The following is a 57,671-nucleotide window of genomic DNA, read 5'->3' on the forward strand; positions in this document are numbered from 1 at the left end:
TACTTCTTAAGGTTTTGAAAAATGTTGCAACTGCAGGAAAGATAAAAACATTTGAAATCATTAACACGATAGAAAAATTTAAGCCTCCTTCAAAGGGACAAAAACCATTTCTTATTATGTATATATTTACAAGTAATATTATGACATTGAGAAAAATGGTACAAACAGCAAGAATATAATTTGTTCTGGACCGCACGAAAGTTTTATAATTAAAACTGCAAAATAACATTTTTTTCATCTATACTTTTGCCTTGAAGCAAAAGTATGCAAAAGTTCAAGACGGGAATCTTCCGCTAAAAATTTTAATGTACTCCTAAAATTTCCAAACTCGCATGGATCATTCGGTCCTGCTTCCGTTCTGAGTAAGTCCAATGCTCAGACAGTGGAAATTTTTTAACGGATTACATTGAAATTTTCTTAACGCTACTGATTCCTAAGTCGCATATTAACGCAATAATCTACCTTTAGCATTGAATTGTCATTAGCAGAAAAGCCAGAAAAGCTCCTAAAACAGCTACAACCATTCCTAATATGTTCAGTGCTAACATTATAAATTTACTTCTTAAGGTTTTGAAAAATGTTGCAACTGCAGGAAAGATAAAAACATTTGAAATCATTAACACGATAGAAAAATTTAAGCCTCCTTCAAAGGGACGAAAACCATTTCTTATTATGTATATATTTACAAGTAATATTATGACATTGAGAAAAATGGTACAAACAGCAAGAATATAATTTGTTCTGGACCGCACGAAAGTTTTATAATTAAAACTGCAAAATAACATTTTTTTCATTTATACTTTTGCCTTGAAGCCAAAGTATGCAAAAGTTCAAGACGGGAATCATCCGCTAAAAATTTTAATGTACTCCTAAAATTCCCAAACTCGCATGGATCATTCGGTTCTGCTTCGGTTCTGAGTAAGTCCCATGCTCAGACAGTGGATTTTTTAACGGATTACGTTGAAATTTTCTTTACGCTCCTGATTCCTAAGTCGATTGGTGGAGAGTGTATAAAATAGGCTGTCCCATTTCTGAGACAGCCTGTTTTTACTATTTTTAATTAATTAATCGATAATAAGTCCGCAAGGTGATCCTACCGGAATACATTTTCTTTCCAATGAACACCAGAAGTATCCTGCAAGACACATTGGGATACCTCCCTGAACTGTTTTCAATTCTCTTTTTGAAAGTTTTCTTAAATTTTTCATAGTAACGTTTTTTTGATTTTTCTCCTACTCTATATGCTTTTCGGATTACGCTTTAATTTGGTAATACAATATACAGATTTTTAAGATATAAAAATATAACTTATTCATTTTATTCAACTTACAACGGCAAGTTATTTAATATTTCAGATGATTATTATTGTATATTAATATAGTCTCTTAAAACAAGGAAGATAAAAACCTCTGCTGTTGCAGAGGGTTTGTTTTATTTGCTGGCATGAGCGAGACACTCTCGCCATCGGGGGGGGAACAAAAATATCTACCCACAACGACAAAACTTGTCGCATTAAAATCCAAATGAATTCATTGATTTCAAGTCACAAAAAAACCACTCTTCCGAGTGGCTTTATATTTTTAAAGTTTTATTTTACTGATAAATGACTTCATCATTCTTCTTGATCTGGTAGCTTTTTTTATGTGGAGTTAAGACATAGCTATCTTTAATATAAGATCCGCTTTTCCAGATCTTCCCTTTTCCTTCTTTATTTAGGATAATACTTTTTGCAGCTCCATCGGGAATAAATACTTCAGCTTTAGTCATACTTTTATTGAAAATAACTGCCGTCATTGAAGTGTAGCTTTTATCTGAATTTACTTCTTTGAGTTTTATTTTCTGATTGAAAGTCTGTATACAATTATTTCTTAACTGTGAATAGGTATATCCCGCAGAGCCGATACAACCGTGAACATCTCTGTCACCTCCCAGAACAGGAGTACTTTTTTGCGCAAAAATGAATGAACCAAGGAACATGGCACTGAGTAAAATTATTTTTTTCATATGTAAAATTTTTGTTTTCTGATGGATTAAAAATATCCCAAAAAAGGGATATTAATTAATTTCTCCCTAAGGTACAAAAAAAACCACTCTCGCGAGTGGTTTTTCTTTTTTGAAAACCGGATCTTATTGATAGATCACGATATTATCTTTTTTAAGCTGATATCCGTGCTTTTTGTAAGGAACCAATACATAACCATCCTTTTTCCATGCTTTGGCTCTACCTCCTGCTCTGGTAAGGATAATGCTTCTTTCTCCCGCATCTTTTACAAAAACCTCAGCTTTTTTCATGTCTTTACTGAAAATAACTGCAGCTATTGAAGTATAGCTGTCTTTCGGAGCTACTTCTGTTAACTTGATTTTCTGCTCAAACGTTCTTATACAGTCTTTCTTAATTTGAGAATAAGTATACCCTGCAGAACCAATACATCCGTGCGCATCTTTGTCACCTCCTTTTATTACTCCTTTCTGTGCAAATGCTAAAGAACCAAGGAACATTGTGCTTAATAAAATTGTTTTTTTCATGTCGATTTGTATATAATAATTACTCGTGGTATTATTAAAAATCGTGCCAAAAAAAACATGATAACACAATCCGGTGAGTTACTCTTCAGATATTACTTAGTCCAGTTAATCTTTGAATGCTGAACATTGTCAGAACTGGTTCCGATCATGATATCAAATTCACCTGATTCCCAGTCATATTTCAAATCTCCGTTATAGAACTTCAGGCTTTCAGGAGTAATATCAAAAGTTACTTTTTTAGATTCTCCTTTTTTCAAAAATATTTTCTGGAAACCTTTTAGTTCTTTTACCGGCCTTGTAATACTTCCTACCATATCTCTGATATACAGCTGAACAACCTCAGCTCCATCATAGTTTCCTGCATTGGTTACTGTAACACTTGCCTGAACCGTCTGATTTCCTTTCGCAGTAGTAGTGGAAACTGTCATATCCGAGTAATTGAATTTGGTGTAGCTTAATCCGTATCCGAAAGCATATAAAGGCGTGTTACACTCATCCATATAGTTTGAGCGGAATCTTTCATACGTACATTTATCTACTTTATCCTGACTTAGCGGGCGACCTGTATTTTTAGCATTATAATAAATAGGTACCTGTCCAAGGCTTCTTGGGAAAGTCATTGGAAGTTTTCCGGACGGGTTTACTTTTCCGAAAAGAACATCTGCAATAGCATTACCTGCTTCAGATCCTGCAAACCATGCATTTAAGATAGAATCCGGAGTATCTTTTACATTGGTTAAAGCTAAAGGACGTCCTGTGAAAAGAACCATTGCGATTGGCTTTCCGGTTTTCTTTAATTCGTTGAGTAAGTCGACTTGGGACTGAGGAATGGTAATTTCTGTTCTTGAAGAAGATTCTCCACTCATTTCAGCAGATTCTCCTATAGCCAGAACAATCACATCTGCTTTGCTGGCAACGTCTACCGCTTCTTTTAACAATTCTTCTTTGGAACGGTTATCTCTGTCTGTTTTTTTACCGTGAGCAGCATAGATTTCTTCTAATTTAGCATCATAATCTATATTGGCACCTTTTGCTGATAAAAACTTAACTTCTTTTCCGTAGTTGGACTGCAATCCCTGCATCAAAGAAACTGAAGCTGCGTGTTTTGTAGCAACACTCCATGTTCCGGCCATATTCATTGAGTTATTCACCAATGGTCCAATCACAGCCACTGTTCCTGATTTTTTTAAAGGCAATACCTGATTGTCATTTTTCAATAACACCATGGATTGAGCAGCCGTATTTCTAGCTATATTACGGTTTTCCATATTATAGACTTCTTTTGCCGCTAACTTCGCATCTCCGTGCTTGTATGGATTATCAAATAAGCCAAGATCATATTTTGCTTCAAGAATTCTTCTTGCGGCCATATCAATTTCAGCCTGTGTCACTTTTCCTTCTGCCAGAGATTTTTTTAAAGTGGTTAAAAAACCTTCTCCTACCATATCCATATCAACTCCAGCTTTTAAAGCCAGAGCAGATACCTGCTGAAGATCTCCCATACCGTGGTCTACCATTTCATTGATACCGGTATAGTCTGTTACTACGAAGCCTTTGAACTTCCATAGATTTCTTAATACTTCAGTCTGAAGCCATCTGTTTCCTGTCGCAGGTACTCCATCCACTTCATTGAAAGAAGCCATTACCGAAGCAACACCTGCGTCCACTGCTGCTTTATAAGGAGGGAAATACTCATTGAACATTCTTACATGGCTCATATCAACTGTATTGTAATCTCTTCCGGACTCACCTGCTCCATATAGGGCAAAATGTTTTACGCAAGCTAAGATATTAGTTCCATTGGCAAGGTCTTTCCCCTGATAGCCATACACCATGTTTTTAGAAATTTCACTCCCTAAATAAGGGTCTTCTCCTGAACCTTCTGATACTCTACCCCATCTTGGTTCTCGGGAAATATCTACCATAGGAGAGAATGTCCAGTTAATCCCATCAGAAGCTGCTTCTCTGGCAGCCACTTTTGCTGACTGCTGGATAAGATTCATGTCCCATGAAGCTGCTAATCCTAAAGGAATTGGGAAAGTAGTTTCATAGCCGTGAATAACATCCATCCCGAAAATCATAGGAATTTTCAGACGGCTTTTTTCTACAGCTACTTTCTGAACAGCTTTGATCTTATCTGCTCCTTTTATATTGAATAATCCTCCTACTAATCCCTGCTCTACTTTCTTTCCGATATCAGAACTCTGTGCCTGTCCTGTCGTGAAATCCCCGGAAGTGGGAAGGTTCAGCTGGCCAATTTTTTCATCCAATGTCATTTTAGACAAAAGATTATCTACAAAAGCTTTCTTTTTAGCCTGATACTGAGCCGTCTGGTAAGACTGAACGGGCTTCGTTACCATTTCCTGTGCGGAAAATACAGGAGCCAATGCTAAAGTGGCGATTACAATTAACTTTTTCATAAATCTATCTTCTTAAATTATTGTTTATATTTTTTGCTTTAATTTGATGGGTTTATTTTTCAATCATTGTGTGTTGGATTACTTTTCTTTCTTTTTTGAAAGCATCCATTCATACAACGCAGGGTTTGAATAGGCAGAATCCCATGAATTATGATTATCATTCGGGAAAATAACCAGTTCTGCAGTTGGGTTTACAGGATGCAGTTTTTGATAAAAATTAAAGGCATTGGCTGGCAATACAATATCGTCCATCCCGCCATGAAAAATTTTCATATTCAGATCTTTAAACTGATGAATATTGGCGGTCATTACCTGATCTATCGGTGCACACACCGAAGCCACAGCAGCAAACATTTCCGGATGTTCCATGGCTAGTTTTAAAGTTCCCCAGCCTCCCATCGAAAGTCCTGTAAGATAAATGCGTGAAGCATCAATTTTATATTTCTTCTGAATTTCTTTGATGAGATTATACACGCTAACGGTATCCCACCATGTTCCTTCCGGACATTGAGGTGCCAGAATAGCTACAGGTTCTTTGATCAGCTTTTTATAGGTAAACGGACTGTGGGCTTTTACCAAATCAAGGTTAGTCCCGCGCTCTCCGGAGCCATGTAAAAAAACAATCAAAGGAATATTCCCTTTCGTATTCTTGGGATAATCCAGAATATAGGAGATTTTTTCCTGTCTTTTAATTTCTTTATTGAGTTCCCCTTTTATCTCCTGTGCGCTCATTGGTAATGAAAACGGCAGTAATAAAAGAGGGATATGTTTCAGTTTTAGTTTCATATTGTTATTTAGGTTTTAGCTAAAAGCCAGCGGATTTGATCTTTTTTATTTTAAACGGCTCACTGCGACTAAGCTTTGGATAATAGCCCGTTCCTATTAATTATTTTATTCCATACTTGGTTGACTGGAAGCTTAGTTTTTTCAATCCCTGCTGAATTTCGGGAGCATTCATAAACAGTTTCCAAAGGAATCCCGATCTATAGTTTTCGATCATTGGTGCTATTGTTCCCTGATCTATCGCCAGATATCTTGGGGTAAACCAATTGTTATAATTGATAGAGGTTGCATCATAAGGGCCTGCCGATCCTATAAATTCAGGTTTTTGAGTATAAATGAATCTCAGGAAAGCCATGGACTCTTTTGGGGTATAGGGAAAACTGCTCAATGCAGCGGTAGGAGTGATTACTCCATTATCATTGCCTGGCATGTGAGCGGTGTAACCTGTAGTTCCATCCTCGTTTCTTGTATAGCCGGCTGTCAGTCCCCAATAGTTGGGTCCGTAACCTTTCCATTGTTTTGGATTTTCGACACAGTATTGATAGTCGATAAGGGTTTGATTTTTATTGATGTCAAAGTAATTTTTGACAAGTTTATCGGATAATCCCGTCGGATCAAGCCCGATATATGAATATTGTGCCCAGAAAAGCGGGCCGCCGTATTCTTCGGCATAATTATGTTTTACATACAGGGGTAACCCGTATTTTGTTTTGTCTGTAAGGTAAGTTCCGTTTCTGGTCCATCCTTTATAGTACGTTTCGGCATCAATGGAATAAGTAGGTGAAGATGCTGCCAAGATATACGTGATCAGACATTCATTATATCCTTCAAGAGGAAAATTCATTTCCCATTGGTAATCCGGTGACCAGTGCCAGTAAAGAACTTTCTGACCTCCTTTGGTATACCAGTTCCACTGAATTCCTTTCCATAGTTCGTCACATTTTGCTGCCAGGGCTTTTTCTTCTGCATTTCCGTTTTTAAAGTATTCACGGACCATCAGTATTCCTGAAGTAAGGAATGCGGTTTCTACAAGATCACCGCCATTATCTTTTTTACCAAAAGGAACGGTTTTTCCGGTTTCCCCATTAATCCAATGTGACCAGGCTCCTTTGTGGCGGTCTGCTTTAGCCAGAAAATCCATGATATGAGTAAGTCTTTTCACCGCTTCTTTTCTTGGAACAAATCCTCTTTCCACTCCTACCAGAATAGTTGCCAACCCAAATCCTGAGCCTCCTGTAGTGATCACGTGCTTATCATTATCCGGATAGATATTGTCTTCATGGTAACGCTCTCTTCCCAACAGTGAGTTGGGTTCTGCATAATCCCAGAAATACTTTAAAGCATCTTTCTGTACTCTGTTCATCAGTTGTTCATCTGTGATATTACTTTTTACGGCTTCCGTTTTTCCAGTCTCCTGTTTGACAACGGGAGCATTTTTACAGGAATACACAAGGAATAATGAAGTAATAGCCATTGATAATACGTTCCTTTTCATGAGCTCTCTTTTTATAGGGTTTATTACTAAAAGAAGAGGAGAACTTTCATTCTCCTCTAATGTTTATGGTTTATTTTTAATAGCCAGGGTTTTGAGCAGACAATCCACCAGCTTCCATTATGAAGTCTTGTGGAAGTGGGAATACTTCATGTTTCCCAACGATGAATTTTTTACCACCATCGGCTGCCATTGCTGCTTGTGCTTGTCCGGTTCTTACCAGATCAAACCATCTGTCATGTTCGAAAGCAAGCTCTAATCTTCTTTGTTTCCAGATATCCAATCTTACGTCTGCCTGAGAAGAAGCAGTAGTGTTTCCGATGTTAGCTCTGTTTCTTACCTGATTCAGGAAAGGAATAGCTGCAGATGTTTGTCCCAATTCGTTCATTGCTTCAGCTCTGATTAGTAATACTTCGGCATATCTCAGATAACGAATGTTTACGTCTGTTGAAGCCTGATCTCTATAATTGGAAGAATAAGCTTTATAATTATAGAATTTATTTTCTGTATTTGGACCTACATAATACCCATCATATAAAGTCATATCTCTGTGGATAATCGTAGCATCTCTTCTAGAATCTGTTGCAGAGTATGCATCATACAGACCTTGGGTAGGAGTAGAGAATCCCCAGCCCCAGCCTGTAGTACCTCTTGCTCCCTGAACCTGGCTATACTGCTGGATTGCTCTTCCTGCTGTTCCTCCTGTTCCGTTGATTTCAAAAACAGATTCAGCATTATTTTCTCCTGAAACTTTATAAATATCTTGGAAATTAGGTGTCAATGAATAACCTGTAACCAAATTAGTCTCATCTACAGCCAGCTGCCATTTCTTCTGATATAAATACACCTTAGCTAAAAGCGCATGAGCAGCACCAACAGATGCTCTCCCTATATTACCTGCCCCATAGGCTGATTTATTAGGAAGAACGGCTATGGCATCCTTAAGATCCTGTTCAATGAATGCATAAATTTCTTCCTTACTTTTCCTAGTTAATGTCATTTGCTTGTCGGCTTCAACTCCTGTTACGGGAACGTGATCTACTAGCGGGACTCCTCCAAAAGATCTTACCAGCGTAAAGTACATAAATGCTCTTAAAAACTTTGCTTCTCCTGTTAATCTCTGAAGTAATTGCGGATCTGCTTTATCTAATTTAGGAAGATATTTTAGCGCCTGATTACACCTGTTAATCCCCTGATAATTAGAAGCAAACAATTCTTTGAATGATGGTGTTGATGCTGTAAATGTTAAAGCATCTAAAATATCTTTATCTGAACCCGAGTCACTTGGACTTGAACCTTTATCTGCATCATCAGAAACAATTGATGTCACTCCAATCCATGCAAACGTACTCATATTCCAGTCTAAAAACTTAGCATAAATACTAGTTACCAAGCTATTGGCTCCTTCATTATTATTGTATATTTCACCCAAAGCATCTTCAGGAATTTTTTCTGTAGGTGATACATCAACGAAGTCATTGCTGCAACTCTGGTTAACAGCTCCTAAAATTAAAAATGCAGCTGCTATGATATATTTCTTATTCATTTTTTTAAAAATTTAGGTTAACACCAAATACAAAAGATCTCAATGTAGGATAAGCATCTAATTCTACCCCTGCACGTTTAATTGGATCACCTTCTGCTGTAGGATCTGCAGGATTATATCCTGATAATTCTGAGGAATATCCTGAGTATTTCTGGAAAACAAAAGGATTAATCGCACTTACATAAAGCTTAATTGATTTCATATAATCCGTTACATTTTTAAATGTATATCCTACTGAAATATTATTGATTCTGAAATAATCTCCGCTTTCCAAATAGAATGTAGATGCAATTGGGATATTTGCAGGATTTACAGGATTTGCTGCATTAGTGTTTGTAGGAGTCCAGAAATCATTCGCTACAGAAGCTTCAACATTTTCTCCACCATTTCTTTGTGCTTTTTTACCATTGTACACTTTGAATCCAAAAGCTCCATAACCGCTCAAAGCAAAATCCCAATTCTTGTAAGACATTGAAAAATTAACACCTAAGGTTGATTTTGGTATGTAAGAGCCAAAGAAACGTCTGTCTCCCGGATCTGCACTTCCGGTAACTCCATTACCATTTAAATCTTTGAACTTCAGATTACCGTTTGCATCATAACCATCTGCTTCCCATAAGTAGAAACTTCCTAATGCGTAACCAATTGCATTAGCATTAAAAATTTTTGTATCCTGTCCGTTTCCAAGATTTCCTCCCACAAGTTGAGAAACCGGCTTGGAAAGATCAATGCTGGCAAGCTTGTTCTTATTGTAAGAATAATTGGCACCAATTGAATAAGTAAAATCCTCACCTACTTTATCAGCCCAGTTTAAACTTATTTCAGCACCTTTATTGACAACACTTCCCATATGTGAATAATTCACTTCAGAAATACCTGTTGCAAGATAAGGTACCACCCCTAAGATAAGATTATTGGTTTTTCTGTTATAAACATCAAAGCTACCGGATAACCTTTTATCTAGGATCGCAAAATCTAATCCCAAAGAAGTTTCTTCTGTCACTTCCCATCCTAAACTAGGGTCATATCCCTGATTAACAGTTATTCCATTACTTACAGGCGATGTCCCAAATCCGTAATTGTATGTTGCACCGGATGAAAGTGGCAAATAATTTAACGGAACCTTCTGGTTACCTAATTTACCCCAGCCTCCTCTTAATTTTAAAAGATCAAAGAACCCATCCTGCATAAAGCTTTCTTCAGAAATGATCCATCCGGCTCCAAATGATGGAAATGTCCCCCATCTGTGCCCCTCAGCGAACTGAGATGATCCATCTCTTCTGAATGTCCCGCTTAATAAATAACGGTTCATAAATTTATACTGAAGTCTTCCGAAATAAGAAATTGTGGTGTTTCTGTTCCCTTTTATAGATTCAATGGCTTTGGTTGTATTATCACTAAATAAATTACCATAGTAATCTACACCATCCAGATTCCAGTAGTCTTGTGAAACGGGTACATTCTTTCTGTTGATCGTTAAGGTTTCAAGGCCGTTGGCAACTGAAGCTTCTGTACCGGCTACAATTTCAATATCATGGTTTCCTACTTTCTTGGTATAGGTTAAATAGTTATTAAGTACCCAGTTGAAATAGTTTTGGCTTTTATTGGTTAATCTTGTCAGAGGCAAAGAAGCATCATATCCACTGTCAACCCTCATTGGATCGCTATCTAACCAGAATGCTTTTGAATTTACAAAATTGTAATATTTATAATTATTGTACTCACCACTAAACTGAGAAGTAAACTTCAAATCTTTATAAATATCAATATCCAGTTTTAAACCACCCTGCAATAAGAAATTTTTTCCCCTTTGATTATCATAAGCAAGCTGCATTACCGGGTTGCCTACATTATTAAATCTTCCTCCTTCATAATCGATATTTCCGGTAGTCTTATTATAAATAGGCTGTCCATATTTTCCATTCGGATAATATACAGGGACTAATGGCGATTGTTTATAAGCATTTGTAAAAGCACCATACGATTTAGGAGTATCATTGGTAAAGGTAGCACTTAAAGTCTGCGCCAATCTGATTCCTTTGGTAATTCTGAATTCGTTATTGGTTCTTACTGTAGTCCTGTTATAATTTGTTCCTTTAAGGATAGACTGCTCATCATAATTACTTAAACTTAAGAAGTATTTTGCAGCTTCAGAAGATCCTGAAATAGAAACATTATGTTGGTTATAAATCCCTGTTCTTGTAATTTCTTTGAACCAATCTGTGTTGTACGGCTGATTAGGGTTCAGATAAGTACTTGCCTTACCAGCATTATTATAATTTGCAAATTCAGACCCGTTAGCCATTTTAATGGTTTTTAAAGGGGTTCTGAATCCAACCAGGCCATCATAGGAAACACTTAACTTCCCTTTACCTGATTTCGTAGTAATAATGATTACCCCGTTAGCAGCTCTGTTACCATAGATTGCCAATGCTGCAGCATCTTTCAATACATCATAAGTAAGAATATCATTAGAGTTGATATTGTTGATGTTATCGGCATACATTCCATCAATTACATATAAAGGTGTTCTTCCACCCAGTACAGTACCAAGTCCTCTGATCATTACTGTCGGGGTTGATCCCGGCGCATCAGAAGCAATAACCTGTACTCCGGCAGCTTTTCCCTGAATAGCCTGTGATGCATTCAATACTTTGGTTCTGGTTACTTCCTCCGCACTGATAGAACTGATAGCTGTTGTATTATCAACTTTTTTACGGCTACCATATCCAATCATAACGACTTCGTCGATCTTCTGGACTTTAGCAGAATCCTGCGTAACCTGTGCATTCACGTTCATCCCGAAATATAACACGGCAATGAGACCTGAATACTTTAAATTACTTTGTTTCATATAGTTTCAATTTTATTCAAATAAATTCAAATTTGTACCTGTCTCTAAATAGTGGAGTTATTTAAAATCTCAAAAAAAGACATTAGCCAAAAATATAAAAAATATCCAATACTGTTAAACTATCTTAAATATTTAAAAATTCCTACATTTTATTAAATGAAAAATACTAAAAAATTAAATTTTACAATCCTTTATTTAAAATCAAGATACTTTATTCATCATATCTCTAAATGAAATTTTAAATGTTTTGACACAATATTCACCAAAACATGTACTCAATTTAATATTTTGTTAAATACAGAATAGTAATTACCTTTGGTGCAGTTTTTGACAAAAGCATCTTAGAAATACATAATAAAAAGATCAATGAAAAAATATATCATTGCAGCCGCTCTTCTGATCGGGACTGGTGCTGTTATTACCACCAGTGTACAATCCTGCACTTCACTGGCCACATCAGACATGGGGCTTTCCATTATAAAAAGAATTCTGCTCAATGGTATTGATAAAGGAATGGGTATCTATGGGAATAAAGAAGCGTTCCTGCAGAATAATATGGTTGATAAAGCTCTTCCCAAAGAATTGAGAGATATTAATTCTACTCTGGAAAAAATTGCGCCCTCTCTCGTTGCTAAAGAAAGAGATTATATAGCACAGGCAGCAGCGTACACTGTAAATACTTCAAAACCTATTTTACAGGATGCAGTAAACAGCCTGAATGCACAGGACGTAACCAGAATTATGCAGGGAACCACTGCTACACAAATTCTGAAGGAAAAAACATCCCAACAGCTTATTGCTGCCATTGCTCCAAAAGTGGATGAAAAGCTGAACGAATATGGCATTGTAAAAACAATCAATACAGCGTTATCCGGAAGTAATTTTCTGGGCAGCCTTCTAGGTGGAAATAATAACACTGTCAATTCAGGAGGGCTGAGTAAACTTGCTTCTGAACAGTTGGTAAATGGGTTATTCAACATCATCGAAGATTATGAGCACCAGAACTCCAAGTCGCTGCTGGGACCATTTGGAAAATAGGAAAATTTTCGTTATATTTATATTATATTAACAATTGCAGATGGATATATTACAAGGAAATCAACACGCAAGCCCTGAAGATTTTTATCAGTCTTTGAGGGAGAAACTGGAAGATCATCATGATTTTCCGGAGGATTATTTATTTAAATTTATTATTCCTACAGACCAGGCAAAACTTACTGAAATTTACAGAGTTTTTGATGGTATTAAATTTACACTGGGAAACCGTGAAAGCAAAAATGGAAAATACACAGCCTGCAACATTAATGCATTTGTTTTGGATGCCAATCAGGTAGTGAATATTTATAAAGAAGTAGCAAAAATAGAAGGCGTTATTCTATTGTAAAAACAAAGACCGTTTCATCATACTGAAACGGTTTTTTATTATTTAAATCATAAAAAAAGAACATGATGAACATCCAACTGATCCTGTTTACCATCATTTTAGCAACCTCTGCGACAAGCTGCATGCATAAAAATAACAACGAAAATAATACATCCAATATCCCTTCTGCTGTTCAGCAACAAAAGATTGAACAGATCCGATTAACAGAAAGAACAAGAGGATTCAGCAGAAACATTGTTTTTACCCCTTCCTCAAAAGAATCCAATATCAACGAAGAGATCACGAATACAAAGATCTCCAGTGCCGAATGGACAGCAATCTCTAAGTTGGCTCAGAACATTGACCTACCGAAGATATCTGAACTTAAAGCTCCTACTACAGGCAGACATTCTGACCAGGCGATGATAGCATCTATTATTATTACTGCTGGCGGAAAAGAGTACACTTCTTCAGACTTTGATTCCGGGCGCCCTCCAAAAGAGCTGGAAGCTTTATATAAGGCAATAAACGGCCCGGGTACAACGAAAACCCCATAACATAAAAGATCCGCTCTTTAGCAGAACGGATCTTTTTATTTATGAAATTTCATTTATTTTTCAATAAAGAACTTTACATTTTCAATGGGTCTTCCCAGCATTGCTACTGAGCCTTTTACCAGAATGGGTCTTTGTATCAAAGATGGATTCTCAGAAAGAATTTTTATCCATTCTTCTTCCGAATAGTTTTTATCTGCATAGTTCTCAATATACAGTTTATCTGTTTTACGGATAATATGAAAAACACTCTGGTTCAGCTTCTTCAGCACCGTTCTTATTTCAAGAGGACTTAAGGGATCTTCAACAATATTAATGATCTCAAAAGACACTCCGTTTTCGTCAAGATACTCCAGTACAGCATTTGACTTTGAACAGTTTCCGTTATGTAAAACTTTAACTACCATGATATAATTTTTCAAGAATTAAACTTGATTTGAACAAATTTAAAAAGATTTACCCTGACTATGTCTTAATGTTCTGATAAAAATATGTTAAAACAATCCGTGCAGCTCCGCTTCTATCTTCTCCAGAATAAATCCGAAATCTTCCGGTTTTTCAACGAAATCCAGATCATCCACTTCCACAATAAGAAGTTTTCCTTCTGTGTAATTGGAAATCCATTTTTCATATTTCTGGTTCAGTTTTGAAAGATATTCAATACTGATGGATGCTTCATATTCACGACCTCTTTTGTAGATTTTTTTTACCAGGTTAGGAACATCTGATTTCAAATAGATTAAAAGATCCGGAGCGGATACAAAAGACTTCATCAGATCAAACACTGATGAATAGTTATTGAAATCCCTGTCTGAAAGAAGATTCATATCATTAAGGTTTTCTGCAAAAATATGGGCATCTTCATAGATGGTACGATCCTGAATAATATTTTTTCCACTTTCTCTGATCTCTTTCACCTGACGGAATCTGCTTCCCAGGAAATATACCTGCAATGCAAAACTCCATTTGCTCATATCTGAATAAAAATCTTCCAGATAAGGATTATGATCTACATCTTCAAATTGTGCATCCCATCCGTAATGCTTGGAAAGCATCGTTGTCAAAGTTGTTTTTCCGGCTCCGATGTTTCCTGTAACTGCAATGTGCATAATATTCTTTTCCTTGTATTTACTGATTAGTTGATAAGTTTTTCGATGGCCTCAGTCTGAACTTTAGAAGTATCTTCGATTAATTTCTGTAAAGTATTGTCTGAAGGCTTCTCTGCTGTATTCTCATCAGGTTTCTCTTCAGTCTTTTCTACTGGTTTTTCTGTAGGTGCCTGCAGAGATTCCGGCTGAGCTTCGAGCTGTTTTTGCTGTTGGGCTTTCTTTACTTTTTCAAGGCTGTAAAGATAGAGTTTGTTCCCTTTGATTGCAAAATAAGAGAGGATGTTTTTATCCACAATTTGCGCTTCCTGATCTTCGAAAACGGTTAACATACCTTTTTCAGGCACATATTGTGATATAAAATTATTGGCAACAACCAGGATTATATCATTCTCTCTTCGAAAACGTTTTCCATTCTCCAAAGGGGCTTCGAATATTTTTTCAAATTTCAGGTTGTAAATCCTGATATGTTTTCTGGTTAAAATATAGACCTTATTTTCATAAACCAGCATATCCATCAGATCTTCAAAGCTGATATCAAAAGGATATGAATTGATGGTTGTATCATTTCTGAAATTATACTGTATCAAACGTTTTGTACTGTCATCCAAAAGCCACAGCTGCTGAAGATCTTCAGCATAAGCCATTCTGATAAAACCAAATTTCTGTTTAAAATCCAATCTTTGAATCTCATTCATATTCTGGTCTACAAATTTCATTTCCTGAGCATTTTCGGAAAACAAAGGTACATTCAGTGGATTTTGTACCGTCTGAACTTTGTATGGAACAGTAAGCATCATTTTCCCGATCTGCTTTCCTAAAGAATCGTATTTGGTAAAACTGAAATCTTTATTTTTATAGATATACAGATTTCCATAGTCGTCAGCAAGCATATCTTTAGCTTCCTTAAGTTTCAAAGTATCCAAAGGAAGAATATTCTGCGCTGAAGCCGTACAGAAAAGGAAAAAAAATAGTATGTTTAAAAACTTCACTCTGTTTTTTTAATTGGGGTTAATTTACTGAAAAATAACGTTACCCAAAAGATGTTTAAGTTTGATAGAATCTTCTCTGATGTTAATCAAAACTGAGACCATCCTGTTGCTGAAAAAAAGCTGTTCTACAAAAGATATAATGAGTTTATTTAAAAGTAACTTCATAAATTTTCTCCCAGTTTTTTCCTGTCACCAGCATATGATCACCTTTAAAAGCAATTCCGTTTAAGACATGCTCGCTGTCTCCCTTATCATTTTCTTTGGTCAATTGTGAAAAATCAAATTTTCCAATAACTTCTCCATTTACAGGATTAATTTTTAGAATTACAGGTTCATGCCAAACATTAGCATAGATAAGTCCGTTGTGATATTCAAGTTCGTTGAGCTGATTATAAATCGTAGAATTTCCGCCAACTGCCATAGTTTTCACTACTTTTGAAGGATTATTGACATCCAGAAAATAAAGATTCTTAGAACCATCTGTTGCGATCAGGTTTTTTCCGTCATACGTCAGTCCCCAACCCTCTCCAATTACACCAGGCAATGGAAATTCAGAGATTTTTTTCAAAGTGTTTTTATCATAAATAAAACCAATTTTATTCTGATATGTCAGTTGATACACCTTATCTCCCACAATGGCACAACCTTCAGAGAAAATCTCAGCAGGCTGCTTTGCAACAATCCTGGGAACATCTGATCCTAATGTATATTTTATAAGCTGTGAAGCTCCTTTCATTCCGTCACTTTCATACACTGTATTTCCTTCCACTACAAAGCCTTCAATAAAATTCTTAGGATCATGGGGATAATCAGCTACTATTGTATAAGGAATGTTCTGCTCAGGTGTTTTTGTGAAAACATTGATAGTAGCATCCTGATTGAGCACTTCACCTCCTTTTGTTTTAATATTAAAGGTAACAGCATTATCTCCTAATGTGAAAAATTTAGGATCAATTGTTAAATCTGTTGTTTCTTTATCTCCAAAGCTGATCGTTACGCTTTCTGCATTTTCCGTCACCTCTTTTGGAAGGTCAAGCTTATCTCCGAAATGATATCCTTTTGCTTCCTTTGCATTGTTATAGTCTGCCAGAGAATCAAGCATTTTTTCTTTGTTACTACAGGAAACTAAGAATAGAACTGCAGCAAAACCCATCGTAATGTTTTGCTTCATAAAGGTTTTAATCATTTGCCAAAAGTACTAAAATTTAATCCTCAAAACGAAAATAACGCTCCCAAGGGAACGCTATTTTTATTTTTATCCATAAAATCAGATTATTTGATCTGAACTTCATAAATCTTTGGCCAGTTTTTTCCTGTTACCAGCATATTATCTCCTTTGAAAGCAATTCCGTTCAGTACATCATCACTTCCTTTGGTATTTTGTTTTGCGATTTCTGTAAAATCAAAAGTTCCCACTACTTCTCCATTGGCAGGATTGATTTTTAAAATGATGGGCTTCTGCCATACGTTGGCATAAATAAATCCGTTGTGGTATTCCAGTTCATTCAACTGATCATATGCCTGGGAACTTCCTGCAACAGCAATATATTTAATCAGTTTTGAAGGATCGTTTACATCAAGGAAATATAAAAGCTTACTTCCGTCAGAAGCAATCAGGCTTTTTCCATCATAGGTTAATCCCCAACCTTCACCCAGTACATTGGGATAAGCAAATTCTGAAAGCAGTTTTAAAGAATTTTTATCATAAACATATCCTTTTTTGCTCTGCCATGTCAACTGGTACACTTTATCGCCAACGATGGTGCTTCCTTCAGAAAAATCTTCCTGAGCCTGTTTCGTAGAAGCAAGCGGAGTTGTTGTTCCCAGTGTATATTTTAAAATCTGTGAAGATCCGTTTTGTCCGTCACTTTCATAAATGGTATTTCCTTCAATCTGGAAACCCTGTACAAAATTTTTGGGATCGTGGGGATATTCCGCTACAATCTGATAAGGAATATTTTTTTCAGGATTTTTTGCAAATACATTGATCGTAGCATCCTGATTCAGGACTTCACCTCCTTTTGTTTTAATATTAAAGGTAACAGCATTATCACCTAATGTAAAAAATTTAGGGTCAATTGTTAAATCTTTTGTTTCTTTATCTCCAAAGCTGATCGTTACGCTTTCTGCATTTTCCGTTACCTCTTTTGGAAGCTCAAGCTTATCTCCGAAATGGTATCCCTTCGCCTCCATTGAAGTATTATAAGTGTTTAATGTATTAAGAATCTCTTTATCCTTATTACAAGACGCCAATAATAAAATCGCTGCGAAACCCGCTATTATACTTTTTTTCATTGAATTTCTAAATATTTCTCCAAAAATAGCAAATTTTATTCCGTATTGCCAATATTATCTGCGGGTTCACCAAATTGTAATATGTATCCATTGTTGTCATAGATAGCAAATTCTCTCATTCCCCATTCAAAAGTTTCAATTTCATAGCAGACTTTGGCTTTTGTTTTAAGGTCTTCCCAAAGATCATCCACTTTATTTACATTGAAATAAAAAGAACCTGAAAACCCGATTGAAGTATTATTTTCGTGTTCATTAGGCTGAGAGAGCATAATGTACACTTCATCTTTTCGAAGAGAGGCCCACTGCCAGTCATCATTTCTGCCCATCAGTGTAAATCCAAGAACGTTCATATAAAATGCAATGGTTTCATCAAGGTTTTCTGTCCAGAAGACAGGACGAAGTGTGGTAAATTGTATCATAATTCCTGTAATTCAAAGGTATCTTTATGGATCTTCATATTCAGGGAAACCCATGTTTCCTGATCAATTCTGGCTTCGCTCTTAACATCCGGATCAAAAGCAAAACCTACTTTCCGGTAACATTCAATAGCTCCTGTATTCCAGTCGTACACATTCAGTTCAGCAGTTTCTTTATCAAAATGACTGAATCCATATTTCAGAAGCTCCTGCATTACCTTCTTCCCATAGCCTTTTCCTCTATTGTTTTCATCCCAGATCAGAACTCTTCCCAACAGGAATGTTTTTTCTTTTAGAAATATCTGTGCATGCCCGATTGTATTTCCCGACTGATCTGTAATTTTAAACAGGGTTCTCTTTTCATCAGATAAGTCTGCATCAAGTTGTTCTTCTGTGAGAGGAAAATGGTATGCGGGGCCGGCAAACTGAAGAAGCATCCTTTCATCTTTTATTTTTGAAATCAGTTTTGGGGCATCTTCTATTGTAAAAAGGTGTAATGCGATCATTATTTATTTTCTATATATTCTTTTAAACTCTGTCCTAAAATCGTATTCCAGCCCTTTACAAAATTTTCTCTTGAAAAGCCTTCCCCTAAGTCTTTAAAGTTTTCAATATCTTCGTGGGTTAACTTTACCACCGTGTGTTCATTTTCTGGCTGTAATTCCCAGGTTACAACAGTTTTCAGAGTTGAAAAATCAGGATAAGACCATGTGTGCTTTAATTTTTGGTTAGGTATTATTTCCAGAATTTCACCGTGGTGATGGTATTTATTCTCACCTCCGGGTTCATAGAAATTAAATTCCTTACCTGTTTCCAATACAAAATCCTGGATATCAAAATACCAGGATTTCATTTCTTTTTTATCGGTTAATGCTTCCCAGACTTTTTCAGCCGGAGCGTTTATTGTGTACTGAACTGTGATGGGTGTGCTCATATGATGGATTTAATATGTTTAAATGTACACAATTTTATCCATAATATTTAACCACAAAAGTCACAAAAGTTTTTATCTACTAAATTATTTAAGTTTAAATTTCTACTCATGAGAAGTACACGTAAGCCTTTAAAATTCAGAATTTTACTTTTGTAAACTTTTTATTCCTGCAAGTATTTTAACTTTTATCTTTTGTGACTTTTGCGGTTTATTTTGTAATTACCCATGTGAAAAACCAGTAATCTTGGCTTCATCAAAATCCAGCTGCATTTCAATGGTTCTCATCACATGATCATCGAATATCTTTTCTCTTTTCATTCTGTGCAATTCATTTCTCTGTGCCTGAATGATCTGTCGAAGGACATCTTTATTTTCATTGATAGCGGTTACATAATCTCCTGTGGAAGCCATGCATTGGGCTTTATCTGCCATCAGCATCATTTCATTTTCCAACTTGTGCTTTTGATGACGTACAAGGCTGTTGGTTACAGCTAATTCAGAAAAGTCATTATCCAGTTTGTGCAAAGCTGTTTCCTTTAGTTTGCGCATAAGGATTACTTCCTGTTTTTCTTCCGGCAGTTCACTTCCGGCATCCTGAATATTCAATAATTTCAAGATTGGACTCAGCAATAATCCTTGCCCTACCAGGGTAATCAATATAATAACGAAAGTTACAAATAAAATAATATTCCTATGCGGAAACGCTTCTCCGTTGGGTAAAAATGCAGGAATTGACAATGCGGCAGCCAGTGAAACGACTCCTCTCATTGCTGCAAAACTGATGATAAAAGGCTCTCTCCAATCCGGTTTGGGAACTTTTAATCTTAATTCTTTAGAGCAGATTCTTGGAAAATACATCAATGCATAACTATACAAAATTCTTGTTCCGATAATCGCTCCGCCAATCACTACACTGTAGAAAATACCTTCTGAAATGGTGTATTCTTGCATTCCCTCCACTACAATAGGAAGTTCAAGACCAATCAGGATAAAGATAATGGTATTCATCAGGAATATCAGTACGCTCCATACATTCCCGGACTGGATTCTGGAGGTATGGCTTAAATAGCAATGTGAGTTATAAGACATCAATAAACCTCCAGCCACAACAGCCAACACCCCTGAAAAATGAAAATGCTCTGCTCCCACATACATAATGTAAGGTACGATAAGAGTAATAATGGTATCGATATTGGAATTGGTAGGAATAATCTTAAGCAATGCTCCAAAAAGAGATCCTACCGCCACTCCTACAGCAATTCCACCGATAGCCATTGTAAAGAAATCCTGAACGGCATCCCTCCAGATAAACTGTCCTGAAATAACGGCTGCCAGAGCAAATTTAAATACAATTAAACTGGATGCATCATTGATAAGGCTCTCGCCTTCCAGAATATTGGTAATTTTCTTAGGAATTTTCATATGCTTCAATACCGAAGTAGCAGCTACCGCATCCGGCGGAGAATTCACTCCTCCCAGCAGGAAGCCCATTGCCACGGTAAGTCCGGGAATAATAGAAGATGAAAGATAAGCAACGACTATGGACGTTAAGAATACCAATCCGAAAGCCATGGAAAAAATTTGTTTTCTCCACTTATGAAAATCCTGCCATGAGGTAAACCAGGCTGCCTCAAACAAAATAGGCGGCAGAAAAATAAGAAAAACAAGGTCAGGCTCTATTTCAATGCGCGGCATTCCCGGTACGAAGCTTATCAGTAATCCTGCAATTACAAGAAAAATAGGGTAAGCTACTTTTAATTTCTGCCCGATCATTACCAATATCATCACAGACAGCAGGACTGCAATGGATATTATAACATAGCTGTGAATCATTTTAAGTTAGTTTTTTTAAGTTTTATTTTTTTATTTTGGGATATCAAATATTTATTATTACCCAAACCTTATAGGTTTTAGAAAGCTATAAGGTTTAATTTAATCCAACGTTTAGACTTTATCTTTACAACCGGAAAGAATTAAAGCACGATATTATTCTTCGGAGTAATGGCTGGCGGAAGATCAGACTCATCCAGCATATCTCTCATATCGATTTCAATGGTACGGCTGATCTGGGTGATTGGCACATCGTTAGGACTTCCTTCAAATGGATTGACGGAAGCTTCTCCTACATTGTCTAGCGTATGGAAACACCAGGTTACCAGTAAAGAAAATGGAATATTAAACCATAGTGTCCAGCCTTCTACCATTGTTCCTTCTCCTAATTTGTCAAATTCTTTCAATAATCCAAAAGGCACAAAAACAATAAAGAGAAGCAGAAGATAGGTGGTAATGGAAGAGAAATTTCTTGGATATGGAAAATTTTTAATTCTTTCTGCTTTTCCCTGATCGTCGGTAAACTTCACCAGTTGCTGATTGATCTGTGTCCATTGGAAATCATTCAGTTCTCCTTTTTCATAAGCTTCGGACAAAGCTTTACTTTGCATTGCCATCAATTGGGTCGCTCTGTTTTTTTTGCTTACAATGTACTGACGTTCAGATTCAGAAAGATATTTTTTCAATTCTTCGTCCAGTTGGGTCAGTCTCTCGGGAATGTCATATTTTTTAGCATATTCATCAAACTGATCTGATCCCATGTTTTCCCATGCCCTTGGCTCACGAAGCTGAAATCGCAATGCGGTAAGCCATGCATAATGACGAAGAAACATTTCTTTTACTTTACCCGGATCTTTTGAGAGTAATGCATCTCTGAGAATATATCCAAAGCTACGGCTGTCATTAATAATTGCTCCGTAGATCTGTCTGGCTTCCCACAGTCTGCTGTAGCTGGCATTGTTTTTAAATCCAACGATAAAGGCAACTGCTGTTCCCATAATCGCAATCGGCTGCCATGGAACTGAGAGAAATTTCCAGCCCATAAAATACAGAACTGTAGGGATCGCAGATAATACAACCAGTGCATAAATACTCCGTCTGGTCCAGATAATGAACTCCCGGGCTCCGAATCTTTTTCCTGAATGCATAAGTGTTTATTTTATTGTGTTTATTATAATTTATTTTCAGATAATGGTTTACCTAGAGCATTCAGTAACTGTTTTATTAGTTTTTGGTGAATGGGATATTATTATAAAAACCAATCTGAATCTGTCCGCGGTTTCTGTTCTCCTGAATCTGGTTCATATACCCGGCTTCAATTCTCATATTTTTGTTGATGACATATCCTAAGGCTCCGTAGACTCTGTTTCTATCGAAAACCGGATTATTGAAGTGAAGGAAAATCTCATTATATACTGATGCGTAAAGAGTCTTCGGCAGCATTTCCTTTTGAGTAATCGGAATATTTACTCCCAGCATATAACGGAATCTCATTCTGAAATCATCCTGAAGGAAACGTTCTTCCAAACGATAGCGGTGCTGAAGATAGAAACGTCCAAATTTTTGCTTGGTAATGTACTGTTGGAAAATCCGGTGTTCAATATTTTCTTTTTTTTCACCGTTTACATAAGGTTGACTGAGAATAAATCCGTATCCCAATAGAACATTGTTATTATTCTCTGTAAGATCATATCCGATTCCTGTACGGATCAGTAACTGTTCCAGATCTCCTACTGCGTCGAAATTACGGTACTGAATTTCATTGTGCCAGTTCAGCTTCTTGCTGATTTTGTTATTTCCAAAATACATATACCATGCTCCCAGATCGTTTTTTTGAGCAAATGTCAAAATGGATCCCAAACCTAATACGGTGAACGCCAACTTCGTAAAAACCTTTCTCATGCTTGTCAATTACTATTATCTATCGTTTTTAACAAAATTAATATTTTAAATCAATAATAGCAAACTATATTTTATAAGTTAATATAAAGAAGTACGGATGCAATGGTCTGCATCCGTTTTTTGTAAAAGATTATCCTGGAACCTGTTCTGTCAGAACATCACTTTCGTTCCGGTCAAAATAAGTACAGGTCATTGCATGAAGATCCATTGTCCATCCATTGATTCCGTTTTCTGCACAGTCTTTACAGAAAGTCATATAATCTGTTCCTCCCTGCTGGTGAATCTTCAGTCTTATTTTAAAACTATCAACGTTCAAATCATCGGAGATGGAAAGAAAAACATATTTGCTTCCTGTTTGTACAGATTGGCTTTCATGATTAAAGTACTCTGTATTTCCATCTGACACGTATGTTTTGTAGTGAGAAACACCCAATGTTTTCAGGGCTTGAATATATTGAGGGAAATCAGCTCCGCTTTTTACTTTCTGATGTTCTGCTTTAATGTTTTCAAGGGTAAATTTCATTCTTTTGTATTTCCTGATTTTATTATTTAAGGTTATAAAATTATTGCATTTTTAATAAACAAATTATCTGCATCTGCTTATAAAACAACAACTAATTTAGTCAGAAAATATAATTTTATTAATTTTTTAATGAAAACAACGGTATGGACATTTATTCGAATCTGTCTTTTAAATAATTCATATCGGCAATTTTACTTTCTATGGCATATACTACCAAGCCAGCCGTATTTTTGGCTCCTGTTTTCAGCAGTAGGCTGTTGCGGTGTCCTTCGACGGTTCTGGAGCTTATAAAAAGCTGATCGGCAATTTCAGAGGTGTTGTATTGTTTACAGATTAATTCCAATACTTCTTTTTCTCTTTTGGAAATATGATTGGCATCAAAAATACTGGAAATTTTCTTTTTAGGCTCTGTAAGGTTTTGATGGAGCGCTTCCATGACCTCATTGTTATAAAAGAAACCTTTGCTGTGTACTTCCCGGATTGCCGTGAGCAATTCTGCAGGACTTGAGTTTTTTTTAAGAAAAGAGCATGCCCCGGACTGTATCATATTGACAATAAATGCTTTTGTGTTATAGCTCGTTAATGCAATAATTCTGATCTGAGGATATTTGATATGGATCTGTTTGGTAGCTTCTACTCCGTTAATTTCCGGCATATTGAGATCCATCAGGATAATATCAGGCAGTTCTTCCAGGGTTACAAGCTCATCCAACAGCTCTTTCCCATTGCTGAAATCCCTTACCAGTTCAATATCTTTTTCTCTCTGTATCAACAATGAAATTCCCTGACGAAAGAGTGCTTCATCGTCTACAATTATTACACGAATTATGTCCTTTTCCATCTTATAATGATTTAAAATGTAAATTCTACAGTGATTCCTTTATTGTTTTCACTTTCAATCTTTAGTGTTCCATTGATCAGTTCTACCCGGCTTCTGATATTTCTCAAGCCTAATCCTTCTTTCAAAGTATTTTCATTCAGATTAAATCCTTTACCATCGTCTTTATAGATACAGGTATTTTTTCCGTTTTTTCCTAAAAATTCTATATCAATATGCGTACTTTCCCCGTGTTTAATGGAATTGTTAATGAGCTCCTGAAGTATTCTAAAGATATGCAAATTTTTCTCTTCTTCTGCTTTTGCAAAGTACAGACTATTAGAATAAGTCACCTGCAGGGTTTTGGACAGGTTTATTTCTGAGCATAATGCATCTATTGCAGCATGAAGTCCAAACTTTTCTAAAATCGGAGGAAGGAGATCATGTGAGATTTGTCTGGCACTTTCCGCAGTTTTGTTGACGAGATGTATTATTTTATTTTTCAGATCATTATATTCTTCTCTGGTCAAATTATCAAAATCCAAAAGATGAATATTTAAAGAAACCACACTGAGTTTTGAACTGATATCATCATGCAGATCCTGGGCTATTCTCAGTCTCTCTTTTTCCTGGGCACTGATAATGGCATGGGTAAGATCTTTCTCGTATCTGACCTCCAGCTCCTTTTTCTGAATAAGATTTCTTGTTATTTTCTTATTTGAAAAGTAATAAAATATGATCAGGGTAACAGCCAGTAAGGTAAAGGCCAGAAAGGTATAAACGATGGTGGAAATAATTGTATTCTCATTCATTTTGTAAAATCATAACAGTAATTACACATTTTTTTTACGGGTAGACAGATATTCTATCAGAATAAAGATCTGGTACACAATAAACATGACAACATTGAATACCCAAATCTCTTTATGCAGTTTTCTGTTCATGACCGTATACAGATTCCCGGACAAAAATATTACGGTACTGCTTATCAGATAAAGTAAAAGTCCCAGGCTTATATAATTGTATTTCTTTTTGGTATCCAGTATATTATACAAATGCAATAATGCCAGAATTATAATAGAATAAGACGTGACAAAAATTTCAAAAAGATTAAAAACATAATACTTTTCCGGATATATTATATACTGTATAACAAGAACAACAGGAATGATAATTAAAAGTGTACGTGCTGTTTTTTTCTGGTATTTTTCCGTTATAATCTCATGGAAGAATAATCCCAGTAATAAAAACTGGCCTATCAGATAATAATGTGAGAAAAACAGATTATTAATCTTCTGTGAATTCAATACATAGAAAACAATTTCACATACTAATATCCAGGCCAAATAGCCGATGAAGAATGTATAGGCTTTTACTCTTCCGGAAAAGCCTATACAGTATACTGCCAGATTAATCAGCAGAATACCTTTTCCAATTAACGACAATATTTCAATCCATTGATCCAATGATCTCCAGTTTTCAGATTACAGGTTCCACCATTTTGCAGTGGAGCATACGCTTGGACAAGGTGTGGTCATGTCATACACATAATCTCCTTTATCATAGTCTACAATATCATTGTTATCTGCATCTACGCCTACCAGAAGAAATTTAAATTCGCCTTCATCGGTAATTGCATTATAACCCCGGTATCTTGCAAATCCTTTGTCGTCAATAAAAATATCATGAACATCCTTTGCCGGAATAAGGTGAGCCCGGATAGAGGTTCCATCGATAATTTTTGTATTCTGCCAATTGCTGATCCATTTTTTAGCATCATCTAATAAGACTGCATGTTTAGGTAGTTCCATAGTTTTTCTCGTTTTAAATTATATAATAGGTTTAGAATAAAGTTACTGTAGCTACACATTACAAGTTATGAAAAAAAACTAACCATACTGTGAAATACATTCATTTTAATTAACATAATATTGCTTTTTCAAAATTATAATAATAAAAACCAATGAAATTGCGTATTTCTACGTGTTTTTCAATTCGGTCTTTAATACGCTGTTGCCACTTTGCATTTCTAAGTTACTTTGTGGTATCCTTTACAGAAAAGTCTCGTGAGCATTTCAACAATACAGGAAGCTTATGATCTTCTGCAAACATTAAAAATCTGTATCATGAAAAAAATTATCTTTTTTGTACTTTTTGCTTTATTAAGCAATATGGCAGCGCTCAATGCACAGATAACCACGGTAACTTTTGAAACGTCATCCGGCGGCAGCACAAGCTTTACCAGCAATGGATATACATTCAATATTGTTTCACAGGCCGGAACTTTCAGAATTCAAAGTAATTATCCAAACACCGGCTGGAACGGAACAGCTAATGACAATGTCTACATCGACAACACAGGAACTACCAATATCAATGCTCCTTCTTTTAGTGTTAAAAGCAATTCTGCATTCACGGTATCAAAATTTTGGGTATTCTTAAGCAATACTTCTTTAAATCAGTCAGCCTCATCAGGAACACTGATCATTACAGGAAAAGCAGGAGGAGTTACAAAGTTTACTACCACAAAAACATCAGGATTTAACACAACATTCAATGCAACAGTGGGAACAACAGGTATTAACAACGGATTTACCCTGATTGATCTTGCTACCCTAAACAGTCAGAATAACAGCAATACAACTATTGATGAACTTCAGCTGCAATCCACCGGAGGATACGTTTATATGTGCCTGGATGCATTGACATGGACAAAAATTTCCACATTGGGAACTTCAGAAAATATCGTCAAAGACAAAATGAATATTTATCCTAATCCAACTTCCGGAGTCTTCTATATGGACAATCTAAAGAAAAACAACAAAGTTTTGTTATATGACCAATCTGGGAAACTTGTAAAATCAACAGAAGCCGAAAAAGGTGAAAACAGATTCGATATAAGCGAACTCCCTGACGGAATTTACCTCATCACAACAGAATCAGGAAGCTACAAAATCATTAAAAAGAAATAAAAACATTGAAACTTACAATACATAAAAAACCGACAGGAGTCTGCCGGTTTTTTCAATATTTTGATTACAAGGATCAATTTTATGGGTGTTGCTGCATTTTAGCGGGATCATCATAGTTTACCATCCAGTTGATTCCGAATTTATCACTAAACATTCCGAAATAAGCGCCCCAAAAAGTATCTGCCATAGGCATTGTTACCTGCCCTCCTGCAGAAAGACCACCAAATAATTTGTCTGCTTCTTCTTTAGATTCAGCGTTCACAGAAATAGAGAAATTATTTCCTGCCTTGAAGTTGGAAGACCATTCTCCTCCTGTATCACTTCCCATCAAAATTGTTTCTTTAGAGATCGGAAGTGCAACGTGCATGATTTTGTTTTTGTCTTCTTCAGGCATTTCTTTTCCTTCCATTGGAGGCATTTCTCCGAATGTTCCGATGTAAGGATATTCTCCTCCGAAAACAGATTTATAAAAATCGAATGCTTCTTTGCAGTTTCCGTTGAATGTCAGGTAAACGTTTACTGTTGCCATAATTGTTTTGTTTTTTTAAGTTTAGTTTATTTTTATTGAGGTTTTTCAGATAGTGCTTTCAATCTTGAAAGCCCCTTCTGGTAATCTTTTCCAATGGCATTCTCCATGTTCATAAACAACTTCATCAAAGTAAACGGATAAGGAATCTGTGATGTAAATCCCCATGTTGCCTTACTTCCACTTCCTTCCGGAACTACTATTACATAAGCATTTGCTTCACTTTCATAGGGCGTAAGGAATTTGATTTTCGTATCTATCCTTTTCCCTGCTTCATCTACTTTTTCTAATTCCTGACAACCTTTTCCTGCACTTTTATTTTTACTGTCCCAGCAAACTTTCTCTCCAGGCTGTCCGGTTATTCCAGTCCAGTCTTTTTTCATCCGTGGATCAAGATCATTCCACGGGCTCCATTGATCCATAGCTTTGAGGGTATTGGTGTTTTGCCATACTTTTTCTACCGGTGCGTTGATAGAAACCGACTTTTCATATTTGCAGTCTCCTGAAACAAAAGCAGCCCAAACCAACAAAATGATTAGTAATGTAGCTAAAAGTAAAATAATTCTTTTAAATGTTCTCATCATAAATGTGTTTTAATTATTATCTGTTATCTGTGCTGATCTATAAGAATCATATTTCCATCAGGATCTTTCAGATAGATATGCTCGGGTCCTGAAGTAGTTTCATCGGCTTCTTTTCCAATTTCTACTCCATTTTCTTTTAATCTTCTCTGAATTTCACGCACATCATCAAAAGATTCCAGATTCTGTGCATTTTCGTCCCATCCCGGATTGAAAGTAAGCATATTTCCATCAAACATCGCCTGAAAAAGGCCTATCAGAGTAGAACCGTTTTTCATGATCAGATAATTTTGTGCTTCCGTTCCTGCCATGGTGGTGAACCCAAGTTTCTCGTAGAAGTCTTTGGATTTTTGAAGATCTTTTACACTTAAGCTGATTGAAAAAGCTCCTAATTTCATATTTTAATTGTTTTTAAAGCGAGTTGATGTCCTACGAAAACCAGTCCCCAAACGAAAATTCCCAGAATCCAGAACCAGATTGGAGAAGGCAAGGAAATCATCATGTAAATAGTCATCAACAGGAAAATAACTCCACAGATTACTGCAGATGTACTTTTCCTGTTATTTGAAATTTTTGAAGCCGTAAATCCTGAAACTATTGCTGCCAGAGCATACGCAATGATGATAAAAAACAGAGCCATAAAAGGGGCTTGATCCACATACTCTTTCAAAGCCTCCATATCTCCGGCCGCAGCTTCTGCCGGAGGTGGATAGAGTGCGTGTCCTATTTTCTCTACTATCGTAATACAAATTGATCCTACGATAAGACCAGCCAATACGGCCAATATTCTTCTCAGCATGACTACTGGTTTTTTAATTGGGTTTTAAGTGCTATACTTCCGTCATAGCTTTTCCAGTCACCTGTAAGTTCAATGTACTGCTCTTCAATTTTCTCTGTTTTCCTATTCCATTTGAAATGATAGATAAACTTTCCTGTAAAAAGTCCGGAATGTTTTCCTTTATTTTCTTCCGCCAGTTCATATTCGCCGTAGACTGTTCCCTGTTTTTTGGAATCTTTATATTTTGAAATGGTAATTTTTCCTTCAAATTTCGCATAATTGGTATCCACAAGAGAGTATCCTGAAACGAAATATTCCTGGTCATTCTTTTTATTCTGTTCAGAAATATTGATCTTCAGTTTCAGTTCCTGCCCTTTGTTTCCAATAGTTCCTATATAAGGTTTACTGTTGTTCAGCCAGGTATTTGAGATATCCGGCATCTGCCCTAATGCAAAATTGGCGGTCAGAATGAGGAGAAGTAAAATTTTTTTCATATTGTGTGATTTTTTATACGCCAAATTGTGCCAGATGGTGGTTCAAATGTTTGGCAAACATATTATTCCATTCCTGAGAATTCAGTTTTCCGAAAGAAAAAGATTCCTTACCATCAAAAGCATCCGCTCCTAACTGTTGTGTCTTTTGAATGAACCCGATCAGTCTTGTTTTTTCTTCATGAAAGTTCTTTCTTGTGGTAATCAAAAACTGTGGTGCGGTAGGAGAATCCCTCGGATATGCTTTTTCTCCTACTACTTTAGGTTTTACGAAAGTTTTTAGTATAAATTTTGCAATCGCTCCCGGCTTTTTGTGTTTTTCCGGCTCGTAGATCATTTCATAAGTAATACAACAGTGCGCCAGCATCTGGTCTACTGTCATTTTCCCCCACAAACCGTGAGTATCCTCCACCAATCTGTTGATCCTATCTATATAGTTTTGAGCATCTTTTGCATCAAATACATTTTCCATATAATTTCTATTTAACTATGGACAAATATATCAGTTTTTTTGTTTTATTTTATCGTTGGCTGAAAAAATTGAGCGTGGATAGTTTCGGGATTCGAGTTACGGGATTACGAGTTGGTAATAGTGAGTTTGTGATAGGTAGAGCCCAGGTAAAAGAGAATGATTTCTGCACTACTATTCTAAATTATTTAGAACAAATGCTGAAATCAATAAACCAATATAACATCAATAGGCCACTGGCAAACAAATTAACCATTCATTACAAACTACTCGCTATCCTCCGGAGAAGTATTCTCTACCGCAATTTCCTGTGGTGCAGATTTTTTGAATATAAACCAAAGTTTGATCTTTAAAGCAATCCATCCTATAATGGCATATATTACTAAAAGGATGCTCAGGTGCTTCAGGTAAGGGAATGTAAGTTCCACGGAACCTTTTTGAATCAATAAAATTTTGAAAGCCTGTAAAAAAGGGGTTAACGGAATAATATTCGCGATAAACTGAACGAAAGCAGGCATTGCATTTAAAGGCCATGTAAAACCACTGATAATAAAAGCCGGTGAAGCAATAACCATAAGAATCTGTGTCGCTTTCAAAGCATCCGGAATAAGAATACTGATGAATACTCCCAGAAACGAAACCGATCCTACAAATACGGCTGTCAGCAATATAAAATTGAGTATTCCTTCAGGCATCGGAACATGGAAAATCATGTGCATAAAGTAGTAAATACCGACAATGAGAATAGAAAACACCCAGATTGGAATGACTTTTATAAGCATGGTTGGGAAAGCCCACTTTTTCATTTTAAGATATTCTTTCACAAAAGATCCTCTTTCGAATTCGGCAGCAAAACTTACTGCCATTGCCAAGAGAATGACTTGCTGTAAAACCACTGCCAGCATGGCGGGCCACATGAAGATCAGATAATTTCCGGTAGTGTTAAAGAGGGTAATATAATTGGCTTTGAAAGGTTCATACTGTGTGGCAGCTTTTACAGCAGGCATTCCAGCTTTCTGAAGGGCTTTAATGGAAGCTCCTGCAGAAAATGTCCCTATGGTCAGCTGAAGTGCTTTGGAAGCAAAATTGGCCGTTAACACATTTCCTGTATTGATATACACATTCAGTTCAGGATATTTTTTCTGCAGCATATCTCCTTCAAATCTTGAGGGAATAATGACCACAGCAGCTGCCTCATGCCTGATCACCTCATCTTTGATGCTGAGAGGCTCCTGCAGATATCTGATAATTTTAATGCTTTTATTATCATCCAGCATTTCCGTCAATTGGTTGGATAAAGGGGTATTGTCTCTGTCAACAACCAAAACAGGGGTATTTTCAACTTTTCCGCTTTTATAGACAAACCCCAGCAAGGTGGCATAGAAGACCGGTGCCAAAAAGAACACAGTCCTTAAGGTGGAATTGCCGATAAAAAGTTTGAACTCACGTTTCAAAAGACGGAAAAATTCTTTCATCTGTATATTTTTATAGGTGGAAGAACGAAATGAAATTCAATCGAAGATCTATATGTTCTTTTTCAATTTATTTCAGGATTACATTGGCATTGACTAAAATATTTTTAGCCTTATTCATGTCTTTAGGTTTTACTTTGATCTCGTAGATTGCATCCTGTAACTGATAATCCGGGTAGGCTGTCGTGATATCTGCATATTTTGTAAGCTGTTTGATATACACGATATTTCCTGTCAGAGTTTCTTTGTTATAAACGACCTGCATGGTCACCTCCTGCCCTTTTTTGTATTTTGAAATAGCACTTTCAGGAATGGTAAATCTGAAATAAGTACTTTCCGGAATATATCCGTTAAACAGAGCAAAACCTGCTGTTGCCAGTTCGCCTGTATTGAGGCTGATGGTTTCGATCTCCATATCGTTGGTAGCGATTATATATCTTTCGGAATAAGCGACATTGGCTTCCTGTAAAGCTCCTTTGGCCTGTGAAGCCTGCCCTGCTGCCATCTCTACTTTCTCGAATCGGGTACCTCTGTTTACATCATCCAGTTCTGCCACTACTGCATCATATTGTGCCTTCGCTCCCTGTAATTTCGCATAAATTTCGTCATGAGCCTGTGGCGACATTAAACTGTCACGAAACATATTATTAGCTCTTTTATAAGATTTCTGAGCAAATTCATACTGTTCCTTAAGTCCTTTATACTTAGCCTGAAGCTGTCTCAGCTGGTCGGCTGTAGCTCCGTTTTTTGCCATTTGTTCCTGAGCTGTAGCAGCATTTACGGCACCTTGTGCCTGTGCTATTTTTGCCGAAACTTCCGGAACATCAAGCTGAGCCAGCGTATCTCCTTTCTTCACAGTCTGGCCCTCGGAAACATATATTTTCAGAATCCTTCCGGTAACTTTAGGGGCAAAAGAGATGACATCCTTTTTGGTTTTTCCTTCCGGTTCTTTGATTTTTTCATTTTTTTTGTCACAGCTCCCCAATAAAAACAGAGCAGCGAAGAGTATAGATATATTTTTATGCATCATTTAAATTTTTAAGGGATTAAATAAAATTTGGTGATATCCAGTTCCTGGGTAGACCTCATCAGTTCTATTCCCGCTCTTCTCTGGTTGAAAATGGCATTCTGATATTCCAGTTCTGAAACTTCAAGATCATTTTCGGCATCAATAAGCTGTGAAGATTTGCTCATTCCGTATCTGAATTCTTTTTCTGCCTGTACGAGTGCATTTTTAGCCAGCTCTTTTTCTTTGGCTTTCAGGGTAATCTGTGCAGAAGCGATATCATAATTCGTTTGATTATTGGCAAGATTCAGTGTCAGCTTTTTCAAAGCATCTTCTTTCTGATTCTGTAATACTTCTTTTCCTACTTTGGCGGTTTCTTCTGCATGTTTGCCTTCTTTCCCGTCAAAAATTTCCCATTTAAAACCAACTCCTGCAGTAATCAATGGAAATACATTGATATTATTGGGTCTCCAGTCCAGCTTTTTTCCTTCATATCCCAGTATAGGAACAGCTGGAATGACATTTTCTGAGGATTTTATCCTGTTTCCGTACAATCCGATATAATAGGCAGAAGCCATCAGCTGTACTTTAGGAATCATCCATGTCCTTTCAGCTTTTATTTTATAATCTGCAGCACTGATTCCATGTTCCAGAGCACGGATTTCAGCTCTTTGCTCTATCCCTTTTTCTGCAGCCAGCAATTCCACCGGAGATAAGACCGGATCAATCATTCTGAGCCTTTCTCTATTGATTCCGGTTAAAATATAAAGCTGGGTAAGAAGCAATTCTTTTTTCCCTTCATATTCTACCATTTTCGCATCTAAAGTAGCCTGAGCGAGTTCGATCTTCTTATGATCATAAGGAGTAATCAAACCATAGCCAAGGGCTTTATCGGCTGTTTTTCTGTTGATATCCAGTCTTTTTTTACTTTCGTCCAGCACCTTTTTGGACTGATGAATCAATGCTAACTGATCATAGGCTTTGGAAATGGTGGCAATCACCTCATCTTTTGTTTTTTCCAAAAGGATATCTTCAGACTTTTTCTTTTCTTCCACCGCTTTTTTCATGTACTTCACTTTTCCTCCTGAGTAGAGAAGCATTTTGGCATCTGCCTTGGCAATACCTGAAAATCCAGATACGTTGAAATTATTGTTGAAAGTCCCTTCGGGAATATTGATAAAGGGCGCGAGATTGAATTCGGGAGACGTCAGTCTTGCTGTTCCATTGAGATAGCCGGCTTTACCACTCAATTCCAATGTTGGAAGAAAGATGTCTTTCAGTTTGTGTTCATCAAGATCGGTAAGCTTATTTTGGGTAATCTGCATTTTAAGGTTCGAATCCCGAACCATAGCACTATCCAGAAGTTCTTTAAAATCCGGCGCAGACTGTGCCCAGCCAAAAGCAGGGAAAGCAAAAAAACTAAACGTAAAAATCAATAAATTGTTTTTCATGGTTTATGTTTATAACAAATATAATGCAAAAATTGTTAAAATCCTTAAAGATAATTCTACAATACGGTGAATTTAAATTCAGTTTAAAATATGTTTAATTTTAAAACCCTGCAAAATAAAGTTTTGGGCAAAGTGTTTAAATGTTAATTAAAAGCCAAAAAAAATTGAAAAGGTAATTAACTCTACCTTTTTAATACAGTTTTTCACTGCATATTTCTTAGGAAATAAAGAGGATAAAACAATATTTAATTGAAAAACTAAGTTTGAATTTTGGACGATTATTCCCGTGGAACGACAAACGGATTGGATATACTTTGATAATTCATCATCTGCTCTCTGTCAAGTTGAGTGTAAGTTTAGGCTAAAGCCAAAGGAACTTAAATCTTTTAATTAAATGGGCTAAAGCCCATTTCTATTGAATAAAACTAGAATTATTCTCTTTATATTTTAAATTTTGGAGGATGGACTCCCGTGGAACGACAAACGGAGTGGATAAACTTTGAAAAAACGATCTTTACTGCGAGAGATCATATTAAATAGGAACGGACTTTAGTCCGTTTGGAAAAAAATAAAATTCAATTGGCTTTAGCCGAAACCTAAAGTATGACGCAGTGTTCGCAAAAGCATTGTCGATAGCTTTGAATTCGTTCCCAAGGGCGTTTCACTTAGCAAAGAACATGACGAATTATCTTATCCTGAAAAAAAACGAAAACTCCCCACATCGCTGTGAGGAGTTTTCTGTATTATTATAATAAGCTGATTTATTTTTGAACTGCTTTTTTCATGCCAGCATCAGGGCGTAGAATTCTGTAACGAACTTCGATATCTTTTGGTACATAGAATACCAATGGAAGTTTACTGTTGTATCTTACAATTTCAGGTTTTAGCGTCACGAATTTTTTTGTCAGTTTTTTATCCAGACAAGCCATCAGGGTTCCTCCTGTTTCTCCTTTGGATTCTACTTCATAATAGTTGTATCCCCATCCCTGAAGATCCTGAGTTTTCATTTCTCCCATTAAGAAATAGTTGTTACAGTCTAACATTTTTTCAGCCCCTACAAAAACCTCCACTTTTAAGTCGTTTTCGTTTTTTGCTACAGGAAGCTGAATATATACTTGTTTATATCCTTCTTTTGCTTTTGGGAACATTTCAATCTGCAGTTTTTCAAACTTTTCTGCTTTCTTTTGTGCGAAAGCATTTATTCCAGCCATTAATACTAATCCTGTGATTAAAGTTTTAGAAAATTTCATCTTTTAATAATTTTTTTAATTGCTACTATCTTAATTCCAAAAACTATTCCAAAATTAAACAATTGTTTGATTTTTCGATTTAATTCTATTTTTATTGAAAATCCGGAAAAAAAACTGCAGTAAAAAATTACTACAGTTTTCTATATTGACTAATTACTCTGAAATTGTTACGTTACTTCCTTTTGTGTGAGCATTCATCTGTGGTGCATAATAATTCTGCATGGTGGTAATTCCATTGGAGAATTTTCCGGATGCATTGGCTACAACATCATATTCAAATACATATTTTCCTTTCGGCATATACTGAATATAGAAGTTCGTAGAAGCATCTTTGGTTGACTGATAATATCCAAGATTATTTTTCCACTGATATCCGGACAATACATCTATGGGCTCAAATCCTGCCGCACGCATATCTTTAATATGAATAAACTCCATCGCTCTGTCTGTGTTCAGAATCATTCTAACGCTAATTTTATCTCCCACTTTCAATGGGGTTTCTGTTGAAATTTTCTGAAGCTCTTCTCCGTTTACCGTTTTCACTTTTTTATAAAGTTCTTTCGTTACAGCAATATAGTTTTCAGAAGATTTAATTTTATCAAGATCTTCATAATACTGCCAGAACAATCCTCCCTGAACAATACCAGGACCAGGTTTTGTAACGGTTACGGTGGCTAAATTTTTATCTATCGCTTCTGTTTTCACTGTTGATTTCACATAGCCAGTTGCCTGAGTCTGCGGTGCAACTTCTTTACCGCCCCAAAGGATTGTTGCTTTATCACTTTCTGCTCCAGTCCATGATTTTCCTGAATTCAAAATGGTAAAGATCACCTCAGCAGTTCCTCTTGAGCTTCCCCACGAGTTGACTTCTTTTTGGGTTACCAGCCAGATTTTCATATCCTCAATAAAGCTTTGATCGTTAGATTTTAATTTATTGAATGCGTCCAATGCTCCGGCATGGTTCACCACTTTGGAACCGAACCATCCCCAATCATTCAGGTTTTGCTTCCAATAGACACCTTGTGTTTTGGTATCTGTAGAAGTTTCTTTAAGATAGGTCATCAATTTGGCAGACACCTCTTTCAGACCATAATTGTCCATTAATAATGCGGCACGGTGAAGTCCGAAGAATGTAAAATCAGTAATTTTAGCTGTTTTGGCTTTTTGTTTTACCAATGTTTTCAGGGTAGCACCTTTTCCTTTCAAAGGATATTGCTGCTCCCAATAGTTTCTCGTATCCAGATAATCCATTGCCCAGTTGTTCCATACATTATCTTTTTTCACATCATAGTATTTGGCAACCTCATTGTCTACATACTGAATCAATTTTGCTACAAGCACTTTCTCATCAGCACTTTGATAATCTTTCACATTGTCTTTTAACCAGGAATTGATTTTTCCTAAGTTTTTAAGGATATACAATGAGGTTCCGTAAGAACTTGGGTAGCCAGGGTACCATGAGAATCCACCATCAGGATTCTGCAGTTTTTTGAAATCATCCCAATCCTGATTGATAGAGTTTTTCATCGTATTGACATCAAACAATAATGCCAGCTTCTGCATCTGCTCGCCCTCATTTTTACTTTCCAGCACCCAAGGAGTTTCTTCCAGCAACAGTTGTTTCAGCTCCTGATTTTTTTCAAGGTTTGATTGTAATAATCCTTTGTTCTGATACTCTTCAAAAACCGTTTTCATTTTCGGATTCGCTTTGAATATTTCTGAAGCTAAAACATCAGCAAACCATTTATTAAAGATCACATCCGCAGAATTATTCTGATCATTTTTCAGACTTGGAAGCGCAAACATAATCTCCCAGATCGGATTGGTTGTCAGCTCTAACGTATTCGAAACATTAGAAGCTGTTGTGGAAGTATTATTTTTAAGGTTGTCTAACACAAATGTTTTGGTTTCGCCTTCTTTCACAAAAACCGGAACGGCATCAGTCACAAGCATTCTGTTCGGCAATACAGCAATGGCCTGCTGTTCTCCGTCAGAATAAGCGCCAGCTTTAGCCACCACTTTGAAAATAACAGAAGAAACATTATCCGGAACCTTTACTTTCCATGTTAATGCACTGCTTCCGTTTTCAGTTAAGTTAAAGTTTTGTACACCTGAATTCATTCCAAATTTCGAAGAAACATTTTCATTGGTAAAAGCATCTAGAATCTGTAATTCTGCAGAGCCGTTGAGTTTTTTACCGGTAAGATTAGATAATTTCGACTGTAAATTCAACTCATCCCCTTCCCTCAGGAATCTAGGATAGTTTGGCGTTACAGAGAATTCTTTCTGGGTTACTACTTCTTTTTCCAGAGTAGCTGCTCTTGCATCTTTTGTATGGGCAAGGAACATCAGTTTCCATTTTGTCAGTGCTTCAGGAGAAGTGAACTCAAAGCTTACATTCCCTTCTGCATCGGTTTTCAGATCCGGATAGAAGAAGGCAGTTTCGTTCAGATTTTGACGTACAGCTACTTTATCTAGTTCTTTTGCTGTACCATCCAATACTCCGCCTGCATTACCAGCTACTGCATCCATTACTATAGCTTCTTCCTTCGCTATAGGAGCAGCCGGAAGAGCAACCTTCGCACTCCTCATAGATCTGTAGCTCGTAACTTCTGAAGCATTTACACTCTTAGGTTTAGGACAACCATTATATTGAGTAGATCCGGGAACAGTGGGACAGGCATCATCTTTATCAGTAATACCATCGCTATCGGAATCCCATCCTATACCAAACCTTCCATCAAACCAGTTAAACTGAGGAACCTGTACATATTTGTCTTCAAAGTACCTCAATCTTTTCTGATAGTTTTGCTGTTGCAGATAATTTCTGATTCCATAAGAAGTCACCATTACAAATGGTGTATATAGTTTTCTCCAGCTGTAACTGTTTGCTGCAAACTGATCCAGAGACATATCATACATATTGGCCAATACTTTAGCATTGATCTTTTCATTATCATTTCCGGTTACTTTTACCGTCCATTTTTCTTTAACGTTAGGTTCCAGTTTATCTCTGAAAGTAACGGTTTCGATTTTCAAAGGTTTTTCTGTGTCCTTTATTTTTAAAGAAACAGATTGTGTATTCACATCATTAAATGCCACCAGCTGAAACTGAAGGTTAAGATCCGAAACACTTTTATCTTTAGGAATTTCAGCGGTATATTCTAATATTCCGTTTTTCATCTGACGAACTTCTGAAACCGTTTTCCCGGATCCATCCTGCACAAAAACATTCACTAATGCATGAGGAACCGCTGAGAAAACATAAACTTTCGCCTTTTCTCCTCTTGACAATTCTTCTTTCGGAGCAATCACCGTAAGGAAAGTTTTTTGAGTGGGTTTTAAAGCTGTTTTATCCCAGACACTGAAATACTGTGAAGTTTTGATCGTGTCTTTTCCTTCAATATTAAAAAGTTCCAGCTGGTAATCTCCTGCTTCCAGTTTTCCTAAGTCAAGACTTGCTGCTGCCTGAGAATTATCGGTTGGCTGCTGCTGTCTTTCAATCAATATTTTTTCGGTTTTCCAGTTTTTAATCTCATCATTTTCATCAAAAAGATCATGTGGAAATTTGCTGATGAACTCTTCTTTTGAATATTTCGGAAGATTCTGCACATCAGATTTGAAATTATCTCTGAAAATTCTGTCAGGAGCAGTCAGTTTTGATAGCTTAACCTGATAAGTTTTTTTAAGATTCTGATCGTTATAATTCTTAGTTTCCACCTTTACTTTTACATTTTCGTCTGTAAAAGTATTGCTGATGTTTTCCGCCTGAATGTAATGAGAAACTGATGCTACTTTCAATTGAGTATTGGCAGTCTGTGTTTCCCCATTGATGTCTGTAACGGATGCATTGATGGCATAGTTATCAATCTGTATGCCTTCCAGCTTTTCATCTTTTTTAAGTTCCAAACGAATCGTAAATTCTCCTTTTTCATTAGTCTTCGCTTCACCCAGAATTGAATTTTCATTGTCATCATTCTGCGGGTACCAGCTGAAATACCTCCATCTGATATTCTGTTTCTTTATTTCATAATTAACGGTCGTATTACTCAGCGGAACACCAGAAAACATGATTGCTTTTCCTTTCAGTTCTATCGTCTGACCATATTTGTACTCCTCTTTAACAGGGTCAAAGGTTACTTCAAATTTTGGTCTTTTGTACTCTTCTACCCTGAAATTTTTATATCCTGTGCTTTCCCCTTCTATTCTCAGGTAAAAATTACCGTTCAGTTTTCCTTTTGGAAGAATGAAGCTTCCATGATAAGAACCGAATTCATTGGTAGTAAATTCCTGTGAAGAAACTTCTTCACTGTTGGTATTCAATAAGGTAATTTTTTGTTTCAACCCTGAAATAACAGCTTCGACTTCCTTATTTATTCTGGTATTAACCACCTTGAAATAAACAGTCTGTCCTGGGCGGTAAATTCCCCGATCTATAAAAATCTGAGCGGTGGAACGCGTTTGTTTATTTGGATTATAATCGTCAACATTTCCTCTGTTTCCGTACACCTGCATGATCTGGAAATCATTGGTTTTAGGCTGTTGGATCAGGAAAGTTCTGTAATATTCTTTGCTGTCAGTAGCAGGAAACTTAAATACCCCGCTGGCATTGGTTGTTCCCTCAATTTTAGTTAATGTTTTATTGGAAACAAATTCATAAAATCGAAGCCCTTCATTGGCTAAAGGCTTGCCATTTTCACTATTAACCAATTTCAGCTCATCGGAAAGAGGGTTTCTGTCCGTTTTAGACTGATAAATAATTTTGTTTCCGGAAACCAGAAAATACAAATTCTGTCTGGAATCCGTATCTTTCCTATCTGCTCCTGCAACTGTAAACTCTGCTACATATGCTCCTGAAGGCAGGGGTTTTACTTCCAAAGAAGTTTTATGACTCTGATAATCTTTAGGATCCGGAAGCTGGAATGTTTCCTTCCGAACCAGATTCTTCTTTAATTTGTTAAAAGTATCGGAATAAGAGTCCTGAACATACCGAATTAACGAAGTAAAATCATCTTTTACTTCATAAATATTCAGGGTAAATTCTGATACATTCTGATACTGTGCAACAAAATGAATTGGCAGATTATTCTGCGTCTGTGCTTCATATTTTAAAGTCAGATATGGATTTACAATCTGAGCTTCATTGCTTTTAATATTCTCCAGAAAAATGGATTTCGGATATTCACTTTTAGCCTGTGCCGCTAATGTAAGAGCTTCTTTTGGCTTCTTTTGATTAGTAAGTTCATCCATGATGTCTCCCATGATCATCACTTTATAATCCCCTTCTACATCAGATTTCAAAAGATTCTGAAGCTGCTGAAGTTTATCCTTACAATGAGTGAAGTTACAGTTTTCCGTAAGCTTTTCTTTCATAAAGTACAACTTTGGATTTCCTGTGTTCTGTTCGATCAGTTCATCATAAATTGTATTGATTGCTGTACGATTTTCTGTAAGTTCATTTTTGGTAAAAATATTGTTTTCAGATAAAAACGCTATTTTCTTCACTGCATACCAATCCGACAATGTCGGGAAATAAACAAGGTCTCCTGTTTCTGAAAAGATATTCTTATACTTTTCCAGAGCGATTTTTTTCATTTCGGCTTTCTCCTTATCAAGTTCCTGAAAGCTTGTTGTCAGATAATTCTTAAAATCAAGCTTACTCCAGGTTTCAATCTGTGAAACATCCTGCGAATTGACATTGGTTCTCCCATTTATTTTCCATGAATTCTGTTGATAATAATCCATAAAAAAACCATTCAGCAGAACTTTGTACACCAATTTCCCTTCTCCGTTCACTTTTCCTTCCGCATCTTTAAGCTTTTTGAAAAATTGAGAGGCGGAATCATTCTGATCATCGTCCGTTGTTTGGTTTACAATACTGAATTCCGCTTTCAGAGAACGGATCAGTTCGAAGGCATTATTTTCTTTCATGGCTTGTTTTTGTATGTCTAAAATAATGGGAAGATTAGATTTATACGCTCCTTTTACACTGTTATCAGCCACTTTTTTCCATTGGGTATCGTAATATTTCTGTGCGGATACCGTTGAAAAGCTCAGCATTATAAGCAAAAGCAGAAAAATCTTGGAAAATCTTTTCATATATATTAATTTTGATAAATGAACATTTTAAAAATACTGAAAAAAACGGTCATAGACAGCCAGCTTTATGTCTCGCTTGTGGGAACGCTTTTTGCAGTATTTTTCATGAAAGAGCAAAACACATTCCGTTTCCCTACCTTTGCATTAATTTTCATTACTTATTTCAGTGGTTATCTGTATACTAAATACCAATACACCAGACACTTTTTAAAAATAGTAATTCTCAATGCCATTGCAGGAATTGTCTGTGCTCTTTTAATCATTCATAATCATAATGAAATAAGACTTCTGAAATGGTTTATTATTGTAGTACTGGGATTACTTTACAATAGTTTTTTTCTTGATGTTTACATCCGGAAAATCCCTTTACTGAAAGTTTTCTACGTAGGACTAGTATGGGCACTGGTCAACTGCTGGCTTACGCTTCCGGAATTTAGTATTCCTATTTTTCTGATCAGCTTTTTCTTTATTACTGCCCTTGTGCTTCCTTTTGATATCCGGGATATGAACAGTGATACCGTAAAGACTTTCCCAATGCTGATAGGTGTGGAAAATACTAAATATATTGCCTACGCCCTGGTTTTCATCAGTACTATCATTGGAGTTTTCTATCTTGAATTACAATATGCCTTGGCATTTTTTATGGCAAGCATCGCAACTTATATTCTCATCTATTTCTCTGATAATAAAAGAGATGACGCTTATTACTCGTTCGGGGTAGAAACTTGTTCGGCACTTCCTTTTTTATTTTTAGTAATAATGGAGTATTTTTGACGAATGATTATCAAGAAGCTTTCCCTCTACAATTTCAAAAACCACTCTGAGAAAAAATTTGAATTTTCCCCGCAAATCAACTGTTTTGTGGGTAACAACGGTGTGGGAAAGACTAATATTCTGGATGCTTTGCATTATTTATCAGTAGGAAAAAGCTTTTTAGGAAATACTGATCTCAACAATATTAAACAGGAGGAAGATTTTTTTACCATTGATGCTGAAATTCAGAATGAAGACAGCGAAGATATTATCAGAATTACCCAGCCTAAGGAAGCTAAAAAGGTCATCAGGAAGAATGATAAAAGCTATGACAGGCTTGCAGATCATATCGGATATTTACCAAGTGTTATGATTTCTCCTTATGATTCTAATCTTATTTCGGATTCCGGGGAAAGCAGGCGTAAGTTTCTGGATGCAATGATTTCTCAGACGGATTCAGAATACCTTTTTGATCTTATTCAATATCAGAAAACGATTCAGCAGCGAAATGCCTTACTGAAATATTTTGCAAAAAACAGAACCTGGGATAAAGATTCTCTGGAAATCTATGATGATCCGATTACCAGATCCGGAACGAAAATATTTAAGAAAAGAAAGGAGTTTGTAGAACAGCTCAATCCAATTGTTCAGAACTTCTATCAGATTATTTCAGGGGGAAAAGAAACGGTATCTGTTATTTATGAATCTCATTTACTGGAAGATTCTTTTGAAAACCTTTTAAAAGAAAGCCTTGAGAGAGACCGTATGCTTACTTACACTTCAAAAGGAATTCATAAAGATGATCTTCTTTTTGAAATGGACCATGTTTTAATCAAGAAAATCGGTTCTCAGGGACAGCAGAAGTCATTCCTGATTTCTTTAAAACTTGCTCAGATGAGTCTTGTAAAGGAACTCACCAAAAAGACTCCTATCCTGTTGCTTGATGATATTTTTGATAAGCTTGATGACACCAGAGTTTCACAATTGATTGAACTTGTCAATAAGGAAAGCTTTGGACAGATTTTTATCACAGATACCCATAGAGAGCGTACGGAAAGTGTAGTGAAGAAAATTAATGAGGAAAGTATCATTTTTGAGGTTTAATAATAGATTCGGGATGCGAGTTACGAGATATAAAGTACAGTAGACAAAATGTAAGTGTAGATATAAAAACGAATTTTCTTTATCAAAGGAATGTTTTTTTGTCTTAACTTAAGATCCTAAAACACAAATGATATGAGTTATAGAAATCTTGACATTTATAAAATGGCTTTTAATTTATTTTTAAAAATCCATAAAGCATCTCATCTTCTTCCTAAATACGAACTTTTCGAACTGGGTAGTCAATTAAGAAGGTCTTCAGACTCAGTCATTACAAATATTGTCGAAGGCTATGGAAGATCAACATATAGGAATGACTACATTCGCTTTCTGATTTACAGCCATGCAAGTAACGATGAAACAATTAATCATTTGGAAAAAATTATCATATTATACCCTGAATTTTGCTCAGAATTTGAAACATTAAGAAATGAATATAATACACTGGGTGGAAAGATTAACGTTTATAAAAAATGGGTCATAAAAAACTGGAATAAAAACAATCTGCAATAAAAAAATAAACCACGCAACCCAAAACCTCGAATCACGCATCCCGAACCCCGAAACCCCGACTATGAAGAAGAAAAAACGTGAATATCAATCCTCTGAACTGGTAAAATCTTTTGCCAGAATTTATGGTTTTGAACATAAACTTGTTGCTTTTGATATTAAAGATTTCCTTGAAGAGTATCTTGATGAAAGCCTGTTCAATGAAATTAGAAGTGTTAATATCGAAAAAGAATGTATTATTATTAAAATTGATTCTCCCCTGTTGAAACACGATTTTAAAATGCGGAAAAGCTTTTATCTTAAGAAGTTTCAGGATAAATTTGGGGCAGATAAATTTAATGACCTTCAGATATTATAGGAATACAGAGCAAATCCTTCAAATAATTCACCAATGTTGAAATTATTTTATTATATGCAATTTAATACGTATTTTTAGGGTAAATTAAAACTATTTTTATCATGAAAAAATCAATTGCATCAAAAAAACTGACAAGAAACACTTTAAAAACAATACAGGGAGGAGGAGTTGGACAGATCTGCTGTGCTGTAAGCTGCGCTAATGAAAACGAATGTGCTTATTGGACAACATTACCTACAAAATGCCCGTTACTTCCTATTTGTCTTTAAAAGTAACTTATAATGATAGAAAAATGCTACCCATACGGTAGCATTTTTTGTTATATTAATGTTCTTCTGATTTATTGGAAATGGTACTGCTCATCAGGTCATCTGCCTTCTTATCCAGGCCAGAGCTTAATGGCAGGAAGAATTTCAGCGGATGTTTTGTAAAGTATCTGAAAATTTCTTTATAGATTTCACTTACCTGGCCAAAGTTCATCTTTCTTGATCTGAAGGCCAGAAACATTGATAAACTGAAACTTACCAGGAAGTTGAAGAAACCAATTAAAAAGACTGTAAAAAAAGACATCCAGAATGTATAGGAATCTACGGAGAAATCTTTTCCGTACAATCCTAAAGCAAAGTTACCAGCGGCAAAGGTAATGTGCCTGATATCCAGATCCAGCCCGAAAAACATTCCGACAGGTGCTGTGGCTCCAAGGAAAACCCCAAACCAGAAATTGGAAATGATTCCCGGCCAGTTTTTAGCATAATATTTTGACAGACCTTTTGCGAATTTCTTTCCGAAAAAGCTCCTGATGGAAAGATTTTTGGCAATTCTTTCCGGGATCTGGTAAAACACAGAGTTGTTCCCGATATTCCCCGAAATAATTCCTGAAATGAAAAGGTAAAATCCGGCGATACTTGCATGCAGAATAGCTTTTGATTTAAAAGGATCGAGATCTTTTAACAGTTTATCAGAACGCTCCACAGCAAGGTTTTGTGAGAAAAATACATCCAATCCGTAAATGATGGCAAGTGCCACCGGAAAAGCCAGCAAAACATTCCCCACAAAGGCAATGAACTGACTTCTGAATAATTTAGATACTAGATGGGCAAATTCTGTATTGTTTCTTTGGGCATTTCCTTCTTCGGATAATACTTTTGTCATCGTAGCGGCTGTCATGGCCGGCTGTTTTGTAGCCAGCGTAAAACCCATCAGATAAATCATCACAAATCCCATCGCATAGTTCATGGAGTACAGGAAAGCGTGTGAAAAATCGCTTCCGGGGATATACCCGTAGAGCATTTTCAATACACAGAGCGCTCCTACGATAATTCCACCACCACTCGCTTTGTAAAACATGGTCATATATTCCTTACGGGTAGAGGTAATATAATGAGTTCCTGTTTCAGCGGTGTGATTGGTAATAAGGTGTGAAATCAGTCTTGTACTATCATTGATCAGGTCTGAAATATTATTTTTGTGAGATTTATAACTCAGAATATTAAAAATCAGCTGCTTGGATTTGATCTGAATATCTTCATCGGTATCAATAATCAATAACTGAACAATCTCATAAATTCTTTCTGTCTGTTGGCGGATTTTCAGAAGAGACTGATTAATTTTTCCTGAAATACCATATTTGGCAGAATTTTTAAAAGCAATATTTACAAATTCCTGGCACTGTTCTGCATAGATTTTTATCTGCTTATATCTGCTGTCTTTTGAATGCAGCTGTAATTCAGGATCTTTTACGAGATCATCCGCTAATGTCTCCAGCTCATTCTGAAGAGCAAGGAACGGATTGTCTAAATTTCTGTATTGAGGTGCCATTCTCACCACTTCCACTTCCATTGCCATTCCTGTTACCCTCCAGGAGAGAATGTTCATAGAGAAAATAAGTTCTTTTTTAACATTAGGACGGATAATAAAATCCGAAGCTCCCAACATATTTAAAAACTCATTGATTTCATTTTCAGGAAGGTTATGGAGATATTTCAAATCTCTTTTCGGCCTCATACTGACATTATCGATCATGTACCACACCGTATTTTCGTTTTCAACGGGCGGCAGAACCTTATTCAATATTCTTTTTTTAAGTTCCGGGAAAAAGGCATTTTCTGAAAGAATATTTGCTTCTGTCAGGGAAAGGTTGAAAGGTCTTCCTCTAAAAATATTGTGAATGTAATATTTAAAGTTTTCAGCAAAATTAGGATTGCTTCTGAAGAAATTGAGCACATCAGTGAAGTCCGCCTCTTTTATGGTCTCAAGAAACTCTGCAAAAGGTTCTAAAGAAAGGGTTTCGTTCTTAAAAGAAAAGTATTTTTTAAGAACTGACTCAAAATTTGTGCTGGAATTAAAGAATTTCATTAGTACAAAGATACTATTTCAAACTCACATTCCTCATCTGTCTCATAATCCAATTATGTTTCTTTCTCAGATACGGGGATGGATTTTTAGGATCATACTTCTTTGGATTAGGCAATACAGCAGCAATCCAGGCTGCATCTGAGGTACTTAAATCTTTGGATGATTTTCCAAAATAATATTGTGCTGCCGCTTCCACTCCAAATACTCCCTGTCCCATTTCTATGGAATTCAGGTATCTTTCAAGGATGATATCTTTAGTCCATACTTTTTCAATGATGAAAGTATACACCGCTTCCAGTCCTTTTCTTACCCAGCTTCTGCCCTGCCAAAGAAATACGTTCTTTGCAGTTTGCTGGGAAATAGTACTTCCTCCTCTTATTTTTTTGCCTTTCTCATTATATTTCATTGCCTTTTCAATGGCTGTATAATCAAAACCGTCATGAACAAAAAATTTCTGGTCTTCTGAGGCAATTACGGCTTTTTTCACATTGCTTCCCATTTCATCATAGGAAATATAATCTCTGTGCAGTTTTCCATATTCAAAAAGTCCTCCTATCTGGGTAAGAGTGATGGGAGGATTAAAAAATCTACCCCAGATGATAAAAACTACATTCAGAACAAGAATGATGAAGATAAGCTGTTTAATTTTTTTCCACATAACTTGATAAAAAGGAAAGGCAAAAATAAGCAAATAGTACGAGTTACTGCAATTCTTTCATATAAGTAAGCTGATAATCCGGTAAAAGTTCAGGATGAAAGATCTTAATATAATCCTTAAGGACAAGATCTGCTCTTACCACGCCGCTTTCGAAGAAATCATTGGCTTTCAGTTTTTCTTTTCCGGCAATGGTATAAATTTTCCCTTTATTGAATACATCCAGTTTTCCATAGAAAGGATTCATTCCCAGCATTTCTTTTTTTGAAGTGTGACTTCCTGCATTTACCCAGTACTGAACGCCTCCTGCTTTGGCATACACTTCCTCAAAGCTCATTGTCAATGCTTTTTCGTCTTTATTATCCTTCATGATATAATTCGCATTAGCATCAGAAATATAATGAGCAACAGAGGTATTTCCACCTGGAAGATACCATACGTCCCCGTACATTTCATTGGCAAGGATAACTGGCTTTTCTTTGGCAGTTGATGCTAGTTTTTTCAGTTCTCTATAATTTTTTTCTACTTCCTGATATTTTGTTTCTGCTTCTTTTTCTTTTCCTAAAAACTCTCCAAAAAGTTTGATATACGCCGTTTTTTCCAGAGGTTTCTGTTCCATGTACTCATCCAGAAATATTACCTGAATGCCATTGTTTTTCAAAAGCTCATACGTATTGTCAAAACTGGCAATATGATTGGTAAAAATGGCATCCGGTTTCATAGAAATGATCTTTTCCACGTCATATTTCTGCTCGCTTCCTACATTCTGGATTTTGCCTTCTTTAAGCAGATTCTGAATTTTTTCTGAATAAATATACTCCGGGCTGGAAACTCCTATGATCAGATTTTCAGCTCCAAGCTCCGAAATATATCCAGCCATACTTGCATTCAGTAGGATTATTTTCTTGAATGGAGTTTGATTTTGCTTAAAGTTATAAGTAAAATTCCCCGATTTTAGCTCAAGGACACCATCATGTTCCTTAAATTGGGTACGGTTTGAGATATTTGTCCAATCTGAGGACGAAATTTTTGATTCTCTTTTACAGGCAATTAGCGAGAAGACCGTAAATAAAAGTAAAATTTTCTGTTTCATGTTTCAAAGAACGGAAAAAAGTGGTATATTTGCAACCGTTAAACAACAAGATAACAAAAGGCCTCGTGGCGCAACTGAATAGCGCATCTGATTACGGCTCAGAAGGTTACAGGTTTGAATCCTGTCGAGGTCACTTAAGGAGACAACTATTTGATAGTTGTCTCTCTTTTTTTATGCATAAAAATCTCTATATCAAACTTTTACAGCATGCTATTTTATGTCTTAATTCTTGACTAAATTTTTTATTGTTTTGAGCTGTATTCAAAAGTTGAATAATATTACTGTTTAAGCATTCCATTTTAATAATAAAAGATAAACATAAATTTAACCAGTAACCTTGATGGTTATCAATAATACCTTTCAAGATCAGTTCTATAGGAAAAAGATCGGAAAGTAATCTATTATTTTTATTGATTAGCATTGTTAACTGTTTACTCACCGTTTCTACATGTTCAAAAATTATATAAAATGGATGACCATAGAAATTATTCATATTAATATTTGTGGTTTTACCTTCGTAAACTATTTTCCAGCAATTACCGCAAAAATAACATTCATAATTAATCTCTGATATATATATTATTCTTAGTTCCCTATTCATTTCGTCAATATACGGAAATTCAATATTATGAGCCAGAATGTTAAAACTAGTTTCCCTTCATGCATCGATAAAAGTGTTTGAAGATACGCTCGTCTTGGCCACAAGACCGACATTTGAAGATTTCACTCTTTGATGTCGTTTTTTATTTCCTAATGCGTTGTTATACTGATAAAACTGTTTCCAGGTATTTCCGTTTTCGAAAACTCCTGCTTCAGCAGAGTACTCGTTACAAGAGCTGTTTTCTATTTCAACAGCTTTCCAGCGATGCCTGATTCTGATTTCCTGAAGGATAATAAAGATGAAAAAGCAAAAACCTTAAGTTTAAATTAAGAAATCAATCTCCCATCCGGTAGACAAGTAATTGGGTAGAATATGCGGTCAGGCTCATCCCTGCTCCTGCACAGTTGCCCGATTGGCCTCTTCCAAGAGTTATAGTCCATGTTCTGTTAGCAGGAACCGTGGTAGCATAGGTTATGGTACTTCCGTGATTGGAAACAACTCCTTCAATGTGTGAAGCTGTACTATGAATTCTGGTACTGCCTGTATTAAGAGGAAAATCTACAAAGTATGAGCTGATAGTACATCCTGTCGCATTATGTAATGCTTCATATACAAAGGTCATCTGATAAGTCCCTGCCGGAAAAGTAATGGTACTTGTTGCTGCATTAAAGCTCATTCCGGGAATGGTATTTTTAACCAAAGACATAGGAACCACCTGTCTTTCACCTATAGCTTGTGTCTGCAAGAAATTTAATTGTGGAGTTTCCAGCCTGAAAATTGCAGCGCTTGGAATCATAGATAAGGAACCCAATGCACCAATTCTTTTAACAACGCCAGTAGCATCAACAACCATCAGGGAATCTGTAGAGGTATTTCCCGCAGAAAGCCCTTGTAATCTTAATGGATTGGTTCCGTTGACATGAAGTTTATGGGTAGGAGCAGATGTTCCTATTCCGACTCTGCCTGAATTACTACTCGTAAGGAACATAAGTTCATTAAGTTCATTTCCTACACTAAATGATAAATACTTTCCGGAGCCTGCTGTTGTTACATTATTATCCCCAAAATTAATCCTCGCAACCGGGCCTGTACCAACGGTTGATCTGGAAGCGATATTAATTCCAAAATTATCGGTCCTGTTACCATAACTATAACCGTTCTGGCCAATATTAATATCAAGTGCATTTTTTGTTGAACTGACCGTCCTTGCAGCATTGAGAATAGAACTACCCTCTACATGCAGTTTTACTTCAGGCGCCGTTGTTCCTACCCCCAATCTGTCATTGGCAGCATCTACTGATAAGGTAGATCCATCTACAGAAAAAGCATTTACTGCATTTCCGGTAAAGGCTAGTGTATTCGCTCCCTGGGTGACAGTACGGTTGGCTTCTAAACTTCCATCCGCTGTATAAATGCTTTTATCCACAAATTTGCTGGTATCTGCGCTTAATCTTATCCAAACACTTCCATTAAAGTAATAATAACCTACGTTGTCGATATTTACTGCATTACCGGACTGGCTTCCGGTGCTGACTTCATTTACATAGATCATCGTAGAAAGAGCAACTCCAGTCATTGACTGCGCTCTCTCCCTGTTTACCTGAGGGATCAGAAGACCCTCAGGGGATGTTGTAGTACCTGTAGGAATTTTGGCACTGATATCCAGCGTTGCCTTTGGAGAAGAAGTGTTAATCCCTAGCTGAGAAAAGGTGATTCCGGAAATCAATAATGCTGATACAATTGTTATTTTTTTTTTCATTTTGCTTTGTTTTAAATCGTATTTTGGATATTATTTTGCTAAATCCTTTCTCCATTTAGACAGCGTATTCCTACTCATTTTAAAGTGTTTGGATGTTTGGCTGAGGTTAAGATTATTTCTGTTCTGATATTCTATGATATACTCTACTGTTTCCTTATCGTAAGATCTGAACTTACTATTCTTTTTATGGGGAGAAGGCTGTTCATTTCCAAATATCATCGTATTGAGGAGAATAACCTCTCTGGTCGTCAGTTTATGCTTCTGAAGAAGATTTTTACATTTTTCTTCCTTTTCAGGATATTTTATCTTGATGATATCCTGGTAAATTGCTATATAGTTAGGCGATATTTCATTTTTCATATACGTAATTTCTGTTACTAATTATTTTATCCGAAGTGGATTACTGTATAGATTCCTGAAATCTCACTTAGGGTTGTATTTACTAAGCCATTTGTAAAGAGTTGTTTTAGGGATTCTGTATCTGCTCATGACCTCACTTTTATTCATTGCTCCTGTATTGATCTGATCTATCACAAAAGAAATAAGCTCTTTTGTATAAATATGCTTTCTGAACATGGGTAGTGAAGTAGATACTGGTTCATTTTTTTTCTCACCTCCTTCTGGTGGCGAATACAATATAAGATGCTGAGTATATAACCTGAAAAAATCATAACTTAACAGTTTACTCCATTTAAGAAGCAATTCTGTACATAAATCCTGCTTCTTATACATTTCCTCAACTTCTTCCTGAGAACATCTGAAAAAGTTACATATCCGTACATTATCCATATCACATTCCTGTACTCTTTTTGCTATAAACTCTCCAATACGGATATCTTTAAAATCTGTTTTCATAAGGTATTTAAATCTTAGTTTCATGCTTAGCTAGAAATAGAGGTATTATTTCTTTGGTTTTCCCATATGAATATCTGTTATAATTTTATCGGAAGAATAAAGGTAAAAATCAGTATATCAGATATCCTTATTACTAAAGACAAAGGTATAGTGATCTTGCAGAAACTATACAGAAATACCTTTTACAATTCGTGAATACTAACAGTATAAAACCATCTTCAAACAACTGATTTAAAACAACATAACATCAAAATTTGATTTACACTAAATGTATTTTAATAGGGATAAAAATGAAGGATATTTTTAAATTTTAAGGTCTATTTTTGGACCAAAAAACCAATACATAATAAAAGTGACGCCTTATTATTTGGTGATTAAAAAAAACCTATCAGAATTTGAAACTCTGACAGGTTAAATAAATTTTAATTCGTAATAGTAAATAAAGCACTATTTTCAATACTTAAAACTTGTTTTCGGCTCTGTTTTGTAACTGTGCAATAAACTCTGATGGAGAAATATTCATCTGCCTTTTGAATATATCAGCAAATCTGCTATGGGATGAGTAACCACATATTTCCGCTAAGTAGCTTATCTTATAGTTACGGTATTCGGGTTCCTTGTATAACTTTTTTGTTATATAATTGATTCTGTTATGATTGATATATTCGCTAAAATCTAACTTTTTATACTTTTTAATAATATAAGAGAGGTACTTTGTATTCGTGTTAAGCAGTGAGGCCATTTTAGGCCTGGAAATTTTCTTATCCAGATATAAATGCCGGTGCTCAAAATCTTTCATGCGTTTTACCAGCTCCTCCTCTTTTTCCACACTTATATAAAATGAGGAAGCTACTTCTGTCTCCGTATCCGTTTCTGTACCTTTATCTGAATCGTCTTTTATAAAGTGATTTCTTACAGGTTCTGTATCAGCCACTATTTCAGCACACTCATTCTCCAACGGAGCATTTAAACCGTTAATAATTTTCTCAAACGGCAGTCTATTCTTTCTTTTTTGCTTTTTATAATAAAAATAGAGACCAACCATTACCAGAAATAAGAATGCAGATACGTAGATTAAAATATGAAAATACCCGGCAAATTTATTTTTCTTTGCTGATTCTTCCTTGAAATCCTGATCTGCCAAAGCCACCAGCTCATTTTTTTTCAGAAGGTCAATGGAGTCTTTTATTGGACTGATTTCAAGAAGCCTTTCGTGATTATGAGTGAGTCTGTAAAGCTTTCTAAGATCGTTAATGACAAAATCACTCTCCTTTTTATTTTTTTGGACAAAAGCAATATTTTTCGCTTTTAGCAAAAATGCCTCCGCCTCATCATACTTTTTCCGTTTTAAAGCAATATTACCCAATCCTCTGTAGTAAGTGGCATTGGTAACTGCATCAGATTTGATCTTTGAGTCCCGCAGTTTTTTATCAGCAAGATGAAAGTAGTTATTTGCGGAATCCAGACTGTTCTTTTGAACATATACTTCACCTAGTTTAAGATAAGATTTACCCAAAAGAAAGTCAGTGACTTCATTTTTTTGTATTTTTTCTAGATAAGCCTGATTATTTTTAATCTTTTTGATAAAGCTTACTGTATCTTTTTCTTCCAGATTCTGCAGGGCCTCTGTTTCCAGTAACATTGCATAGATATATCTTCCTTCAATAGAGTTTGATAATGATTTTCCAGCTGCTTTTGCTCTATTTAAAAACTGTTTGCTGGCATCAAGCAGATTGAGCTTTAAATATTCTGAAGCAAGCCTTTCATTGGCAAGTGCTTCCCAGTCAGAAAGACCCGATTTTTTTGCCATTGAATCTATTTTTTTCCAGCTTTTGATAGATTTGCTTGCATTAAGCTGACGTGAGTAGGCGGTGCCCATAATAACCAGTGATCTTATCTTATGGTCTTCATTATCTGAAGTTTGATAAATAGAATCACCAATTCTCAGCATTTTATCAACCCGTTCTTCCTTAAATGTATGGTAATAAATCTTTATAAAATCCTGATCATTTTTTGTCTGGGACTTTACCGATAGACTTGTCAGTAAGATTGAAATGAGAATATAAAAAGATTTGCGAACCATATTTTAAGAAAATTATATTTAACGAATTTAATACTGAAAAAACAAACACGTACCCCTCATCATATGCATTATACACCTGTAGATATTATGTAAAACCATTACTTAAATTAAAAAATCAACATTAAGTTGCAAAAGACAGTCCACAATTTCCAGAACTTTTAAATGACTTGATAAGTGGGAGAATGTAATGATAAAAAAGTCTTTCTTTCGAATGACCCTTTGATGCTACTGAACAAAATCTCTCGTAAGAATACCTTGATTCCGGTTTCTTAATATCTTCAACAGTGAAAATCTGATCCTGTTGTGGGCAGCCAATCCGGCAGTAATAAAGATAATGATGCTTAAAATGAAGAAATAGAGATGAAAATAAAATCTTGGGATAAAGTCATAAAGACTGAGGGAACTCTCCAAAAAATTTATAAATCCGCAAGTGGATTCCATCATTATTTGTGGCAGCAAATTAAATACAATGTCCGTAGCTTGCAATCAACTGGCTGCCAGTATTCGAGAATAATGATACACAAAATAGTTTATAAAATGATCCGAAACACTTTTCTATACCTAAACTGAGCATTTTCTGAACTTTTATATACAGTACGATTAATATTTCCCGAAGAACAAACAATTCTTACGGAACAGAAAAGGAAACAGAAAAGTAACTTAATCTCATTCAATTAAAATGAAATTTTTTGTGATAGAATATCTACTGATTATACAGTCTGAGGATTTCCACCAGTTCGGGTATGGATCGTATTTTCAGCTTCTCAAACAACCTGATTTTGTAAGTACTGATCGTGGATGAATGGAGATTCAGCTGATTAGAAATTTCTTTGAGGGGAAGACCTTCTGCAAGTTTATTGGCAATTTGCAATTCGCGGTCTGACAGCGCTTCAAAGGGAGAACTTTTGGGTGTGCCATTTAGTGATTCTAAAAAAATAGCTTCTTTTATATTATCACTGATATATCGGCCTTTAGTGAGCATCGCCGTTAAAGCAGTCTCAATCACTTCCGTGGAGCTTAGCTTGCTGAGATAGCCGCCAGCACCCATTTTCAGATAACGCATCCCATACAATTCTTCATCCTGCGAAGAAAATATAAGAGTTTTTAATGCAGGCTGGTGAATTTTTATGTAATCTATTGCTTCCTGAACAGTACCATTAGGCATATTAACGTCCATAATGGCCAGATCAAATTCTTCGTTCAGAATTAATTTATAAAGCGATTTATAATCTTCTACTTCTGAAATGATGGCATCGGGTCTGAATCGTTTAATTGTCTGTATCAAACCCATCCGGACGATACCATGATCGTCTGCTACAACAATGCGAATGTTTACTTTTAAACCCATTATTCTATAAATTTATGTAAAAAAAGGGAAACCGTAGTGCCTTTATTTTCAGCGGAAATGATTTGGATGTTTCCATACAGCAAGGATATAAAATTTTTTACAATTTTCAAACTTAATCCCACGCCTTTCTCACCTGCAGTTCCCAGGAATACGGGATTATCATAATTGTAGATCGTAGGTAAATACTTTTCATGTATTCCTGTTCCGGAATCAATTACAGAAAGCACAACCTGATCACCTTCTGTAATCGCCTGTAAATAAACATCCTGACCATCAAATGAATATTTTACCGCATTGTTAAAAATTTTGTCTAAAACATATTCCAGCAGCAGGCGATCACTTGTAAGAGATGCATTGTGATCTCCTTTATAATAAAAGTTAATATTTTTTTCCTTTAATTTAGCAGCGTATTTTTCTTCCAGATAGTGAAAAAGATCCATCACTATTATTTTAACAGGTTTGATCTGAAATTCCCCGTATTGTGTTTTTAGCCAGGCAACGCTATCCTGAATAGTTTGCAGATTCTTTTGGGTATCACGTTTTACCTGTGGCAATAACTTAAAAAAATCTTCCTCACTTAAAGTCTTTTGCTCCAGCTCTTCTGTAAGCCAAAGAAAGGTTCCAAACAATTCTTTTGAGTCATGAGACAATATTGAAATCAGTCCGTTCTTGAAATTGATTTCATTTTCCAGTTTTTCGATTTTTAATTGGAGCTCGTTGATAAGATCATTCATAAATTAAGTATCACGGTTTAGAAGCTGTTTGAATTATTTTTTTTGAAAGAAAGCAGAAGGGTTATATTGTTTAAATGTGAATAAAAACATCCGTTTCAGGCCTTTCTTCAGGAACTGGCAAGTTAAAAAAAATATCATATTAGTTAAAAAAAAAGAATGGGATTTACTTGAAATAGTAAATCCCATATTTTATCTTACTAAAATCCACATTGCATAAACGGCAAAGTTGAAATTCATGAAAAGCGCTGAATTGTTGAGAAAGTTATCTGCTGGACTCTTAATACCAGAAGACGTTCCAAAGATTATGAAAGAAAAAACGAAAATGCCAGTGTTTATATTCTTGTACCAAATATCAGAAGATTAACTAATAAAATTTTAATTCAAACAGCTTGAATTTTTCTCATGCAGTTAATTTGATAATATCGTGCTGATCAGTCGATTGATCAGCACGATATTAAAATGCTCTATAAGGAAGAGCATTGTTAAATTGCCGTAAAGCTATAATAAACATTGATGGAGTAAGTAGTATTTTCCTTACCAACCAAACTTTGGCCACTCTCAGGTGATATGGTATATCTTATATTCAGTCCCCGGTCCAAAACCGGTGCTCCGTTAAAGAGTATTTTTTGAGGCGTTTTGGATAAGGGTGCACTTACAGAACTTCCATCCACACCAATTTGTAATATGTTGGAATTGATGCTGGTCTGCAGCCCCCCTTTCTTGAAATAATTTTCATCCGATTTTACATAGAGCTCAAAATTTTCATTATTGGACAACATAATCTGGTTGGGAATCATTTGTGACTGACCTTCGGTGTACTGGGCAGCGGTATTAAAATTAAAGTTGACGTTGCGTCCGGAACTGGGAATGGTGATCTCAGACAGAGGAAGCACCTTTAACTGAACGGCTGTATTTTGCAAACTGTTAATTGAATTATCTGTACTTCTGGCATTGAAGTTCAATTCAAAAGTATATGTTCCGGCTTCAAAAAAGAAGTTTTTAAAATCTTCCGCAGACACATAAAGCTGAGGAATGAAGCTGTTTCTGTTTCCTGCTGCAACACTGAAATTAGCAGCGGAAAAATTCTGAAAATCGGAAGATAAGGCTTTGGTGGTGAGTGCCGATCCGTTACTGCCTAATTTAATGCTTGCTATATTTCTGGTTCCCGGAACACCTTTAGAGGAGGTAAACTGAATGTTTGTGCCAGCAGCTTTCGCCCAAAAATTAAAATCAACCGTATTTGCGATTTCCGTGTTTCCCAAATCCCACAACCGCGTGCTTGTACTGCGGTAATCATTCAGAGAAGATATTTCTATGTATTTTGTTAAGGAGTTTGCGACCCATCGTATAGATGAAGGAATAACTAAAATTGTTTTAAAATTATGTGGTGTGAAATCATTATAATTCTGAGTGATATCCATGGAGTAATTTCCGGCCCGGAAGGCATTGGCAGTAAATTGTGAGGCAGGAATTTTAAATGTAAAATTGATATTTCCGCGGTTAAATCCTCCCGCGAGACTGATTGATGGCGGTTCAAACCATTTTATAGCGCTTGTACTGAACGACTGAAACCCTGGCAAATAACCTGAAAGTCCGGTATATGGCAGCTGCCCGCCCATACTTTCCAACTGCCACAGAAGAGTGGAACCGGGTAAGGTAAGTGAGGAAGAAGAGTGAGTAAAATTTGGTCCGGAAACAGAGGTAAAGGTAGGAGCTGTTGGGAGTAATCCCAAAAAGGCATAATCCCAGTTGGTTCTGTTGGCGTTCGTCATTACTCTTGTAGGCACTGAAGTAAATTCGGTCCTGTTAAAAATATTATTATCGGGAACTGACAGGTAGATATCCTGAGCTTGCGTAGCTGCAGCCCCGCAGAACACGGTAAAAATTCCTACTAGAAAAACCCTCATCTTTTTCATACTTTTAAATTTAAAACTTTTTCACCTTAATGGTAGTGTCTTTCTTCTTGTATTCAAAAACCACGGTTTTTGAATACCCTTCTTTTGTCACCTGAATCGTTT

At 36.0% G+C, this 57,671-nt stretch carries 55 protein-coding genes and 1 tRNA gene (1 of these 56 only partly in view); 10 read left to right on the forward strand and 46 right to left on the reverse strand.

Going from position 1 to position 57,671, the window contains the following annotated elements; all coding sequences use genetic code 11:
• Window positions 1–1,064: 1,064 nt before the first annotated feature.
• From FB551_RS23250 to FB551_RS09600, 8 genes are all read right to left on the reverse strand, one after another.
• Complete coding sequence (locus FB551_RS23250) at window positions 1,065–1,208, reverse strand: bacteriocin-like protein (protein WP_156121528.1); 144 nt, start codon at window positions 1,206–1,208, stop codon at window positions 1,065–1,067.
• 385 nt (window positions 1,209–1,593) lie between these two features.
• Window positions 1,594–2,004 carry a hypothetical protein gene (locus FB551_RS09570; RefSeq protein WP_142017034.1) on the reverse strand — a complete coding sequence of 137 codons (411 nt, stop codon included), beginning with the start codon at window positions 2,002–2,004 and terminating at the stop codon, window positions 1,594–1,596.
• 123 nt (window positions 2,005–2,127) lie between these two features.
• A complete protein-coding gene (locus tag FB551_RS09575) occupies window positions 2,128–2,526 on the reverse strand; it encodes a hypothetical protein (RefSeq protein ID WP_047433606.1) in 399 nt (132 codons plus the stop codon).
• Window positions 2,527–2,618: 92 nt separating this feature from the next.
• Window positions 2,619–4,946 (reverse strand): beta-glucosidase BglX, encoded by a 2,328-nt coding sequence (bglX, locus tag FB551_RS09580; protein WP_142017036.1) that lies wholly within the window; start codon window positions 4,944–4,946, stop codon window positions 2,619–2,621.
• A gap of 78 nt (window positions 4,947–5,024) precedes the next feature.
• A complete protein-coding gene (locus tag FB551_RS09585) occupies window positions 5,025–5,732 on the reverse strand; it encodes a carboxylesterase family protein (protein ID WP_142017038.1) in 708 nt (235 codons plus the stop codon).
• Between the two features lie 100 nt (window positions 5,733–5,832).
• On the reverse strand, window positions 5,833–7,224 hold the full coding sequence (locus FB551_RS09590; protein ID WP_142017040.1) for a glucoamylase family protein: 1,392 nt from the start codon (window positions 7,222–7,224) through the stop codon (window positions 5,833–5,835).
• Window positions 7,225–7,300: 76 nt separating this feature from the next.
• Entirely contained in the window at window positions 7,301–8,767 is a 1,467-nt protein-coding gene (locus tag FB551_RS09595) for a RagB/SusD family nutrient uptake outer membrane protein (RefSeq protein ID WP_142017042.1), read from the reverse strand.
• 4 nt (window positions 8,768–8,771) lie between these two features.
• Complete coding sequence (locus FB551_RS09600) at window positions 8,772–11,621, reverse strand: SusC/RagA family TonB-linked outer membrane protein (RefSeq protein WP_142017044.1); 2,850 nt, start codon at window positions 11,619–11,621, stop codon at window positions 8,772–8,774.
• A gap of 366 nt (window positions 11,622–11,987) precedes the next feature.
• On the opposite strand from FB551_RS09600, the gene FB551_RS09605 reads away from it, so the two are divergent.
• From FB551_RS09605 to FB551_RS09615, 3 genes are all read left to right on the forward strand, one after another.
• Window positions 11,988–12,659, forward strand: a complete 672-nt coding sequence (locus tag FB551_RS09605; protein ID WP_047433611.1) for a DUF4197 family protein — start codon at window positions 11,988–11,990, stop codon at window positions 12,657–12,659.
• 40 nt (window positions 12,660–12,699) lie between these two features.
• Entirely contained in the window at window positions 12,700–13,005 is a 306-nt protein-coding gene (locus tag FB551_RS09610; protein WP_047433612.1) for a DUF493 family protein, read from the forward strand.
• 62 nt (window positions 13,006–13,067) lie between these two features.
• Window positions 13,068–13,541 (forward strand): hypothetical protein, encoded by a 474-nt coding sequence (locus FB551_RS09615; RefSeq protein WP_142017046.1) that lies wholly within the window; start codon window positions 13,068–13,070, stop codon window positions 13,539–13,541.
• 53 nt (window positions 13,542–13,594) lie between these two features.
• On the opposite strand, the gene FB551_RS09620 is transcribed toward FB551_RS09615, so the two are convergent.
• The 16 genes from FB551_RS09620 to FB551_RS09695 all read right to left on the reverse strand — a co-directional run bounded on the left by FB551_RS09620 (window position 13,595) and on the right by FB551_RS09695 (window position 26,164).
• A complete protein-coding gene (locus FB551_RS09620) occupies window positions 13,595–13,945 on the reverse strand; it encodes an ArsC/Spx/MgsR family protein (protein WP_142017048.1) in 351 nt (116 codons plus the stop codon).
• An 87-nt stretch (window positions 13,946–14,032) separates the two neighbouring features.
• Entirely contained in the window at window positions 14,033–14,647 is a 615-nt protein-coding gene (locus tag FB551_RS09625) for a deoxynucleoside kinase (protein ID WP_002977952.1), read from the reverse strand.
• Window positions 14,648–14,673: 26 nt separating this feature from the next.
• Complete coding sequence (locus FB551_RS09630; protein WP_052187090.1) at window positions 14,674–15,636, reverse strand: hypothetical protein; 963 nt, start codon at window positions 15,634–15,636, stop codon at window positions 14,674–14,676.
• Between the two features lie 145 nt (window positions 15,637–15,781).
• Window positions 15,782–16,807 carry a glutaminyl-peptide cyclotransferase gene (locus FB551_RS09635; protein WP_047435832.1) on the reverse strand — a complete coding sequence of 342 codons (1,026 nt, stop codon included), beginning with the start codon at window positions 16,805–16,807 and terminating at the stop codon, window positions 15,782–15,784.
• A gap of 101 nt (window positions 16,808–16,908) precedes the next feature.
• Window positions 16,909–17,931: a glutaminyl-peptide cyclotransferase gene (locus tag FB551_RS09640; protein WP_047433614.1), complete on the reverse strand. Its 1,023-nt coding sequence runs from the start codon at window positions 17,929–17,931 to the stop codon at window positions 16,909–16,911.
• Window positions 17,932–17,966: 35 nt separating this feature from the next.
• Complete coding sequence (locus FB551_RS09645; protein ID WP_142017050.1) at window positions 17,967–18,350, reverse strand: VOC family protein; 384 nt, start codon at window positions 18,348–18,350, stop codon at window positions 17,967–17,969.
• Window positions 18,347–18,853 (reverse strand): GNAT family N-acetyltransferase, encoded by a 507-nt coding sequence (locus FB551_RS09650; protein WP_142017052.1) that lies wholly within the window; start codon window positions 18,851–18,853, stop codon window positions 18,347–18,349. Before FB551_RS09650 ends, FB551_RS09645 begins: the two co-directional genes overlap by 4 nt.
• Complete coding sequence (locus tag FB551_RS09655) at window positions 18,853–19,281, reverse strand: SRPBCC family protein (protein ID WP_142017054.1); 429 nt, start codon at window positions 19,279–19,281, stop codon at window positions 18,853–18,855. Before FB551_RS09655 ends, FB551_RS09650 begins: the two co-directional genes overlap by 1 nt.
• 219 nt (window positions 19,282–19,500) lie before the next feature.
• Entirely contained in the window at window positions 19,501–21,114 is a 1,614-nt protein-coding gene (locus tag FB551_RS09660; protein WP_142017056.1) for a Na+/H+ antiporter, read from the reverse strand.
• Window positions 21,115–21,254: 140 nt separating this feature from the next.
• Window positions 21,255–22,259 (reverse strand): bestrophin family protein, encoded by a 1,005-nt coding sequence (locus FB551_RS09665; protein ID WP_047433619.1) that lies wholly within the window; start codon window positions 22,257–22,259, stop codon window positions 21,255–21,257.
• Window positions 22,260–22,335: 76 nt separating this feature from the next.
• Window positions 22,336–23,013 carry a DUF2490 domain-containing protein gene (locus FB551_RS09670; RefSeq protein WP_142017058.1) on the reverse strand — a complete coding sequence of 226 codons (678 nt, stop codon included), beginning with the start codon at window positions 23,011–23,013 and terminating at the stop codon, window positions 22,336–22,338.
• A 130-nt stretch (window positions 23,014–23,143) separates the two neighbouring features.
• Window positions 23,144–23,536, reverse strand: coding sequence for a DUF1398 domain-containing protein (locus FB551_RS09675; RefSeq protein WP_142017060.1), 393 nt, complete (start codon window positions 23,534–23,536; stop codon window positions 23,144–23,146).
• Window positions 23,537–23,687: 151 nt separating this feature from the next.
• The gene (locus tag FB551_RS09680; RefSeq protein ID WP_142017062.1) at window positions 23,688–24,377 is read right to left on the reverse strand and encodes a response regulator transcription factor; all 690 of its coding nucleotides are present in this window, start codon (window positions 24,375–24,377) and stop codon (window positions 23,688–23,690) included.
• Window positions 24,378–24,388: 11 nt separating this feature from the next.
• Window positions 24,389–25,165 carry a sensor histidine kinase gene (locus tag FB551_RS09685; RefSeq protein WP_047433622.1) on the reverse strand — a complete coding sequence of 259 codons (777 nt, stop codon included), beginning with the start codon at window positions 25,163–25,165 and terminating at the stop codon, window positions 24,389–24,391.
• A 21-nt stretch (window positions 25,166–25,186) separates the two neighbouring features.
• The gene (locus tag FB551_RS09690; RefSeq protein WP_142017064.1) at window positions 25,187–25,819 is read right to left on the reverse strand and encodes a hypothetical protein; all 633 of its coding nucleotides are present in this window, start codon (window positions 25,817–25,819) and stop codon (window positions 25,187–25,189) included.
• 18 nt (window positions 25,820–25,837) lie between these two features.
• Complete coding sequence (locus FB551_RS09695) at window positions 25,838–26,164, reverse strand: hypothetical protein (protein WP_047433623.1); 327 nt, start codon at window positions 26,162–26,164, stop codon at window positions 25,838–25,840.
• A 315-nt stretch (window positions 26,165–26,479) separates the two neighbouring features.
• Here FB551_RS09695 and FB551_RS09700 point away from each other — a divergent pair, with 315 nt between their 5' ends.
• Complete coding sequence (locus FB551_RS09700) at window positions 26,480–27,325, forward strand: T9SS type A sorting domain-containing protein (protein WP_142017066.1); 846 nt, start codon at window positions 26,480–26,482, stop codon at window positions 27,323–27,325.
• A gap of 79 nt (window positions 27,326–27,404) precedes the next feature.
• Here the strand turns inward: FB551_RS09700 and FB551_RS09705 are convergent, their stop codons facing one another.
• The 11 genes from FB551_RS09705 to FB551_RS09755 form a co-directional block, all read right to left on the reverse strand.
• Window positions 27,405–27,854: a VOC family protein gene (locus FB551_RS09705; protein WP_047433624.1), complete on the reverse strand. Its 450-nt coding sequence runs from the start codon at window positions 27,852–27,854 to the stop codon at window positions 27,405–27,407.
• Between the two features lie 32 nt (window positions 27,855–27,886).
• Window positions 27,887–28,435, reverse strand: a complete 549-nt coding sequence (locus FB551_RS09710; RefSeq protein ID WP_226798660.1) for an SRPBCC family protein — start codon at window positions 28,433–28,435, stop codon at window positions 27,887–27,889.
• A gap of 23 nt (window positions 28,436–28,458) precedes the next feature.
• Window positions 28,459–28,830 (reverse strand): VOC family protein, encoded by a 372-nt coding sequence (locus FB551_RS09715; protein ID WP_142017068.1) that lies wholly within the window; start codon window positions 28,828–28,830, stop codon window positions 28,459–28,461.
• Window positions 28,827–29,231, reverse strand: coding sequence for a hypothetical protein (locus FB551_RS09720; protein ID WP_142017070.1), 405 nt, complete (start codon window positions 29,229–29,231; stop codon window positions 28,827–28,829). The genes FB551_RS09715 and FB551_RS09720 overlap by 4 nt, the downstream gene beginning before the upstream one ends.
• A 2-nt stretch (window positions 29,232–29,233) precedes the next feature.
• The gene (locus tag FB551_RS09725) at window positions 29,234–29,704 is read right to left on the reverse strand and encodes a hypothetical protein (protein WP_142017072.1); all 471 of its coding nucleotides are present in this window, start codon (window positions 29,702–29,704) and stop codon (window positions 29,234–29,236) included.
• A gap of 13 nt (window positions 29,705–29,717) precedes the next feature.
• A complete protein-coding gene (locus FB551_RS09730; RefSeq protein ID WP_034699611.1) occupies window positions 29,718–30,173 on the reverse strand; it encodes a DUF1569 domain-containing protein in 456 nt (151 codons plus the stop codon).
• A gap of 263 nt (window positions 30,174–30,436) precedes the next feature.
• On the reverse strand, window positions 30,437–31,645 hold the full coding sequence (locus FB551_RS09735) for an ABC transporter permease (RefSeq protein ID WP_142017074.1): 1,209 nt from the start codon (window positions 31,643–31,645) through the stop codon (window positions 30,437–30,439).
• Between the two features lie 67 nt (window positions 31,646–31,712).
• A complete protein-coding gene (locus FB551_RS09740; protein ID WP_047435837.1) occupies window positions 31,713–32,669 on the reverse strand; it encodes an HlyD family secretion protein in 957 nt (318 codons plus the stop codon).
• 11 nt (window positions 32,670–32,680) lie between these two features.
• On the reverse strand, window positions 32,681–34,099 hold the full coding sequence (locus tag FB551_RS09745) for a TolC family protein (RefSeq protein ID WP_142017076.1): 1,419 nt from the start codon (window positions 34,097–34,099) through the stop codon (window positions 32,681–32,683).
• Between the two features lie 761 nt (window positions 34,100–34,860).
• Window positions 34,861–35,349 (reverse strand): serine protease inhibitor ecotin, encoded by a 489-nt coding sequence (gene eco / locus FB551_RS09750; protein ID WP_047433631.1) that lies wholly within the window; start codon window positions 35,347–35,349, stop codon window positions 34,861–34,863.
• Window positions 35,350–35,502: 153 nt separating this feature from the next.
• Complete coding sequence (locus tag FB551_RS09755) at window positions 35,503–41,448, reverse strand: alpha-2-macroglobulin family protein (RefSeq protein WP_142017078.1); 5,946 nt, start codon at window positions 41,446–41,448, stop codon at window positions 35,503–35,505.
• Window positions 41,449–41,466: 18 nt separating this feature from the next.
• On the opposite strand from FB551_RS09755, the gene FB551_RS09760 reads away from it, so the two are divergent.
• The 5 genes from FB551_RS09760 to FB551_RS23255 all read left to right on the forward strand — a co-directional run bounded on the left by FB551_RS09760 (window position 41,467) and on the right by FB551_RS23255 (window position 44,439).
• The gene (locus FB551_RS09760; protein ID WP_142017080.1) at window positions 41,467–42,222 is read left to right on the forward strand and encodes a UbiA prenyltransferase family protein; all 756 of its coding nucleotides are present in this window, start codon (window positions 41,467–41,469) and stop codon (window positions 42,220–42,222) included.
• 3 nt (window positions 42,223–42,225) lie between these two features.
• A complete protein-coding gene (recF, locus tag FB551_RS09765; protein ID WP_047433634.1) occupies window positions 42,226–43,305 on the forward strand; it encodes a DNA replication/repair protein RecF in 1,080 nt (359 codons plus the stop codon).
• A gap of 132 nt (window positions 43,306–43,437) precedes the next feature.
• On the forward strand, window positions 43,438–43,815 hold the full coding sequence (locus tag FB551_RS09770) for a four helix bundle protein (RefSeq protein WP_142017082.1): 378 nt from the start codon (window positions 43,438–43,440) through the stop codon (window positions 43,813–43,815).
• A gap of 61 nt (window positions 43,816–43,876) precedes the next feature.
• Window positions 43,877–44,170, forward strand: a complete 294-nt coding sequence (locus FB551_RS09775) for a hypothetical protein (RefSeq protein WP_047433636.1) — start codon at window positions 43,877–43,879, stop codon at window positions 44,168–44,170.
• Window positions 44,171–44,271: 101 nt separating this feature from the next.
• Window positions 44,272–44,439 (forward strand): bacteriocin-like protein, encoded by a 168-nt coding sequence (locus FB551_RS23255; protein WP_156121532.1) that lies wholly within the window; start codon window positions 44,272–44,274, stop codon window positions 44,437–44,439.
• Window positions 44,440–44,494: 55 nt separating this feature from the next.
• Here the strand turns inward: FB551_RS23255 and FB551_RS09780 are convergent, their stop codons facing one another.
• The 3 genes from FB551_RS09780 to FB551_RS09790 are packed head-to-tail and all read right to left on the reverse strand — an operon-like array spanning window position 44,495 to window position 48,273.
• Window positions 44,495–46,525, reverse strand: coding sequence for a recombinase (locus FB551_RS09780; protein WP_142017084.1), 2,031 nt, complete (start codon window positions 46,523–46,525; stop codon window positions 44,495–44,497).
• A gap of 13 nt (window positions 46,526–46,538) precedes the next feature.
• On the reverse strand, window positions 46,539–47,183 hold the full coding sequence (gene mtgA / locus FB551_RS09785) for a monofunctional biosynthetic peptidoglycan transglycosylase (protein ID WP_047433638.1): 645 nt from the start codon (window positions 47,181–47,183) through the stop codon (window positions 46,539–46,541).
• Window positions 47,184–47,226: 43 nt separating this feature from the next.
• Window positions 47,227–48,273: an ABC transporter substrate-binding protein gene (locus tag FB551_RS09790; protein ID WP_167497844.1), complete on the reverse strand. Its 1,047-nt coding sequence runs from the start codon at window positions 48,271–48,273 to the stop codon at window positions 47,227–47,229.
• A 59-nt stretch (window positions 48,274–48,332) separates the two neighbouring features.
• On the opposite strand from FB551_RS09790, the gene FB551_RS09795 reads away from it, so the two are divergent.
• Window positions 48,333–48,406 (forward strand) — tRNA-Arg (locus FB551_RS09795).
• An 802-nt stretch (window positions 48,407–49,208) separates the two neighbouring features.
• Here FB551_RS09795 and FB551_RS09800 read toward each other — a convergent pair.
• From FB551_RS09800 to FB551_RS09835, 8 genes are all read right to left on the reverse strand, one after another.
• Window positions 49,209–50,633 carry a hypothetical protein gene (locus FB551_RS09800; RefSeq protein WP_142017086.1) on the reverse strand — a complete coding sequence of 475 codons (1,425 nt, stop codon included), beginning with the start codon at window positions 50,631–50,633 and terminating at the stop codon, window positions 49,209–49,211.
• A 30-nt stretch (window positions 50,634–50,663) separates the two neighbouring features.
• A complete protein-coding gene (locus FB551_RS09805) occupies window positions 50,664–50,993 on the reverse strand; it encodes a hypothetical protein (protein WP_047433641.1) in 330 nt (109 codons plus the stop codon).
• Window positions 50,994–51,056: 63 nt separating this feature from the next.
• Window positions 51,057–51,488: a transposase gene (locus FB551_RS09810; protein WP_142017088.1), complete on the reverse strand. Its 432-nt coding sequence runs from the start codon at window positions 51,486–51,488 to the stop codon at window positions 51,057–51,059.
• 460 nt (window positions 51,489–51,948) lie between these two features.
• On the reverse strand, window positions 51,949–53,571 hold the full coding sequence (locus FB551_RS09815; RefSeq protein WP_142017090.1) for a helix-turn-helix domain-containing protein: 1,623 nt from the start codon (window positions 53,569–53,571) through the stop codon (window positions 51,949–51,951).
• 703 nt (window positions 53,572–54,274) lie between these two features.
• Entirely contained in the window at window positions 54,275–54,919 is a 645-nt protein-coding gene (locus FB551_RS09820; RefSeq protein ID WP_047433644.1) for a response regulator, read from the reverse strand.
• On the reverse strand, window positions 54,919–55,653 hold the full coding sequence (locus FB551_RS09825) for a sensor histidine kinase (protein ID WP_142017093.1): 735 nt from the start codon (window positions 55,651–55,653) through the stop codon (window positions 54,919–54,921). The genes FB551_RS09820 and FB551_RS09825 overlap by 1 nt, the downstream gene beginning before the upstream one ends.
• 482 nt (window positions 55,654–56,135) lie before the next feature.
• Entirely contained in the window at window positions 56,136–57,569 is a 1,434-nt protein-coding gene (locus FB551_RS09830) for a hypothetical protein (protein WP_142017095.1), read from the reverse strand.
• A 10-nt stretch (window positions 57,570–57,579) separates the two neighbouring features.
• A protein-coding gene (locus tag FB551_RS09835; protein WP_226798661.1) for a collagen binding domain-containing protein crosses the window boundary here: on the reverse strand, window positions 57,580–57,671 show its 3' portion. Its footprint extends 2,713 nt past the window's final position; the window shows 92 of its 2,805 coding nt (coding positions 2,714–2,805); its start codon lies off the right edge, out of view — the gene reads right to left on this strand; it ends in the stop codon at window positions 57,580–57,582.

The sequence above is a fragment of the Chryseobacterium aquifrigidense genome (assembly GCF_006716485.1).
GTDB lineage: Bacteria > Bacteroidota > Bacteroidia > Flavobacteriales > Weeksellaceae > Chryseobacterium > Chryseobacterium vietnamense.

Coding starts and splice junctions, on each gene's coding strand:
- FB551_RS23250 (WP_156121528.1), bottom strand. CDS start 1,208: ATGAAAAATTTAAGAAAACTTTCAAAAAGAGAATTGAAAACAGTTCAG.
- FB551_RS09570 (WP_142017034.1), bottom strand. CDS start 2,004: ATGAAAAAAATAATTTTACTCAGTGCCATGTTCCTTGGTTCATTCATT.
- FB551_RS09575 (WP_047433606.1), bottom strand. CDS start 2,526: ATGAAAAAAACAATTTTATTAAGCACAATGTTCCTTGGTTCTTTAGCA.
- bglX (WP_142017036.1), bottom strand. CDS start 4,946: ATGAAAAAGTTAATTGTAATCGCCACTTTAGCATTGGCTCCTGTATTT.
- FB551_RS09585 (WP_142017038.1), bottom strand. CDS start 5,732: ATGAAACTAAAACTGAAACATATCCCTCTTTTATTACTGCCGTTTTCA.
- FB551_RS09590 (WP_142017040.1), bottom strand. CDS start 7,224: ATGAAAAGGAACGTATTATCAATGGCTATTACTTCATTATTCCTTGTG.
- FB551_RS09595 (WP_142017042.1), bottom strand. CDS start 8,767: ATGAATAAGAAATATATCATAGCAGCTGCATTTTTAATTTTAGGAGCT.
- FB551_RS09600 (WP_142017044.1), bottom strand. CDS start 11,621: ATGAAACAAAGTAATTTAAAGTATTCAGGTCTCATTGCCGTGTTATAT.
- FB551_RS09605 (WP_047433611.1), top strand. CDS start 11,988: ATGAAAAAATATATCATTGCAGCCGCTCTTCTGATCGGGACTGGTGCT.
- FB551_RS09610 (WP_047433612.1), top strand. CDS start 12,700: ATGGATATATTACAAGGAAATCAACACGCAAGCCCTGAAGATTTTTAT.
- FB551_RS09615 (WP_142017046.1), top strand. CDS start 13,068: ATGATGAACATCCAACTGATCCTGTTTACCATCATTTTAGCAACCTCT.
- FB551_RS09620 (WP_142017048.1), bottom strand. CDS start 13,945: ATGGTAGTTAAAGTTTTACATAACGGAAACTGTTCAAAGTCAAATGCT.
- FB551_RS09625 (WP_002977952.1), bottom strand. CDS start 14,647: ATGCACATTGCAGTTACAGGAAACATCGGAGCCGGAAAAACAACTTTG.
- FB551_RS09635 (WP_047435832.1), bottom strand. CDS start 16,807: ATGAAGCAAAACATTACGATGGGTTTTGCTGCAGTTCTATTCTTAGTT.
- FB551_RS09640 (WP_047433614.1), bottom strand. CDS start 17,931: ATGAAAAAAAGTATAATAGCGGGTTTCGCAGCGATTTTATTATTGGCG.
- FB551_RS09645 (WP_142017050.1), bottom strand. CDS start 18,350: ATGATACAATTTACCACACTTCGTCCTGTCTTCTGGACAGAAAACCTT.
- FB551_RS09650 (WP_142017052.1), bottom strand. CDS start 18,853: ATGATCGCATTACACCTTTTTACAATAGAAGATGCCCCAAAACTGATT.
- FB551_RS09655 (WP_142017054.1), bottom strand. CDS start 19,281: ATGAGCACACCCATCACAGTTCAGTACACAATAAACGCTCCGGCTGAA.
- FB551_RS09660 (WP_142017056.1), bottom strand. CDS start 21,114: ATGATTCACAGCTATGTTATAATATCCATTGCAGTCCTGCTGTCTGTG.
- FB551_RS09665 (WP_047433619.1), bottom strand. CDS start 22,259: ATGCATTCAGGAAAAAGATTCGGAGCCCGGGAGTTCATTATCTGGACC.
- FB551_RS09670 (WP_142017058.1), bottom strand. CDS start 23,013: ATGAGAAAGGTTTTTACGAAGTTGGCGTTCACCGTATTAGGTTTGGGA.
- FB551_RS09675 (WP_142017060.1), bottom strand. CDS start 23,536: ATGAAATTTACCCTTGAAAACATTAAAGCAGAACATCAGAAAGTAAAA.
- FB551_RS09680 (WP_142017062.1), bottom strand. CDS start 24,377: ATGGAAAAGGACATAATTCGTGTAATAATTGTAGACGATGAAGCACTC.
- FB551_RS09685 (WP_047433622.1), bottom strand. CDS start 25,165: ATGAATGAGAATACAATTATTTCCACCATCGTTTATACCTTTCTGGCC.
- FB551_RS09695 (WP_047433623.1), bottom strand. CDS start 26,164: ATGGAACTACCTAAACATGCAGTCTTATTAGATGATGCTAAAAAATGG.
- FB551_RS09700 (WP_142017066.1), top strand. CDS start 26,480: ATGAAAAAAATTATCTTTTTTGTACTTTTTGCTTTATTAAGCAATATG.
- FB551_RS09705 (WP_047433624.1), bottom strand. CDS start 27,854: ATGGCAACAGTAAACGTTTACCTGACATTCAACGGAAACTGCAAAGAA.
- FB551_RS09710 (WP_226798660.1), bottom strand. CDS start 28,435: ATGATGAGAACATTTAAAAGAATTATTTTACTTTTAGCTACATTACTA.
- FB551_RS09715 (WP_142017068.1), bottom strand. CDS start 28,830: ATGAAATTAGGAGCTTTTTCAATCAGCTTAAGTGTAAAAGATCTTCAA.
- FB551_RS09720 (WP_142017070.1), bottom strand. CDS start 29,231: ATGCTGAGAAGAATATTGGCCGTATTGGCTGGTCTTATCGTAGGATCA.
- FB551_RS09725 (WP_142017072.1), bottom strand. CDS start 29,704: ATGAAAAAAATTTTACTTCTCCTCATTCTGACCGCCAATTTTGCATTA.
- FB551_RS09730 (WP_034699611.1), bottom strand. CDS start 30,173: ATGGAAAATGTATTTGATGCAAAAGATGCTCAAAACTATATAGATAGG.
- FB551_RS09735 (WP_142017074.1), bottom strand. CDS start 31,645: ATGAAAGAATTTTTCCGTCTTTTGAAACGTGAGTTCAAACTTTTTATC.
- FB551_RS09740 (WP_047435837.1), bottom strand. CDS start 32,669: ATGCATAAAAATATATCTATACTCTTCGCTGCTCTGTTTTTATTGGGG.
- FB551_RS09745 (WP_142017076.1), bottom strand. CDS start 34,099: ATGAAAAACAATTTATTGATTTTTACGTTTAGTTTTTTTGCTTTCCCT.
- eco (WP_047433631.1), bottom strand. CDS start 35,349: ATGAAATTTTCTAAAACTTTAATCACAGGATTAGTATTAATGGCTGGA.
- FB551_RS09755 (WP_142017078.1), bottom strand. CDS start 41,448: ATGAAAAGATTTTCCAAGATTTTTCTGCTTTTGCTTATAATGCTGAGC.
- FB551_RS09760 (WP_142017080.1), top strand. CDS start 41,467: ATGAACATTTTAAAAATACTGAAAAAAACGGTCATAGACAGCCAGCTT.
- recF (WP_047433634.1), top strand. CDS start 42,226: ATGATTATCAAGAAGCTTTCCCTCTACAATTTCAAAAACCACTCTGAG.
- FB551_RS09770 (WP_142017082.1), top strand. CDS start 43,438: ATGAGTTATAGAAATCTTGACATTTATAAAATGGCTTTTAATTTATTT.
- FB551_RS09775 (WP_047433636.1), top strand. CDS start 43,877: ATGAAGAAGAAAAAACGTGAATATCAATCCTCTGAACTGGTAAAATCT.
- FB551_RS23255 (WP_156121532.1), top strand. CDS start 44,272: ATGAAAAAATCAATTGCATCAAAAAAACTGACAAGAAACACTTTAAAA.
- FB551_RS09780 (WP_142017084.1), bottom strand. CDS start 46,525: ATGAAATTCTTTAATTCCAGCACAAATTTTGAGTCAGTTCTTAAAAAA.
- mtgA (WP_047433638.1), bottom strand. CDS start 47,183: ATGTGGAAAAAAATTAAACAGCTTATCTTCATCATTCTTGTTCTGAAT.
- FB551_RS09790 (WP_167497844.1), bottom strand. CDS start 48,273: ATGAAACAGAAAATTTTACTTTTATTTACGGTCTTCTCGCTAATTGCC.
- FB551_RS09800 (WP_142017086.1), bottom strand. CDS start 50,633: ATGAAAAAAAAAATAACAATTGTATCAGCATTATTGATTTCCGGAATC.
- FB551_RS09805 (WP_047433641.1), bottom strand. CDS start 50,993: ATGAAAAATGAAATATCGCCTAACTATATAGCAATTTACCAGGATATC.
- FB551_RS09810 (WP_142017088.1), bottom strand. CDS start 51,488: ATGAAAACAGATTTTAAAGATATCCGTATTGGAGAGTTTATAGCAAAA.
- FB551_RS09815 (WP_142017090.1), bottom strand. CDS start 53,571: ATGGTTCGCAAATCTTTTTATATTCTCATTTCAATCTTACTGACAAGT.
- FB551_RS09820 (WP_047433644.1), bottom strand. CDS start 54,919: ATGGGTTTAAAAGTAAACATTCGCATTGTTGTAGCAGACGATCATGGT.
- FB551_RS09825 (WP_142017093.1), bottom strand. CDS start 55,653: ATGAATGATCTTATCAACGAGCTCCAATTAAAAATCGAAAAACTGGAA.
- FB551_RS09830 (WP_142017095.1), bottom strand. CDS start 57,569: ATGAAAAAGATGAGGGTTTTTCTAGTAGGAATTTTTACCGTGTTCTGC.